The sequence below is a fragment of the Pseudomonas sp. R5-89-07 genome (assembly GCF_003851685.1).
Lineage (GTDB): Bacteria > Pseudomonadota > Gammaproteobacteria > Pseudomonadales > Pseudomonadaceae > Aquipseudomonas.
This window is the reverse complement of record NZ_CP027727.1, coordinates 4457645-4513965: the sequence shown is the minus strand read 5'-3', so window position 1 is coordinate 4513965 and position 56321 is coordinate 4457645. Positions and strand designations below refer to the sequence as shown.

Here is a 56321-nt window from a genome sequence, read left to right as displayed (position 1 = left end):
CCTTGGGCAAGGGCGGTGATTCGATCCGCGTGTTTGCCGGCATGGTCGGTACGCCGTGGGTGCTGGAGATCGGTCCGCTGTACCAGATGAACCCGTACCCGGCGCAGTGGCTGGTCCTGATTGCGCTGATTGGCCTGACCCTGATCGGTTTGATCGTCTACCTGCTGGTGCGCCAGCTCGAACGCCGGCTCAAGGGGCTGGAGGCGGCGGCCACGCGCATCGCCAAGGGCAACCTGGAGGTTCGCGTACCGGCCCGTGGCGCCGACTCGGTGGGGCGGCTGGCGGCAGCGTTCAACGGCATGGCCGAGCATTTGCAACAATTGCTGGCGATCCAGCGTGAACTGGTGCGGGCGGTGTCCCACGAGCTGCGCACGCCGGTCGCGCGCCTGCGCTTCGGCCTGGAGATGATCGGCGACGCCACCACGCCCGAGGCGCGGCGCAAATACCTGGACGGCATGGACGGCGACATCCAGGACCTGGATGGCCTAGTGGACGAGATGCTCACTTACGCACGCCTGGAGCAGGGCGCGCCGGCGCTGGATTTCCAGCGTGTAGACCTCGATGCCTTGCTCGACCAGGTGATCGGCGAATTATCGCCACTGCGCCCGCAGGTCAGCGTCACCCGGGGTGCCTGCCTGTCATCGGCGCACTGGGACGATGCCTGGGTCGATGCCGAACCGCGCTACCTGCATCGCGCGCTGCAAAACCTGGTCACCAATGCCATGCGCCATGCCAAGGGCCAGGTGCTGATCAGTTATCAGGTGGGGCAGGTGCGTTGCCGTATCGACGTGGAAGACGATGGCCCCGGCGTGCCGGAAAGCGCCTGGGAGCGGATTTTCACGCCGTTCCTGCGCCTGGATGACAGTCGCACCCGTGCCTCGGGCGGGCATGGCCTGGGCTTGTCGATTGTGCGGCGGATTATCTATTGGCACGGTGGGCGGGCGCTGATCAGCAAGAGCAACAACCTGGGCGGGGCGTGTTTCAGCCTGAGTTGGCCCAGGGATCAGGACAAAGGCTGACATCGCCATCGGGGCAAGCCCCCTCCCACAGGGGACTGCGTTTCAAATGTGGGAGGGGGCTTGCCCCCGATAGCGGTCTATCAAGCGCCGACGGCCACCAGGCTCAGCAACTGGTCCCCCTCCACCGCAAACTGCCCAACCAGCTCTTTGCCATGACCCCACTCAGCCGACAGCTCGGTCAGCAACCTCAGCCGTATATGCCCGGCTTCGGTCCACTCCACAAGCTCAGCATGCTCAAAATAGAAGCGCTTCAGCACGATCGGGTAGAGCGCCTTGAACAAACTCTCCTTGGCCGAAAACGTCAGTGTCACCAGCAAGGCGATCTGTTCTCGCGGCACGGTGGCCATTCGTTGCAATTCATCCGGCGTCAGAATCTCCCCGGCCAGGCGTTCCGCCCGCTCCAGCGTCAGCAGGTTTTCCAGGTCCATTCCGAGACCGCGCCACTGCGCCTTATGCCCGACAATCGCCGCGGCATGCCCGTTGCTGTGGGTAATGGAGCCACTGATGTGCCCAGGCCAGACCGGCGCGCGGTCGTCACCGATGGCCGGGATGCAGTCCAGATGATCGAGGCGTTGCAGCGCTTCGCGGGCGCACAAGCGGCCGGCGAGGAACTCCGCCTGGCGCTTGGCCACCGAGCGCTGAATGCTCGCGGGCGGCGGCACGGCGCTGCGCTGGAAATCGTCGGGGTTCAATAGGCTCGGGTCGAATCGCGTGCTCAAGAACACCGTGCCCGGCAATGGAGCGGGCAGCGGCCAATGGGCATCGAATGGGGTGCAACAGGCGGGTAGGGTCGTCATGCGCAACATTTTGCCGAGTTGGCGCGCCAGTGCCTAGTCCGTTGCGGTTCAGGCCGGGTTCAGAGCCTGTTCAGGGGGAGTTCAGGGGCGTTTGCGTAGTGTGAGCGTCACAGCCTAAACGCGTACGAGGTAACGACCATGACTGCGATCAAGAAGCTGATGTTGGCGTTGACCATGCTCAGTGCCACCGCCGGCGCCCAAGCCAGCGATAGCACCTTTGCCGCATTTGACCGCGAGAAGACCCGCAAACCCAGCAACCTGATCCACCGTGTCAGCTTCGAAGAGGTGAGCGTGCAGGCCGCGCCGTGGGGTCAGTCCCTGGGCGCCGCCACCCCTCAACCGGGTTACCGCACCGGCTACGCGCCGCTGTCAGGCCACTACAATGGCATTAAACTGCGCCCGCAAGACTTGCAGGGCCGCTATGATATCCCTCGCTCGGACTGTTGAATTGCCTTGGAGAGCCTTATGAAATTGTTGGTGGTGGAAGATGAGGCGCTGTTGCGTCATCACCTGTTTACCCGCCTGACCGACAGCGGACACGTCGTCGAAGCCGTGGCCAATGCCGAGGAAGCCCTGTACCAGACCGGCCAATTCAACCATGACCTGGCGATCATCGACCTGGGCCTGCCCGGCATGGGCGGCCTGGACCTGATCCGGCAACTGCGCACCCAGGCCAAGACCTTTCCGATCCTGATCCTGACCGCCCGTGGCAACTGGCAGGACAAAGTCGAAGGCCTGGCCGCCGGTGCCGACGACTACGTGGTCAAGCCGTTCCAGTTCGAAGAACTGGAGGCGCGGATGAACGCCCTGCTGCGCCGTTCCAGCGGCTTTACCCAGTCCACCATCGTCGCCGGGCCGCTGCTGCTGGACCTCAACCGCAAGCAGGCGTCGCTGGATGAACAGCCGCTGGCGCTGACCGCCTACGAATACCGGATCCTCGAATACCTGATGCGCCACCATCAACAGGTGGTGGCCAAGGACCGCTTGATGGAACAGCTCTATCCGGATGACGACGAGCGGGATCCAAACGTCATCGAAGTGCTGGTCGGTCGCCTGCGCCGCAAGCTGGAAGGCCCGGCCGGGTTCAAGCCGATCGACACCGTGCGCGGCCTGGGCTACCTGTTCAATGAGCGCTGCCGTTGATTCGCTCGCTACGCGTGCGCCTGATGCTGGCCGCCGCCACCCTGGCGGTGCTGTTTATGCTCGGCTTGCTGCCTGCCATGCAAGGCGCGTTCAGCCTGGCGTTGCAGGATTCCATCGAACAGCGCCTGGCGTCGGATGTCACCACCCTGATCTCCGCGGCACGCGTGGAAAACAACCGGCTGCTGATGCCGGCGCAATTGCCCGATGAGCGCTTCAATCTGACCGACAGCCGTCTGCTCGGCTATATCTACGACCGCGAAGGCCACCTGGTGTGGCGCTCGCGGGCAACCCAGGAAGAAAACATCAACTACAAGCCGCGCTACGATGGGCGCGGCAACGAATTTGCGCGCATTCGCGAGGCCAACGGCCAGGAATTCTTCGTCTACGACGTCGAGGTCCGCTTGCTGGGCGGCAAGAGTGCGGCGTTCAGCATCGTCGCCTTGCAACCGGTGCGCGAGTACCAGCTGACCCTCGAAGGCCTGCGCGAGAATCTCTACCTGGGGTTCGGCGCGGCGTTGCTGGTGCTGTTGACGCTGCTCTGGCTTGGCCTGACCTGGGGCCTGCAGGCCCTGCGGCGGCTGAGCCAGGAGCTGGACCAGATCGAAGGCGGCACCCGTGAAAGCCTCAGCGAAGAGCACCCTCGCGAACTGCTGCGCCTCACCGGTTCCCTCAACCGTTTGCTGCACAGCGAGCGCGAGCAGCGTGCGCGTTACCGCGACTCGCTGGATGACCTGGCTCATAGTCTGAAAACCCCGCTGGCGGTACTGCAGGGCGTGAGTGAAGACATGGCGCAACGCCCCGAAGAACGCAGCCAGGCCTGGGTGCTGCAATCGCAGATCGAGCGCATGAGCCAGCAGATCGGCTATCAATTGCAGCGCGCCAGCCTGCGCAAGAGCGGCCTGGTACGCCACCAGGTGCGCCTGGAACCGGTGCTGCAAAGCCTGTGTGACACGTTGGACAAGGTATACCGGGACAAGCGCGTCACCGTGTTCTTTGAGCTGCCGGATGAGTGTGACGTGCCCATCGAAAAAGGCGCCCTGCTCGAAATGCTCGGTAACCTGCTGGAAAACGCCTATCGCCTATGCCTTAGCAAAGTGCGCATCAGCCTGGTGGAAAACCCCGAGGGCAATGAGCTGTGTATCGAGGACGACGGCCCCGGTGTTCCACCGGACCAGCGCGCGCGGATTCTGCAGCGGGGCGAACGGCTCGACCGCCAGCACCCGGGGCAGGGGATCGGGCTGGCAGTGGTCAAGGACATCATCGAAAGCTATCACGCGCGGTTGACCTTGGGTGATTCGGCGCTGGGGGGGGCGGCGTTCAGGATTCATTTTCCGGCCGTGTGATTAGTAGTGACTGGGCTGGCGCTATCGGGGTGTAGAACCGTAGACATCGTTTACATCTGAAACCGGGGACATCGTTTACACATTTGAGGCCTGGACGCGGGTCATACCTCGCCCAAGCCTCCCCAGGGGATAATCACACAGGTACAAATCCCAAACATCATCTTCAACTTCTTTGAGTCCTATCCTTTCCCCAGATAGTGCCTCGCTGACAAATAACAACTTGCCGTTCCATTTGATCGATCCGTCCTGTCTGACGCTGCGAACCCTCATTTCTGCGGGATACTCCACATCGGGCAAACAACCTGGGTAAAGTCGGGTAGACGGCACATATAGGTCTCCCGGACGTTTCATGCCGAGGGCTTCATGAGGGCGTACGTAATTGAACTCATGCCTGAAATGCTCCAGCAAAAGCTGCTGCTCGACTAAGTTTTTCCCTATGGGCAGCTCAAGTTTCAAACTACGGTGCATTCGCTCATGGCGACCATTCTGGGCGGGTCTTCCTGGCATGGTGCGCTCCGGATAGATGCCCAGACGAATCCACCAAACTGCCAATGTGGACATTCTTGCCAGACCCGGAGAGGCGAACGGAACCCCGTTGTCCGAACGGATAACTTCCGGCATGCCGTACTCCTGAAAAAGCCTTTCAAATGCTTGTTTTACTGGCTGGGTCTTGATCTGGGGATGGGCCCTGCACGCCAGAATCATCCGGGACGCGTGGTCTGTAACGGTCAAAGGGAAGCACATCTGCGCGTCAAGCATCTTGAATTGCCCTTTGTAATCAGCGCACCAAGTCTTGTTAGGTTCGTTGGCCTCTCGCATTTCTGCCTGGGAAATACTGTGCCGGCGCTTGAAACGTCGTTTGTTGACGAGCCCAAGTCGATCAAGCCACTGGCCCGCTGTACTTGGAGAAGGCCAGGCGACGGAAGGATCTTCAAGCCGTAATAGTTCGAGAAGCTTCTTAGGCCCCCATTTATCGTGGGCCTCCTTCATCGCCACCACACGAGCCAAAATCTCGTCGTCGGTTTTATTTGGGCTGTTGTGAGGTCGTCGGGACAGCTCGGATAAGGACTTTAAATCACCGTTGTGCCGGGCAATCCATTTGTCGACCGTAGGCCGACTAACGTCAAAGCGACGTGCCAACTGGCTTTTGGTGTAGTTGCCGGAAAGCCAGTCGGCGACCAGTCTGATTCGTTGATTCATCGGAGACTCTTGGTTCCAGGGCATGATCAGTTACCTCCTGATCATGCGTATTAACCTGTAAACCATGTCCCCGGTTAGAAATGTAAACGATGTCCCCGGTTTGTACCGGGGCAAGCCCCTCCCACAGTTTGAATGTATTCACAAATCAAACTGTGTGAACCCAGTCAAATGTGGGAGGGGGCTTGCCCCCGATGAGGCCCTCACCCACACCACCCTTCTAACTCTCTTGCGCCCGATAGGCCCCTGGCGTCAGCCCCGTCCACTTCTTGAACGCCCGATGAAACGCCGACGGCTCGGAGAACCCCAGCTGCTCTGCAATTTCCTGCAAAGACAAATCCGCTCGCCCCAAGTGATAAATGGCGATGTCTCGCCGTAACTCATCCTTCAACGCCTGAAAGCTGGTGCCTTCCTCACGCAAATGCCGGCGCAGGGTCTGTGGGCTGATATGCAGGTGCTGGGCGACGGCTTCCAGGTCCGGCCAGGGCGTGCGGTCGCGGCTCAGCAAGCGGCGCAGTTGGCTGCTCAAGCTGTCGCCTTCATCCGGGCGAGACAGCAGGTCGGCGGGGGAACGCTGTAGAAAATGCTTGAGCGTGCGTTCGTCCTGCAACAGCGGCAGGCTCAGGTACCGAGCGGGAAACACCAGGCTGCTGTTCGGTGCACCGAATACGAGGGAGCAGGGGAACAACAAGTCATATTCAGCGGCGTGGGGCGGCATCGGATAACTGAAGGTGACTTGATGCAGCCGAATACGCTGGCCGATCAACCAACTGCCCAGGCGATGCCAGATCACCAGCAGGCATTCACTGAGAAAGTGGTCCGGGTCCCACAAGGGCGAGTCATCCAGGCTCAAGCGAACCATGTCGTCTTCTCTTGTCAGCTGCCAGCGCGGGCCGTGTGGGAATAGGCTATAAAATAATAAGCCGCGCTCCAGCGCCTTCTCCAGCGTGCGGCAATGAATCAGCGCATGGCACATCATGGCAAAGGTGCCGCGTTTGCTCGAACCCTCGGCGAAACCCAGGTATTCGTCATCCAGCGCCAGCCAGAGCATTTGCAGCAACCGGGTGAATTGCTCCGGCGCGATACGCGCGCGGGGTTCGCTCAACAGTTCGGGGCTGATGCCCGCCTGCTGCAACAGGCCCGAGTAGTCGTAACCGGCGCGGCGCGCTCCGCCCAGGGCAGCGCGGGCGAAATGACTGGCGATGGTGCGTTCACGCATGACAGGGCCTCGTCCATGGAGTGGCGGATGGTAGTCATCACCCTGCGACGCGACAAGGCGGATATCCGCCAAATTCCAGGATGCGATTGGGCTGCTCGGCGGAAAACCGCCATCTCGTCCGCGGCCTGAGAGGGGCTCTGGAAACCTTCGGGCCTAATCTCTAAAGGCCTTCAGGGTATTTAAAGCAAAGTGGCACGACGTTTGCGATAAGGATTACAGCGCAGGCGTGTTCCTACAGGCTTCGCAAACAACAAATCCCTCCAGTGCAGGAGGGTTCGCAATTCAAGTGTCGTGGGCAACGGCGGATCTTTGCCACACGGGACGATTGAGGAACTTTGCAATGACGACTCGTCAGCCACTGTACAAATCCCTGTATTTCCAGGTGATCGTTGCAATCGTTATCGGTATTTTGCTCGGTCACTTCTACCCGCAGACCGGCGTGGCGCTCAAGCCACTGGGTGACGGCTTTATCAAGCTGATCAAGATGGTCATCGCCCCGATTATCTTCTGCACCGTAGTCAGCGGCATCGCTGGCATGCAAAGCATGAAATCGGTCGGCAAAACCGGCGGCTACGCGCTGCTGTATTTCGAAATCGTCTCCACCATCGCCCTGCTGATCGGCCTGGTCGTGGTCAACGTTGTACAGCCGGGCGCCGGCATGCACATCGACGTGGCTACCCTGGATGCTTCGAAAGTCGCGGCCTATGTGACTGCCGGTGCAGACCAGAGCATCGTTGGCTTCCTGCTCAACGTCATCCCGAACACCATCGTCGGCGCGTTCGCCACCGGTGACATCCTGCAAGTACTGATGTTCTCGGTGATCTTCGGTTTCGCCCTGCACCGCCTGGGTGCCTACGGCAAGCCGGTGCTGGACTTCATCGATCGCTTCGCCCACGTGATGTTCAACATCATCAACATGATCATGAAGCTCGCGCCAATTGGTGCCCTGGGCGCCATGGCCTTCACCATCGGTGCCTACGGTGTGGGTTCCCTGGTGCAACTGGGCCAGTTGATGATCTGTTTCTACATCACCTGCATCCTGTTCGTGGTGGTGGTGCTGGGTGCGATCTGCCGCGCGCATGGTTTCAGCGTGTTGAAGCTGGTTCGCTACATCCGTGAGGAGCTGCTGATCGTACTGGGTACGTCCTCCTCCGAATCCGCGCTGCCACGCATGCTGATCAAGATGGAGCGTCTGGGCGCGAAGAAATCCGTGGTCGGCCTGGTGATCCCAACCGGCTACTCGTTCAACCTTGACGGTACCTCGATCTACCTGACCATGGCCGCCGTGTTCATCGCCCAGGCGACCGACACGCACATGGACATCACCCATCAGATCACCCTGCTGCTGGTGCTGTTGCTGTCCTCCAAGGGCGCCGCCGGTGTGACGGGCAGCGGTTTCATCGTACTGGCTGCAACCCTGTCGGCCGTCGGCCACCTGCCGGTTGCCGGCCTGGCGCTGATCCTGGGTATCGACCGCTTCATGTCCGAAGCCCGTGCGCTGACCAACCTGGTGGGTAACGCGGTTGCCACCATCGTTGTCGCCAAATGGGTCAACGAACTGGACACCGACAAGCTGCAAAGCGAACTGGCGTCCGGCGGTACCGGTATCTCCGACACCCGCCCGGAAGATGACCTGGGTGTGGCCGAAGGCCCAGCGCCTGTAGTCAAGTAAGCCGCTGATGGCGTGAACCTGCGCCGCTCAGTTATCCGCAAGCGCCCCGACCTGTTCGGGGCGTTTGCGTTTCTGCCCGCTGACTTTCGACCGTTTTGGTTTACATTAAGTGAATGCTCCACCAAAGGCCCGGTGAAGACCTGTCTTCACAAGAGAGCCTCCTCAGCCTGAGCCAATCTGTGCGCACCGAACCGCGTGACCTCCTGCAACAGATTGCTCGCCCCTAACAATGCAATGAACAGGCGGGCGTGCCCATGATTACCCTGAAACTCAACGGTCAAGACCACCCACTGGATGTCACCGAGGATATGCCGCTGCTGTGGGCGATTCGCGATGTGGCGGGCTACAACGGCACCAAGTTCGGTTGCGGCATGGGCCTGTGCGGTGCCTGCACCATCCATATCGACGGTGCGCCCGCGCGCAGTTGCATCACCCCGATCGGCTCGGTCAAAGGCCAGGCCATCAGCACCATCGACAACCTGCATACCGATCCTGTCGGCCAAGTGGTACAGCAAGCCTGGCTGGACACCGCTGTGGCGCAGTGCGGTTACTGCCAGGGTGGGCAGATCATGTCGGCCACCGCGCTGCTCAAAACCAACCCCAATCCCAGTGACGAACAGATCGAGGAGGCCATGGTCGGCAACATTTGCCGTTGTGGCACCTACAACCGAATCAAGACCGCGATCCGCCAGGCAGCCACTCATCTGGGGGCGAAGGCATGAGCCGGTTACCCGCTGATTTCGTACTCACTAACCTCAGTCGTCGCGGCTTTCTCAAAGGCGCGGGTGCCACTGGTGCGCTGGTGATTGCCGCCAGTTGGGGCCTGCCGGATGCGTTCGCCGCCGATGCGGTTAAACCGTATGGCGGCGATGCGATGCCCAATGGGCTGATCGACGACCCCAAGGTCTATGTCAGCATTGCCACCGACGGCACGGTGACCGTGATGTGCAACCGTTCGGAGATGGGGCAGGGCGTGCGCACCAGTCTCAGCCTGGTGGTGGCCGATGAGCTGGAAGCCGATTGGGCCAAGGTGAAGGTCCAGCAAGCGCCGGGTGATGAGGTGCGTTATGGCAACCAGGACACTGACGGCTCGCGCAGCATGCGTCACTGGTATGAGCCGATGCGGCGTTGCGGCGCCAGCGTGCGGGCGATGCTGGAGCAGGCCGCTGCCGAGCAGTGGAAGGTCCCGGTCAGTGAGTGCCGTGCGCAATTGCACAAGGTGACCCACCAACCGAGTGGGCGCGAACTGGGCTATGGCGAGCTGGCGACGGCTGCCGGTGCGTTGGCCGTTCCCGCGCGTGACAGCCTGCGCCTCAAGCAGCCAGCGGAGTTTCGCTATATCGGCAAAGAAGGCGTCAAGGCCATCGATGGCGTCGATATCGTCAACGGCACTGCAGTCTATGGTGCCGACGTGCATTTAGACGGCATGCTCTACGCCACCATCGCGCGGCCGAAGGTGTATGGCGGCAAAGTCAAATCCTTCGATGCCAGTGCGGCGCTGAAAGTGCCGGGCGTGATCAAGGTGCTGGAAATCGAAAGCCGTCCGATCCCCTCCGAGTTCCAGCCCCTGGGTGGCGTGGCCGTGGTGGCCAGCAATACCTGGGCGGCGCTCAAGGGCCGTGACGCGCTGAACATCGTGTGGGACGACGGCGTCAACGCCAGCTACAACTCCGTGGATTATCGCAGGGAGCTTGAGGCCGCCGCCCGACAGCCCGGCAAAGTGGTGCGTAATACCGGCACCCTCGACCAGGCCATGGGCGAGGCCGACAGCACCTTGGAGGCGGCCTACTACCTGCCGCACCTGGCGCAGTCGCCGATGGAGCCGATGGTCGCCGTGGCCCGTTTCGACAAGGGCCAGTGCGAAGCCTGGGCGCCGAGCCAGGCACCACAAGTCACCCGCGAACGCATCGCCGAGCGCCTGGGCCTGCCCTTCGATAACGTCACGGTGCACGTGACCTTGCTGGGCGGTGGTTTCGGGCGCAAGTCCAAGCCGGACTTCGTCATCGAAGCCGCCGTACTGGCCAAGCAGTTTCCGGGCAAAGCCGTGCGCGTGCAGTGGACCCGTGAAGATGACATCCACAATTCCTATTTTCATACCGTGTCCGCCGAATACCTCAAGGCCGGCCTGAACAAAGACGGCCTGCCCGCCGCCTGGCTGCACCGTACGGTCGCGCCGAGCATCACGGCGCTGTTCGCACCGGGGATGAACCACGAAGCGGCGTTCGAACTGGGCATGGGCTTTACCAACATGGCCTACGCCATTCCCAACGTGCGCCTGGAAAACCCCGAAGCGTCGGCGCATACCCGCGTGGGTTGGTACCGCTCGGTGTCGAACATTCCCCACGGTTTTGCCATCCAGAGTTTTGTCGATGAGCTGGCGCACAAGGCCGGCCAGGACCCGTTGCAGTACCAAATCAAATTGCTCGGCCCGGACCGTCAGATCGATCCGAAAACCTTGAGTGACGAGTGGAACTACGGCGAATCCCCCGAGCGTTACCCGATCGACACCGCACGCCTGCGTGGCGTACTGGAAACCGCCGCCAAGGCCGCCGGCTGGGGGCGTAAGCTGCCCAAGGGGCGTGGCCTGGGGCTGGCGGTGCACTACAGCTTCGTCACCTACGTGGCGGCGGTGATCGAGGTGGAAGTCAAGGATGACGGTACGCTGATCGTGCACAAGGCCGATATCGCCGTGGACTGCGGCCCGCAAATCAACCCGGAACGCATTCGCTCGCAGTTCGAGGGCGCGTGTGTCATGGGCTTGGGCAACGCAGTGCTGGGCGAGATCAGTTTCAAGGACGGCAAGGTCCAGCAAGACAACTTTCATATGTACGAAGTGGCGCGCATGTCCCTGGCGCCCAGGCAAATCGCCGTGCACCTGGTGACGCCGGCAGGCGAAGTGCCGTTGGGCGGTGTCGGTGAACCTGGTGTACCGCCGATTGCGCCGGCGTTGTGCAATGCGATTTTTGCGGCGACCGGCCAGCGTATCCGCAGCCTGCCGATACGCTACCAGTTGCAGGGTTGGCAGGAGGCGAAGGCCTGATGGACAGTGTGGACCTGAATGTCTTGCGCAGCGTGCTGGAGTGGCGCCGCGCCGGGCAACGCGTGATTCTGTACAGCGTGGTGCAGACCTGGGGCAGTGCGCCGCGCCCACCCGGAGCGATGCTGGCCTTGCGTGGCGACGGGGTGGTGATCGGCTCGGTGTCCGGCGGCTGCATCGAAGACGACTTGATCGCACGCTTGCAGGATGGCCGCTTGCCGGACGACGGTCCGCCCGTGCAATTGGTGACCTACGGCGTCACCCGCGATGAGGCGGCGCGTTTCGGCCTGCCCTGCGGCGGCACGCTGCGTCTGACCGAGGAGCGGGTGGATGACTGGGAGTGGGTCGAGCAATTGCTGGCACGCTGCGAGGATCATGAGATCGTTGCGCGGGAGCTGGACCTGGCCACTGGCAATGTGACCCTGACTGCCGCGAGCAAGACCGATGGGGTGGTCTTTGATGAGCAACGCTTGCGCGCGATCTACGGGCCGCGCTGGCGCCTGCTGTTGATCGGCGCCGGGCAATTGTCGCGCTACGTAGCGGAAATGGCGCGCTTGCTCGACTTTGAAGTGCTGATCTGCGACCCGCGTGAAGAGTTTGTCTATGGCTGGGAGGAACAGCACGGCCGCTTCGTGCCGGGCATGCCTGATGAAGCGGTGCTCAATATCCAGACCGACGAACGCACGGCAATCGTCTGCCTGACCCACGATCCGCGCCTGGATGACATGGCCTTGCTCACCGCGTTGAATTCCAGCGCGTTCTATATCGGCGCCCTGGGTTCGCGGGTCAACACGCAGAAACGCCGGGAAAACCTGGCGGCGCTGGGATTGTCGGCGGATGCGATTGCGCGCTTGCATGGGCCAATCGGCTTGCACATCGGCAGCCATACCCCGGCGGAAATCGCGCTGTCGCTCATGGCGGAAATCGTCGCGATCAAGAACGGCGTGGCGCCTTTGCAGAAGAAGCCGCTGCCGGTGGTTGCCGAGTGACAATCACGGCGATCGTGCTGGCGGCGGGGCAGGGCAGTCGCTTTCGCGCCGCGGCCGGCGCCGACCGCGATAAATTGCTGGCGGAGTGCGTCGGCCTGGACGGCGTGACGCGGTCGGTGATCGAGCAGGTATTGGTGAATCTGCCAGCCAGCGTGACGGAGCGCTGGGTGGTGACTTCGCCGGATCGCGAGCCCGTCGTTCGGTTGGCGCAGGCACATGGTTGCAAGGTCTTGCTGCTGCAGTCGGCCGGCATGGGCGACAGTATTGCGGCGGCGGTTGCGGCCAGTGGCTTGGCACAGGGGTGGCTGGTGGTGCTGGGGGATATGCCGTTTATCCGAACCAACAGCATCGAGCAAGTGATCAATGCGCTGGAAGCGGGTGGCATCAGCGTGCCGGTGCATGCGGGTGAGCATGGGCATCCCGTGGCCTTTGACCGTGCGCTGGGCACGGACTTGATGGCGCTGACGGGGGATCGTGGCGCAAAGCGACTATTCGCGCGTGCTTGGGTGAGTGAAGTGCCGCTAGAGGATGGCGGCGTTCTCTGGGATGTGGACGTGCCACAGCGGTTGAATTTTGACGCGTATTAAATTGTGGGAGGGGGCTTGCCCTAATGCCAGTGTAGGAGTGAGCTTGCTCGCGAAGATCTTAGGGCTCCCGCGTTTATCCAGAATGAACGCGTTGCCTGGGCGTTTTTCGCGAGCAAGCTCGCTCCTACAGTGAAGCCCGTCGCTTGTGACCATTGCCATAAAAAAGCCCCGCCTGATTGCTCAGGCGGGGCTTTTTAATGGCCGATGGAATCAGACGAGGGGTTTAGGCTCGTGCTCTTCTTCCAGGGCCTTGTGCTGCAACGCCGCAGCAGCTGCAGCAGCCTCGGCTTCCTTGCGACGACGACGCACTTCACGTGGGTCGTTCGGCGCACGGCCGTTCTCGGTCAGTGCGCTTGCCGGTGCAGTTTCAGCCACTGGGGCAGCTTCTTCGGCTACCACGGGGGCTTCAACCACTGGCTCAGGTGCCACGACCGGCGTTGGCTCAACCAATGGGGCAGCTTCTTCAACCACGACTTCGGCCACCGGAGCCGGCGCTTCCTCGACTACCGGAGCAGGCGCAGGCGCTTCAACCGGGGCGGCAGGTTCGGCAGTCCACTGGAAGGCGGTCTGTTCTTCACGAACTTCACGCACGGCCGGGGCAGCTTCTTCAACAGCCGGAGCTTCGACAACCGCTTCAACCACTGGCTCAGGCTCGACCACTGGAGCAGGTTCAACGGCAACCGGTACGGTTTGCGGTTGAGCGTCGCGAACCGGTGCCACTTCCACTTCCGGAACCACTGGGGTTTCGATCGGGGTAGTGGCTTCCACCACCGGCGCTTCGACCACTGGGGTCTGGGCAACAGGCGCTTCTACTGCGACGGTTTCTTCGACAGCGGCGGTAGCGCGCTCAGCCTGCTCATGGGCCTGGGCCTCGGCAGGTGCGCTGATGACCGTGCTGGCCACGGCGGCAGTCACGGCCAGGCCGGCAGCCAGTTCGTCGCCGGTCGGCTCGTGGTTGGCAGCTTCTGCGTTCTCGCCGGCTTCTTCCGAGCCTTCGATCACGTTGCCGTTGGCGTCACGTTGACGCTCACGACGGTTGCTGCGACGACGCTGACCACGGGAGCGGCGGCGTGGACGATCGCCTTCGGCGTTGTCCTGACCATCGTCCTGCAGTTGCTCTTCGCCGGTCAGCACTTCTTCTTCTTCGCTGGCGGCAGCGGCTTGTTCGGCGCGCGGTTGACGCTCTTCACGCGGGGCACGTGGTTGACGTTCCTCGCGTGGCGCGCGCTCTTCACGCGGCTGGCGAGCCGGGCGTTCTTCGGTGGTAGCGGCTGCGGCAGCGGCGACGGCAGGTGCCGCGTCCAACGGCTCGCGCAGTTCACGCACACGTTCTTCACGCTCGCCGCGCGGCTTGCGATCTTCACGCGGGGCACGTGGAGTACGCGGTGCGCGCTCTTCGCGAGGTGCGCGTTCTTCACGGGCTACGGTCGGGGTTTCTTCACGGGCTTCGCGAGGAGCACGTTCTTCACGTGGCGCACGCTCTTCACGCGGGGCGCGTTCTTCGCGCGGCTTGCGCTCTTCATCGCGACGACCGTTGCGGTTACGGCTCTGCTGACGACCGTTGCGACGCTCTTCGTTGCGCGCAGGGCGTTCGGTGGCGGTTTTTTCAACCACAACCGGAGCGACAGGCTCTTCCTTGGTGGCGAACAGGCTGACCAGCGACTTCACCAGGCCTTTGAACAGGCTTGGCTCAGGCATGGCGGCCGGCGCGGCAACCGGAGTGGCAACTTCGCTCGGCACCGGTGCGTTGGCGCGGGCCGGTGCGGTCTTCACGGCGGCTTCCTGGCGCACCAGGGTGCGGGTCGCGGCGGCTGGCTGGACTTCTTCGACTTCAGCAGCGGCAGCGGCGATTTCGTAGCTGGACTGGCCGCTGTGGGCTTCCGGGCTGTCATCGCGCAGGCGCTGCACTTCGAAGTGCGGCGTCTCCAGGTGATCGTTCGGCAGGATGACGATACGGGCACGGGTGCGCAGTTCGATCTTGGTGATCGAGTTGCGTTTTTCGTTGAGCAGGAAGGCGGCCACCGGAATCGGCACTTGTGCGCGAACTTCGGCGGTGCGGTCTTTCAGGGCTTCTTCTTCGATCAGGCGCAGGATCGCCAGGGACAGCGATTCAACGTCACGGATGATGCCGGTGCCGTTGCAACGCGGGCAGACGATGCCGCTGCTCTCGCCCAGGGATGGACGCAGGCGCTGACGGGACATTTCCAGCAGGCCGAAGCGCGAGATGCGGCCGACCTGTACGCGGGCACGGTCAGCTTCCAGGCATTCGCGGACTTTCTCTTCCACGGCGCGCTGGTTCTTGGCCGGGGTCATGTCGATGAAGTCGATCACGATCAGGCCGCCGATGTCACGCAGGCGCAGCTGGCGGGCGATTTCTTCAGCCGCTTCCAGGTTGGTCTGCAGGGCGGTTTCTTCGATGTCGCTACCTTTCGTGGCACGCGCCGAGTTGATGTCGATGGACACCAGGGCTTCGGTCGGGTCGATCACGATGGAGCCGCCGGAAGGCAGTTCGACCACGCGCTGGAAGGCGGTCTCGATCTGGCTTTCGATCTGGAAACGGTTGAACAGCGGAACGCTGTCTTCGTACAGCTTGATCTTGCTGGCGTACTGCGGCATGACCTGGCGGATGAAGGTCAGGGCTTCGTCCTGGGCTTCAACGCTGTCGATCAGCACTTCGCCGATGTCCTGGCGCAGGTAATCGCGGATGGCGCGGATGATCACGTTGCTTTCCTGGTAGATCAGGAACGGCGCGGAACGATCCAGGGACGCTTCTTTGATGGCAGTCCACAGTTGCAGCAGGTAGTCGAGGTCCCACTGCATTTCTTCGCTGCTGCGGCCCAGGCCTGCAGTGCGCACGATCAGGCCCATGTCGGCCGGTGCGATCAGGCCGTTCAGCGCTTCGCGCAGTTCGTTGCGCTCTTCGCCTTCGATGCGACGGGAAATGCCGCCGGCACGTGGGTTGTTCGGCATCAGCACCAGGTAGCGGCCGGCCAGGCTGATGAAAGTGGTCAGGGCGGCGCCCTTGTTGCCACGTTCTTCTTTCTCGACCTGAACGATGACTTCCTGGCCTTCGCTCAGGACGTCCTTGATGTTCACGCGGCCTTCAGGGGCTTTCTTGAAGTATTCGCGGGAGATTTCTTTGAGGGGCAGGAAGCCGTGGCGCTCGGAGCCGAAATCGACAAAGGCAGCCTCAAGGCTTGGTTCGATGCGAGTAATACGGCCTTTATAGATGTTGGCCTTTTTTTGCTCGCGTGCACCGGATTCGATGTCCAGGTCGTAGAGGCGTTGGCCATCTACCAGTGCAACACGCAACTCTTCGGGTTGGGTTGCGTTAATCAGCATTCTTTTCATGTTGTACCGTCGGTTTCCGGGCTGCCGGAAACGGCGTTCGGCACACACGACTTCTCACGGTCGGTGTCAGGTGCGTCAAGAGTGGTTGGCCACTCCAGTGTCCAGCAATAACAGGCCAATTGGGCCGTATCGCGACGGACGCGTCCTGCTTGTTAGCGGTGGTGACAAAGGCACCACTTCAACAAAAGCTAAGGTCAGGAGGAGGAATCAACCGGCGACTGTGGACGAGATGAAGCGTCTAAATATAAGCCTAGTGCTACACGGTCCGACGGTTGTGCATCTCCACCCTACACGTATCCCTGATAATTCGGGTGCTGCCGCGCGCAGAATCCGCAGCGGGTTGGCATTTACCGTGTTCTCCAATGGGGAGTTCACGCTCATGGCTAAACAAGACTAGGTGTGGGCGGTTGCGCTCTCACTCAGCTCTTAACAGGCGTTGTTTCCGAAGCATTCGCCATGGTCTGGCTCAAGACTGACTGCACTTTGTGAACTGGCCGTAAATATCGGCGCGCAAGGCGAGTATTCACTCTGCTTTGCGCACTCGCTTCAGGCCTCATGTCACCTGCGCTCGTTACAATCCCAAGCCTTCCAAGGTGGCGAACACCCCGTAGGACGGCCTCGCGTCCTGATGAATTGCGATGGTCAGGGCCGGCAGTTTGCCGCAAGTCCTCTGTCCAGGCCGCTTTTGGCGGCGTTCGCGACTATAGCAGCAATGATTAAGTGCTTCAATTCCATAAAAAATTGTTATCATCGCCGCCATGACGACTACCGCCCCCCAGACCCCCAGCGTCCAGCTGCTTGAGGTCTCGCCGGAATATGCCGGCCAACGCATCGATAATTTTCTCCTGGCCAGGCTCAAAGGCGTGCCCAAGACCTTGATTTACCGCATCTTGCGCAAAGGCGAAGTGCGCGTGAACAAAGGCCGGATCAAGCCCGAGTACAAGTTGCAGGCGGGCGATATCGTCCGTGTGCCGCCGGTGCGCGTGCCAGAACGCGATGAGCCCGTGCCGCTGGCCCAGGGCCTGCTGCAGCGCCTGGAAGCGTCGATTGTGTTTGAAGATAACAAACTCATCGTGATCAACAAGCCTTGCGGCATCGCTGTCCACGGTGGCAGCGGCCTGACATTCGGCGTGATCGAAGCCTTTCGTCAGTTGCGCCCGGATGCCAAGGAGCTGGAGCTGGTCCATCGCCTGGACCGCGACACTTCCGGCCTGCTGATGATCGCCAAGAAGCGCAGCATGTTGCGCCACCTGCACACTGCGCTGCGAGGCGACGGCGTGGACAAGCGTTACATGGCGCTGGTGCGCGGTAACTGGGCCAGCTCGATCAAAAGCGTGCGCGCGCCGTTGCAGAAGAGCAATCTGCGCTCCGGTGAACGCATGGTGGAAGTGGATGAGGAGGGCAAAGAGGCCCTGACCCTGTTCAAGGTGCTGCGCCGTTTCGGTGATTTCGCCACCCTGGTCGAAGCCAAGCCGGTGACTGGCCGCACTCACCAGATTCGCGTGCACACCCTGCATGCCGGTCACTGCATTGCCGGCGACACCAAATACGGCGATGAAGATTTCTCCAGGGAAATCCGCGATCTGGGCGGCAAGCGCCTGTTTCTGCACGCCTACATGCTGACCGTGCCGCTGCCCGATGGTGGCGAACTGAAGCTACAGGCGCCGGTTGATGAGATGTGGGCCAAGACCGTGGAGCGCTTGAGTGTCGCACCTTGATTACAAACTGCTGATTTTCGACTGGGACGGGACGCTGGCCAACTCCATCGGGCGGATTGTCGAGTCGATGCACGTGGCCTCGACCCGTTCCGGCTTCGAGCTGTGCAGTGACCTGGCGGTCAAGGGCATCATCGGCCTCGGCTTGCCTGAGGCAATCCGCACCCTGTACCCGCAGATCGATGATCAGCAACTGATCGCATTCCGACAGCACTATGCGGACCACTACATCGCCCTGGAAGCCGAGCCTTCGCCGTTGTTCGACGGCGTGAGGCAATCCCTGGAGGCGTTCCGCGCCCAGGGCTATTACCTCGCCGTGGCCACCGGCAAGGCCCGGCGTGGGCTGGACCGGGTGCTCAAGGCGCATGGTTGGGACGATTATTTCGACATTACCCGTGCCGCGGATGAAACCGCCAGCAAGCCTCACCCTCTGATGCTGGAGCAGATCCTGGCTCACTGCGGTGTAGCGCCGCGCCAGGCTTTGATGGTGGGAGATGCATCCTTCGACCTGATGATGGCGCGCAACGCCGGCATGGACAGCGTGGCGGTCAGCTATGGCGCGCAGGCGGCGCAAGCCTTGCAGCAATACGAGCCCAGGCTGACGATCGATCATTTTTCTGAACTGCAGGCCTGGCTTGGTCGGGCTCAATAAGTCTTTGCTGGGGTTAATGGCATGAGTGACGAGTGGAAAGCGCCTGAAAAGGCCGATAGCAGCGATGACAAGAGCTGGAAGTTGCTGGAAAAGACCTTGCTGGCCAGCGTGCAGGAGCAGCGTCGCTCGCGGCGTTGGGGGATTTTCTTCAAGCTGCTGACCTTTGTTTACCTGCTGGGTATGCTGGCGTTGTTCAGTCCATTGATGGACATGGAAAAAAGCGCCGCCCGTAGCAGCCACTACACCGCCTTGATCGAAGTGCGTGGGGTGATCGCCGACAAGGAGCCTGCCAGCGCCGACAATATCGTCAGCAGCCTGCGCGCCGCGTTCGAAGATACCAAGGTCAAGGCGGTGATCCTGCGCATCAATAGCCCGGGCGGCAGCCCGGTGCAGTCGGGTTATGTGTATGACGAGATTCGCCGTCTGCGCGCCCTGCATCCAGACACCAAGCTATACGCGGTGATTTCGGACCTGGGGGCTTCGGGGGCCTATTACATTGCCAGCGCCGCTGACCAGATCTACGCGGACAAGGCCAGCCTGGTGGGCTCCATTGGCGTGACGGCGGCCGGCTACGGCTTTGTCGGGACCATGGAGAAGCTGGGTGTGGAGCGTCGCACCTACACGTCCGGCGAGCATAAGGCATTCCTCGATCCGTTCCAGCCGCAAAAGGCCGATGAAACCCAGTTCTGGCAGGGCGTGCTCGACACCACCCATCGTCAGTTCATTGCCAGCGTCAAGCAGGGGCGGGGCGATCGGCTGAAGGACAAGGAGCATCCGGAGCTGTTCTCCGGGCTTGTGTGGTCGGGCGAGCAGGCGTTGCCGCTGGGCCTGATCGACGGCCTGGGCAGTGCCAGTTCAGTGGCGCGGGACGTGGTCGGCGAGAAAGAATTGGTTGATTTCACTGTCGAAGAGTCGCCGTTTGACCGTTTCTCCAAGAAACTCGGTGCCAGTGTGGCTGAGAAGTTGGCCCTGTATATGGGCTTCCAGGGCCCGAGTTTGCGCTGACATCCCAGACTGGATGCAGGTCAAAATGTGGGAGGGGGCTTGCCCCCGATGGCAGTGTGTCAGTCACAGATAAGCTGGCTGATCCACTGCTATCGGGGCAAGCCCCCTCCCACATTGGGTTTGTAAAGTTCCTAGGGGATTTGCACGCCTTCAACCAGCAACATATCTACCAGGCGAATCAGTGGCAGCCCTACCAGGCTGGTCGCGTCCGGCCCTTCGGTGCTCTGGAACAGGCTCACGCCCAATCCCTCGGCCTTGAAGCTGCCCGCGCAGTCATAAGGTTGCTCGATGCGCAGGTAGCGTTCGATGCGTTCAACGCTCAGTTCGCGCATGTGCACGGTAAAAGGGATGCAGTCGACCTGGCAGTGTCCGGTCTCGGAATTCAGCAAGGCCAGCCCAGTGAGGAAGCTCACACGCTTGCCGCTCGCTGCTAGCAGTTGCTCACGGGCGTTTTCGAAGGTGTGTGGTTTGCCGATAATCCGTCCTTCAAGCGCAGCCACCTGATCCGAGCCGATAATCAGGTGCCCAGGATGGCTGGTGGCGAGGGCGCGAGATTTCTCTTCGGCCAGGCGCTTGACCAGCTCCACGGCGGACTCATCCGCACGGTGACTTTCGTCGATATCCGGCGAGCTGCAGGTGAATGGCAGATGCAGGCGGCTCAGCAATTGCCGGCGATAAACCGAGCTGGACGCGAGTAATAAAGGCAGCATATACGTCTCCTCAAGACAGCCGCAGATTCTAGCGGCGTGACCGGCTGACGCACAGGGCTGAATTTCCTTTGACATGGCCGGGTGCATCCCTATAATGCTGCGCCTATGTTGAATGACCCGATTCCACCTCACGTTGACCCGCGCAAATTGGCTGATCGTGGCACTTCCCTTCAAGGTGAATTGCCGCTGGCCGATTTGGAGAGACTCTGCGACTCGCTTTCCGACACTGTCGGTGCGGTCCAGGCCAAATTCGTTTTTGAACGAGATGAACGTAAGTCTGTGGTAATCCACAGTTTTATCGACACCGAAGTCAAGATGGTTTGCCAGCGTTGTCTTGAGCTGGTCACCCTGCCGATCCACAGCGAGTGCAGTTATGCTGTGGTGAAGGAGGGTGCGAATACCCAGTCGTTGCCGAAAGGTTATGACGTGCTGGAACTGGGCGAAGATCCTTTGGATCTGCATGCACTGATCGAGGAGGAGCTCTTGCTCGCCTTGCCCATTGTGCCTGCTCATCATCCGGAAGAATGCCAGCAGCCGGCGGGCCTCGATGACGAGCCCGAACCGAGCGAGGACGAGGTAACGCGGTCCAACCCGTTCAGTGTATTGGCGCAGTTAAAGCGTGACCCAAACGTTTAGGAGTTAATCAATTATGGCTGTTCAGCAGAACAAAAAATCCCGCTCCGCCCGTGACATGCGCCGTTCGCACGACGCTCTCGAGGCAAGCACCCTGTCCGTGGAAAAGACCACCGGTGAAGTTCACCTGCGTCACCACGTATCGCCAGAAGGCGTATACCGTGGCCGTAAAGTGATCGACAAGGGCGCTGACGAGTAATCACTTGTCTGCTCAAGTCATCGCGATTGACGCAATGGGCGGGGACTTCGGTCCCCGCAGCATTGTTCAGGCCTGTATTGCCAGCCTGTCTGCCACGCCCTCGCTGCACCTGACCCTCGTCGGTCAACCTTCCCTCCTTGAAGAACTGATTGCCAGCTATCCGGCTGTGGATCGCGCGCGCCTGACGGTTACTGCGGCCAGCGAAACCATCACCATGGATGAAAAGCCGGCTGCGGCCCTGCGCGGCAAGCCCGATTCGTCCATGCGCGTGGCGTTGGAGTTACTGCGTGACGGCAAGGTGCAGGCCTGTGTCAGCGCAGGCAATACTGGCGCGCTGATGGCCTTGTCGCGGCATGTGCTCAAGACACTGCCGGGCATTGACCGGCCGGCGATGGTGGCGGCGATTCCGACGCAGAAAGGTTATTGCCAGCTGCTGGACCTGGGCGCAAACGTCGATTGCAGCGCCGAGCACCTGTTCCAGTTCGCCGTGATGGGGTCGGTGGCCGCAGAAGCGCTTGGCGTGGTCCGCCCGCGCGTGGCGCTGCTCAATATCGGCACCGAAGACATCAAGGGCAATCAGCAGGTCAAGCTGGCGGCTACCTTGTTGCAAGGCGCGCCAGGCTTGAATTACATCGGCTTTGTCGAGGGTGACGGCTTGTACCGTGGCGAAGCGGATGTTGTGGTGTGCGACGGGTTCGTCGGCAATATCCTGCTCAAATCCAGCGAAGGCTTGGCGACCATGATCGCCATGCGCATCGAAGCGCTGTTCAAGCAGAACCTGGCGTCGCGCCTGGTCGGCGCCCTGGCGCTGCCGTTGATGCGCCGCCTGCAAGCTGACCTCGCCCCGGCGCGGCATAATGGCGCGAGTTTTCTGGGCTTGCAGGGCATTGTGGTAAAAAGCCATGGCTCGGCGGGTGTGGAAGGCTTCCAGAGCGCGATTGCGCGGGCCCTGATCGAGATCCAGGAAAACCTGCCGCAACGCTTGCACGGCCGTCTGGAGGACCTGTTGCCTTAGGCGAATTGGCCCGGGAGTGCTTAAATGTGACCGGCCAGTTCAATTGACCATCCAATCTGTCAGTTTCGTGCGCTCCCACCGTAGGAGTGACCATTTTTGACGACCAGATCATTAGGGGCTTGTTACATGTCTACATCCCTCGCATTCGTCTTTCCAGGGCAGGGTTCGCAGTCCCTCGGCATGTTGGCCGAGCTGGGCGCGCAATACCCGCTGATCCTGGATACCTTCAAGGAAGCTTCCGATGCCCTGGGTTACGACCTGTGGGCGTTGACCCAGCAGGGGCCGGAAGAGCAACTCAATCAAACCGACAAAACCCAGCCAGCCATTCTGACCGCTTCGATCGCCCTGTGGCGCTTGTGGCTGGCCGAAGGCGGCGCGCGCCCGGCATTCGTCGCCGGTCACAGCCTGGGCGAATACAGCGCCCTGGTCGCGGCGGGCAGCCTGACCCTCGGTGAGGCGGTCAAGCTGGTCGAGCGTCGTGGTCAGTTGATGCAGGAGGCCGTTCCGGCCGGGCAGGGCGGCATGGCCGCTATCCTGGGCCTGGACGATGCCGTGGTGATTGAAGCCTGCGCCGAAGCGGCTCAAGGCGAAGTCGTCAGCGCGGTGAACTTCAACTCCCCTGGCCAAGTGGTGATCGCCGGTGCCAAGGCTGCCGTTGAGCGTGCCATCGAAGGCTGCAAGGCGCGTGGCGCCAAGCGCGCATTGCCGTTGCCAGTGAGCGTGCCGTCGCACTGCGAGCTGATGCGCCCGGCGGCCGAGCGTTTTGCCGAGTCCATCGCCGCCATTAACTGGCAGGCGCCGCAGATCCCGCTGGTGCAGAACGTCAGCGCGGCAGTGGCCGCCGACCTCGAGACCCTCAAGCGCGACCTGCTGGAACAGCTCTACAAGCCCGTACGCTGGGTTGAATCGGTGCAGACGCTGGCCGCCAATGGCGCCACCGAGTTGGTCGAGTGTGGCCCAGGCAAAGTCCTGGCGGGTCTGAACAAACGCTGCGCCGACGGTGTGTCGACCGCTAACCTCAATACCCCGGATGCCTTCGCTGCCGCTCGCGCGGCACTGGCCTGAACCCTGATCCCGAACTTAGGAGAAGCCTGCATGAGTCTGCAAGGTAAAGTTGCACTGGTCACCGGCGCAAGCCGTGGCATCGGCCAGGCCATCGCCCTGGAGCTGGGCCGTCAGGGCGCCGTCGTGATCGGCACCGCTACTTCCGCCTCGGGCGCCGAGCGTATCGCCGCGACCCTGAAGGAAAACAGCGTGCAGGGCACCGGCCTTGAGCTGAATGTGACCAGCGATGAGTCTGTGGCGGCCGTGCTCGCCGAGATCACTGCTCAGTTCGGTGCGCCGGCGATTCTGGTGAATAACGCCGGTATCACCCGCGATAACCTGATGATGCGCATGAAAGACGACGAGTGGTACGACGTGGTCGATACCAACCTGAACAGTCTGTTTCGCCTGTCCAAGGGCGTTTTGCGCGGCATGACCAAGGCGCGCTGGGGGCGAATTATCAATATTGGCTCCGTAGTGGGTGCCATGGGCAACGCCGGCCAAGTAAACTACGCTTCCGCCAAGGCCGGTCTGGAAGGTTTCAGCCGTGCGCTGGCGCGTGAAGTCGGTTCGCGGTCGATTACGGTAAACTCGGTGGCCCCAGGGTTCATCGACACCGATATGACCCGCGAACTGCCCGAAGCACAGCGTGAAGCCTTGCTGACACAGATTCCGCTGGGTCGTCTGGGTCAGGCTCAAGAGATCGCGAATGTGGTCACTTTCCTGGCATCCGACGGTGCGGCATACGTGACTGGGGCTACAATCCCGGTGAACGGCGGGATGTACATGAGTTAAATTGTGACGGATCGCTTCAAAAATATGTCATACGAGCTGTCTAAAATCCGTTATAAAGCTGCAACTTAATTTATAGGCAGGTGGCCGAGCGGGTACAGGGTGAAGCTTTCGGTTGAAAAGCTGAAATGGCTTTCTATACACTTACCCACTGGCCAGCTGCCTGAATTTGTCCATTAGGAGTTAAACAAGGTATGAGCACCATCGAAGAGCGCGTCAAGAAAATCGTTGCCGAGCAACTGGGCGTCAAAGAAGAAGAAGTGACCAACACTGCTTCCTTCGTAGAAGACCTGGGTGCCGATTCCCTTGACACCGTTGAGCTGGTGATGGCTCTGGAAGAGGAATTCGAGACCGAAATCCCGGACGAAGAAGCTGAAAAAATCACTACTGTTCAAGCTGCCATCGACTACGTTACTAGCCACCAGGCGTAATAGTTTGTAGTCGTCGCTTGCTGTCAGGGAAAAACCGCACTGCTGTAACGGCGTGCGGTTTTTTCTTTAAGCGGTGACGAAAAGTACGCTGCGAAGCAAAGTGTCGTCATTAGAAAAAGGAGAGTGCTGTGTCGCGTAGACGCGTCGTAGTCACCGGTATGGGTATGTTGTCGCCACTGGGCACGGATGTGCCAAGCAGTTGGCAGGGCATTCTGGCTGGCCACAGTGGTATCGGTCTGATCGAACACACGGACCTTTCTGCCTATTCCACCCGTTTTGGCGGCTCGGTAAAGGGTTTCAATGTCGAGGAATATCTCTCGGTCAAGGAATCCCGCAAGCTCGACCTGTTCATTCAGTACGGCCTGGCAGCCGGTTTTCAGGCAGTGCGTAACGCCGGCCTTGAAGTGACCGACGCCAACCGTGATCGCATCGGCGTGGCCATGGGTTCGGGTATTGGTGGCCTGACCAATATCGAAGAAACCAGCCGCACGCTGCACGATTCCGGCCCCCGTCGAATTTCACCGTTCTTCGTGCCGGGCTCGATCATCAATATGATTTCCGGTTTCCTGTCCATCCACCTGGGCGCACAGGGGCCTAACTACGCCATCGCAACGGCGTGCACCACGGGCACTCACTGCATCGGCATGGCGGCGCGCAACATCGCCTACGATGAAGCCGACGTCATGATCGCCGGTGGCGCCGAGATGGCCGCCTGCGGCCTGGGCATGGGCGGCTTCGGCGCGTCCCGTGCGCTGTCGACTCGCAATGATGAGCCGACCCGTGCCAGCCGTCCGTGGGACAAGGGCCGTGACGGTTTCGTGCTGTCCGACGGTGCCGGTGCCCTGGTCCTGGAAGAGCTGGAGCATGCCAAGGCGCGCGGTGCCACCATCTATGCCGAGCTGATCGGCTTTGGCATGAGCGGCGATGCCTACCACATGACCTCGCCACCGGCCGACGGTGCCGGTGCTGCGCGCTGCATCACCAACGCCCTGCGCGATGCCAAGGTCAACGCTGACCAGGTGCAGTACATCAATGCCCATGGCACTTCGACGCCCACCGGCGACCTGGCGGAAGCCGAGGCCATCAAATCGGTGTTCGGCGAGCACGCCTACAAGCTGGCCGTCAGCTCCACCAAGTCCATGACCGGCCATCTGCTGGGCGCGGCGGGTGCGGTCGAGGCGATCTTCAGTGTGATGGCCATCAAGGATCAGGTCGCTCCGCCGACCATCAACCTCGATGAGCCGGACGAAGGCTGCGACCTGAACTTCGTGCCGCACGAAGCGCAACCGATGCCGATCGACGTGGTGATCTCCAACTCGTTCGGTTTTGGTGGCACCAACGGCTCGCTGGTGTTCCGCCGGTTCGCCGAGTGATGCACAGCTGGGTCGACGGTCAGCCAGCGGACAGCGTGCCCCTGAAAGATCGCGGCCTGGCGTATGGCGACGGTGTGTTTGAAACCATGGCGGTCAAGGCCGGGCAGCCGCTGCTGCTTGACCGTCACCTGCAGCGCCTTCAGGAAGGCTGCAGGCGCCTCTCACTGGCGGTGGACCACGGTCTGGCGCGTAGCGAGGTGCTCGTCTATGCCGCTGCCCTTGGCGATGGCGTGCTCAAGTTGATCCTGACCCGTGGCGACAGCCAGCGGGGTTATGGCGCCAACCCCGATGCCGCTGTACGTCGTATCTTGCAAGGCAGTCCGCCTGCCGCTTATCCCGAAGCCCATGGTACCGACGGCATCCGCCTGTTCCCATGCGCCACGCGCTTGGCCGAGCAGCCGCTGCTGGCCGGGCTCAAACACCTCAATCGTCTTGAACAGGTGATCGCCCGTGCCGAATGGCGTGATGCCGAATATGCCGAAGGCTTGATGCTGGATATGTCCGGTCGCGTCATCGAAGGCGTGTTCAGCAACCTGTTCCTGGTGCGCAACGGCTTGTTACTAACCGCTGATCTGACGCGTTGCGGCGTTGCCGGCGTGATGCGCGCCGAGATTCTGGCCCAGGCACATACGCTGGGCGTCCCGGTGGCCGTGGCTGACATCGATCCCGAGCAGTTGCGCCAAGCTGACGAAGTCTTTATGTGCAACAGCGTTTATGGCATCTGGCCGGTACGTGAGTGCGCTGGGATGAGCTGGTCGGTTGGGCCGCTCACCCGTAAACTGCGGGGCATTGTTCGCGCGCATTTGGATATTTGAGTTGATACGAAAACTGGCTGTACTGCTGCTGATCGGTCTGTGCTCGGCGGCCTTGCTGTCGGGCTTTTCTGCCTGGAAATACAACGCTGCCTTGAAACAGCCGTTGCATCTGACCCAGGAGCAATTGCTCGATGTGCCGGCAGGGGCAACACCCACCGGAACCTTCAATCGCCTGGAAGCCGACGGCGTGCTCGACGGTGCCTTCTGGCTGCGTCTGTACTGGCGCTTCAACCTCGAGGGGCAACCGCTGCACAGCGGCGAATATCGCATGACCCCAGGCATGACCGCCGAAGGCCTGATCGGCCTGTGGCAGCGTGGGGAAGTGGTGCAATACAGCCTGACGCTGGTAGAGGGGTGGAACTTCCGCCAGGTGCGCTCGGCCCTGGCCAAGCATGAAAAGATCGTGCAAAGCCTCGCGGGCCTCAGTGACAGCGAAGTGATGGATAAGCTCGGCCATCCTGGCGTGTTCCCGGAAGGACGCTTCTTTCCCGACACCTACCGCTTTGTGCGTGGCATGACCGATGTTGAATTCCTGAAGAAAGCCTACAGCCGCCTTGATGACGTACTGGCCCAGGAGTGGAGCAAACGCGCCGCTGATGCGCCTTACACCGAACCTTATCAAGCCCTGATCATGGCCTCCCTGGTAGAAAAGGAAACCGGCGTACCCGAAGAGCGCGGGCAAATTGCCGGTGTGTTCGTACGTCGTCTGAAGATGGGCATGATGCTGCAGACCGACCCCACGGTGATCTATGGCCTGGGTGAGCGCTACAACGGCAAGTTGACCCGTGCCCACCTCAAAGAGGCCAATCCTTACAACACCTACATGATCGCCGGCCTGCCGCCGACGCCCATCGCCATGGTCGGCCGCGAGGCGATTCATGCCGCGCTGAACCCGGTGCCGGGCAGCAGCCTGTATTTTGTCGCCCGCGGCGATGGCAGCCATATTTTCTCGGACGACCTGGATGCGCATAATGCCGCCGTGCGCGAGTTCCAGCTCAAGCGCCGCGCCGATTACCGTTCCAGCCCGGCGCCATTGGCCAAACCGCTGGAGGGCACGGTGCCGCCCGTTGACGTCCCGGCAGAATCCGCGCCGGACACCAGCGCCCCACAAAGCCCGCAATGACTCTGACTAAGGACTGCCTGTGACTGGCTTGTTTGTGACCCTCGAAGGCCCGGAAGGCGCCGGCAAAAGCACCAACCGCGATTACCTGGCCGATCGCCTGCGTGCCGTAGGCATCGAAGTGGTGCTGACCCGCGAGCCCGGCGGTACGCCACTGGCCGAGCGCATCCGTGAGGTACTGCTGACGCCGGGCGATGAGCCTATGAACCCGGACACGGAGCTGCTGCTGGTATTCGCCGCCCGTGCCCAGCATCTGGCCGAGGTGATCCGACCGGCACTGGCACGCGGGGCCGTGGTGATCTGCGACCGATTCACTGACTCCACCTACGCCTATCAGGGCGGTGGCCGTGGGTTGTGCCTGGAACGTATCGCAACGCTGGAAACCTTTGTGCAGGGGGGGCTGCGCCCTGATCTGACCCTGCTGTTCGATCTGCCAGTTGAAGTGGGAATGGCCCGCGCCAGCGCCCGCGGCCGCCTGGATCGTTTCGAACTGGAAGGCCAGGCTTTCTTCGACGCGGTGCGCAGCGCGTTCCTCGAGCGTGCCAAGGCAGAGCCTGCGCGTTACTACCTGCTTGACGCGGCTCAACCGCTGGCTCAGGTGCAGCAAGCCATCGATGCGCTGTTGCCCAGCCTTCTGGAGCGTGCCCGTGGCTGAAGCCTATCCGTGGCAGGACGGCCTCTGGCACCAACTGGCCGGCCGTGCCCAGCACGCCCACGCCTATTTACTGCATGGCCCGATAGGCATCGGCAAACGCGCCCTGGCCGAACGCTTGATGGCCAGCTTGCTGTGCCAGCGCCCGGTCAATCTTGACGCGTGCGGCGAATGCAAATCCTGCCTGCTGCTGAAGGCTGGCAGCCACCCCGACAACTATCTGCTGGAACCTGAGGAGGCAGACAAAGCGATCAAGGTCGACCAGGTACGCGACCTCGTCAGCTTCGTGGTGCAGACCGCGCAGATGGGCGGGCGCAAAGTGGTGCTGATCGAGCCGGTGGAGGCGATGAACATCAACGCCGCCAACGCCTTGCTCAAAAGCCTGGAGGAACCGTCCGGCGACACCGTGCTGTTGCTGGTGAGCCATCAGTCCAGCCGCTTGTTGCCGACGATTCGCAGCCGTTGCGTGCAGCAGGCATGCCCGCTGCCGAGCGAGGCCATGAGCCTTGAGTGGCTGGCGCAGGCGCTGCCGGAGTGCTCGGCAGAAGAACGCGTCGAATTGCTGACCCTGGCCGCAGGCTCCCCCTTGGCGGCGGTGAAACTGCAAGCCCAGGGCGTGCGAGAGCAGCGTGCGCTGGTCGTGGACGGTGTGAAGAAGTTGATCAAGCAGGAACTGTCTGCCACCCAGTTGGCGGAAAGTGCGTGGAAGGACATTCCTTTGCTGCTGCTGTTCGACTGGTTCTGCGACTGGTCCAGCCTGATCCTGCGCTACCAGCTGACCCAGGACGAAAACGGCCTGGGTCTGCCGGACATGCGCAAAGTGGTGCAGTACCTGGCGCAGAAAAGCGCCCAGGACAAGGTGCTGGCGATCCAGGACTGGATCCTTGCCCAGCGCCAGAAAGTGCTCGGCAAGGCCAACCTCAACCGCGTGCTGTTGCTCGAAGCGCTGCTGGTGCAGTGGGTCGGTCTGCTCGGCCGGCGTTAATTTCCGTGGCCGGCGGGTGTATCGTTGGCCAGACACGTTCCGTTACTCAAGTTGTAGAGGCCCATGCTCGTAGATTCCCACTGTCACCTTGATCGACTCGACCTCGCTCAACACGGCGGCTCCCTTGACACCGCACTCGAGGCTGCGCGCCAGCGCGGGGTAGGGCACTTCCTGTGCATTGGCGTCAGCGCTGAAAACGCCGCCGACGTCAAAGCCCTCGCTGATCGCTACGCCGATGTGGATTGTTCGGTGGGTATCCACCCGCTGGATCTCAAACCCGGCGAAGCACCGGCCCTGGACTGGCTGCTGGGCGAACTCAATCACCCGCGTGTCGTTGCTATTGGCGAAACCGGTCTGGATTACCATTACGAACCTGAAGCCGCCGAGCTGCAGCAGGCCTCGTTCCGCCTGCACTTGCGAGCCGCGCAACAGAGCGGCAAACCGGTAATCGTCCACACCCGCGGCGCGCGCGCCGATACCCTGGCCCTGTTGCGTGAAGCCGCGCTGCCGCAGGCAGGTGTGTTGCATTGCTTTACCGAAGACTGGGAAATGGCCAAGGCCGCCCTGGACCTGGGGTTCTATATTTCGCTGTCTGGCATCGTTACCTTCCGCAATGCCGACGCGCTGCGCGATGTTGCCCGCCAGGTGCCTGCCGACCGGCTGCTGGTGGAAACCGATTCGCCGTACCTGGCGCCGATCCCCCATCGCGGCAAGCCGAACCTGCCGGAGTATGTGCGTGACGTGGCGGATTATCTGGCAATGCTGCGAGGTGAGTCCTACGAGCGCTTCGCCGAGCAAACTACCGAGAACTTCAGGCGTTTGTTTCCACTGGCCCGTGTGGCTTCCTGATCGTCGCCAAATTGCAGGCAAAAAAAACCCGGGTTCTGGGGGGTGAATCCGGGCTAAGACCATTAGGAGTAAAACAAGGGCACACAGTCCGTCGGTACCCAGGTCGGCGCTTCACTTGGGGGAGATGTCGCGCCGACAGTTGAAGTATTGATCACTATCGGATTCAGTCCAGTCGCAATTGATCGATTTTTAAACAGATTTGGAATACGCGTTCTTCGCTTGAGTTCTCATTGAGCATGATGCGCACCTTGAGTCTGGCGTATTGTTTCTGACTGATAATGCTTAAATCGTTGGCGTACTGAAAGTAAAGTGCATAACCGGTTCACATAGGCGTTGCCCAGCGACCGTTCAGTCGGGATAATCCCTCGCATCGGGTAAATCGTATCGCCACGTATCCATGGCGTGCGCAACCCTCCCTATTCCGACCTTTGCAGACCTCTTCCTCATGCATAAAGAACCCCGTAAGGTCCGTGAGTTTCGCCGCCGTGAGCAGGAAATTCTCGACACCGCACTCAAGTTGTTCCTCGAACAAGGCGAAGACAGCGTCACCGTCGAGATGATCGCGGATGCCGTGGGTATCGGCAAAGGCACGATCTACAAGCATTTCAAATCCAAGGCCGAGATTTACCTGCGCCTGATGCTCGACTATGAGCGTGACTTGAACGAGCTGCTGCATTCGGCCGATGTCGACAAGGACAAAGAGGCCTTGTCCCGTGCATATTTCGAGTTCCGCATGCGCGATCCACAGCGCTACCGCCTGTTTGACCGCCTGGAAGAAAAGGTGGTCAAGGGCCACCAGGTGCCGGAAATGGTCGAGGAGCTGCACAAGATCCGCGCCTCGAACTTCGAACGCCTGACCTTGCTGATCAAGGGTCGTATCAGTGAAGGCAAGCTCGAAGACGTGCCGCCATATTTTCACTACTGCGCGGCCTGGGCGCTGGTGCATGGCGCCGTTGCGCTGTACCACTCGCCGTTCTGGAGCAATGTGCTGGAAGATCAGGAAGGCTTCTTTCAGTTCCTGATGGACATCGGCGTGCGCATGGGCAACAAGCGCAAGCACAGCCCTGAATTGTCTGCCCCGGAAAAAGCTGGCGATGCCCCTGCTGCCTGAGTCATTCGCCACACTGATGGCTCAATGATTTACTGCCAGGCGCAGTACCCTAGGAATATACTCAGGCAAGGACCTTGCTAAAAGCTGATTTATGAGTCAGCTTCTAGTGCGCCCGAAAAATCCTCTGCCGGAGTGGTTCATGATCGTTGATCGTCAAGGCAGGCGGTTTCGCAATTTGCGAATCAGCCTGACCTCAGCCTGCAATTACGCATGTACCTACTGCGTGCCCAATGGCAAGCGGCTGGTGGCTGCCCAGGACGAACTTTCGGCGCAAGCCATGGCCCGAGGCGTGGCTTACCTGATTGAAGCGGCTGGCATCGATCGCCTGCGTATTACCGGCGGTGAGCCGCTGGTGAGCCCCAAGCTGGAAGCCTTTATGGGGGCCGTGGGGCAGATGGGGCTCAGCGACATCAGCCTGACCACCAACGGCCAGTTGCTGGCGCGCAAGCTGCCGCTGCTGGTGGACGCGGGCATTCGGCGCATCAACGTTTCCCTCGACACCCTGGATGCCGACGCCTTCCGCAGTATCGCCCGCGGTGGCGACCTGGCCACTGTGCTCGATGGTATGGACCAGGCCCGCGCGGCCGGAATCAAGATCAAGGTCAATATGGTGCCCTTGCGCGGCCAGAACCTGGACCAGGTGATGCCGTTGCTCGACTACTGCCTGGAGCGGGGCTACGAGCTGCGCTTTATCGAGTTGATGCGCATGGGGCACCTGGCGAAAGACTCCAATGCGTTTCTGCAGCAATTCGTCAGCCTGCAACAACTGCTCAGCCTGATCGGCGAACATCACGAATACCTGCAAGCCAATGCCCCGGTCGATGCTACCGCTGTGCGCTATGAAGTGCCGGGCAAGGGCTTCTTTGGCGTGATCGCCAATGAAAGCGTGCCGTTCTGCCGCACCTGCTCGCGCTTGCGTCTGTCTTCCACGGGTTGGTTGCATGGCTGCCTGTCTTCGAGCAATCGTCACTACGTCGGCGACCTGCTGGACAAACCTCGCCACCAGGCACTGCCAGCCTTGCAAGGCTTACTGATGAAAGCCCTGGGCGACAAACAGGAAGTGGCCTTCTCGGGCGGCGCAACGGTGATGAAGATCATCGGCGGCTGATTGGCTCCAATGTGCTTGCCCTAATGCCAGTCAGTCAGCGCAGATCCCCTGTGGGAGGGGGCTTGCTCCCGATGGCGGTGTGTCAGCTAACGATAAGCTGGCTGATACACCGCCATCGGGAGCAAGCCCCCTCCCACATTTGATTCAAGCTGGCGCAGATTCTGCATCTCACGCCCATTCGCCGGTTTTCCGTCACCGGCTTCTGGAGGAATAGGATGCGTAGTCTGGTTTTGTTGCTGGCGTCGTTGGTGCTCAGTGGTTGCATGACCGTCAGCGATATGGCCGAAGGCACCCGCTATCAGATGAGCGACGCCGGCTTGCTCGACCACAGTGATACACGCCGTACCGCGTCGGTCCGTATCCAGCCGGACTCCTTTGTCTTTATTGCCCAGGGCGCGTTCGTGCCGCCTGGCAGCGCCTATCCGCGACCGAACGTGGTGGCCGAGGAAGCGTTCAACGGCTTCGTCGAATATTTCCCCATGGTGCGTCGCGCCCGCCAGCCCGAAGGCCTCGAACAGGCCATGGCCGAAGCGCGCGCGGCTGGGGCTCACTATTTGCTGTATTGCCGCTTCGCGGCAGCCGATGACCGTATTGGCAACGCCGATGAATGGACCGACCAGCAAGCCCTGGACCGCCTTGGCCTGGACAGCGGCGTGATCCAGATCATGTTGATCGAGACCAGTACCCAGTATTTGATTGATACTGCACGCATTCGCAGTCGTGGCGGTTTACTGACGTTCCATGACAACACGCCCCAAGATCTGATTGCCCGGCCACTGGCCCAATACGCCAGAGGCTTGCTGGGCATGAGCGATCAATAAGCCTGAAAAGGAGCCCCGCATGACCGATACCGCCAAGGCCAATGATCTGTTGGCGCAACTGCCCAGAGGCAAAGGGCCGGCGCCGGTGCATCTGTGGAACCCGGATTTCTGCGGCAATATCGACATGCGCATCGCCCGTGATGGCACCTGGTTCTATCAGGGCACGCCGATCGGGCGCAAACCCATGGTCAAGTTGTTCTCCACTATCATTCGCCGCGATGGCGATGACTATTTTCTGGTAACGCCGGTGGAAAAGGTCGGCATCCGCGTCGATGACGCGCCCTTTGTCGCCGTCACTCTCGAGGTGCAAGGGCAGGGCGAAAGCCAGGTGCTGCGCTTTACTACCAATGTCGATGAGCAGGTCGAGGCTGGCCTTGAGCACCCCTTGCGTGTGGTGATCGATCCGCTCACCGAGGAACCGGCGCCGTATTTGCGGGTGCGTAGCAACCTCGAAGCCCTGGTGCACCGCAACGCGTTCTACCAATTGGTCGAGCTGGCCGTGAGCCGTCCGATCAACGGTCAGAACTGGCTTGGCGTATGGAGCAGCGGAGAGTTTTTCCCGATTGGCCTGGAGCCCTGAGGCCGGTTTTTTGATCGCCCGTGAATAATTTGCTTGCTGGGAGTGATGGCTTTCGGTTATCACTTTGTACATGATTAGACATGTTCGATTCGACAAGAAAAAACGCGTCGTCGACGAGCTCATCCGCCGCATCGAGGGTGGGGTGATCGCCGACGGATTCCTGTTGCCCGGCGAGCATCAACTGGCCGAAGAGTTTGCGGTCAGTCGTGGCACGCTGCGCGAAGCGCTGGCTGAGCTCAAGCGTCGCAACTACATCGCCACCCAGAGCGGTGTCGGCTCCATCGTCACCTTTGATGGCATGGGGCTCGACCAGCGCCAAGGTTGGGCCCAGGCCCTGGCAGACACCGGCGCGCAGGTCAGCACCGAGGTGCTGCGCTTCGAAGCGGTGACGCGCCCGGATCTGTTCAGCCGGTTCGGCAGCGAGCAGTTCATCGCCCTGGACCGTTGCCGGCGCATCGCCGACGGCACCGCGGTGTCGCTGGAGCGCTCGCTGATGCCTGCCAGCGCAGACCTGGAAAGCCTGCCGCGCATCGGCCTGATCGACAATTCCCTCACCATCACCCTCGCGGCCTACGGCTATGTGGGCGCCACAGGCGACCAGTGGATCGGCGCCGAGGCCCTGAGCGATGATGACGCCCGGCTGCTCGGACGTCCGGCCGGCACGGTGTTTCTCAAAGCGTCGCGCACCACCTATGACCGTCGTGAGCGCTTCATGGAGCATGTCGAAAGCTTGCTCGACCCGCTGCACTTTCGTTTGCACCTGCAATTTGGGGCGTCTAAATGACTGCTGAACTTCGCGCGCTTGGCGCTTTTTATGGCCTGGCCCTGGGCGATGCGCTGGGCATGCCTACCCAATCCTTGAGCCGTGAGCAAGTCCGCCAGCGTTTCGGTGGAATCACCACCCTGCAAGACGCTGGCCCCGACCAGCCCATCGCGCCGAACATGCCCGCCGGTTCCATTACCGATGACACCGAACAGGCGATCCTGGTCGCTGAGCTGCTGGTGGAAGGCCACGGCACGATCGAACCCACCGTACTCGCCCAACGCCTGATCGACTGGGAAGCGGCGATGCGCGCCAAGGGTTCCCAGGACCTGCTCGGGCCATCCACCAAGCGCGCTATCGACATGATCCTCGCGGGGCATACACCAGAAGAGTCCGGGCGCTACGGCACGACCAACGGCGCGGCCATGCGCATCACCCCGGTAGGCATCGCCGCCGATGTCAGCGACCCGACGCAGTTTATCCAGGCGGTGATCCAGGCTTGCCAGGTCACCCATAACACCAGCCTGGGCATTGCCAGCGCGGCCGCGGTGGCGGCGGTGGTTTCCGCCGGTATCAACGGTGTGGACCTGGGCGAGGCGCTGAACATCGGCACTCAGGTTGCACAACAGGCGGAACACCATGGCCACTGGGTGGCGGGCGGGCGCATGTCCACCCGCATCAGTTGGGCACGCACCCTGAGCGTGGGCAGTGGCGACAAGGCCCTGTTCACTGACCTGCTCTATGAGTTGATCGGTACCTCGGTGGCTTCCCAGGAGTCGGTGGTGGTGTCGTTCGCCCTCGCGCAGCAAGTGGCGTCGGGCGACATGAGCGCCTTCGAGGCGCTGTGCCTGGCCGCCAGCCTGGGGGGCGACACCGACACCATCGCCGCGATCCTCGGTGCCATGCTCGGTGCCTGTCTGGGTCTGCAGTGCTGGCCGCAGGCGATGGTCGAGCAGGTCAAGCGCGTGAATGGCCTGGACCTGCAACCGCTGGTGCAACGCCTGCTCGCATTGCGTTGAGTCATTGAAGCGTTGCCACAACCACAACAATAAGACATCAGGAGCCCCACACATGAGCAGCCCTTCTTCCGGCCAAGGCGCCGGGCAATTGGAAACGCGCGGCATCGAACCGGTCCCGGAAGGCGAGTGCAACGGGCATCCGCTGCAGCTGTTCTGGGTATGGTTCGCGGCCAATATCAGCATCCTGGGCTTGCCGCTTGGCGCCACGCTGGTGGCGTTTCGTGGCCTGGCCATCTGGCAGGCGATCATCGTCGCGATTCTTGGCGCTGCCGGTTCGTTCGCGGTAGTGGGCATTATCTCCATCGCCGGTCGCCGTGGCCGTGCGCCCAGTCTGACCCTGTCCCGGGCCATCTTCGGCGTGCGCGGCAATATCGGCCCGACCCTGGTGTCGCTGATGTCGCGCCTGGGCTGGGAAACGGTCAACACCACCACGGCCGCCTTTGTGCTGCTGTCGCTGTGCTCGATCCTGTTCGGCTCTGCGGTGGAAGCGAAAAGTGCGCCGTTGCTGACCCTGATTTTCATCGGCCTCTTCGTGCTGTTGACCCTGGCCGTTTCCGGCCTGGGCCACGCCACCTTGCTGGTGATCCAGAAATGGGCGACCTACGTGTTCGGCGCCCTGAATATCCTGGTAGGCGGCTTCCTCTGCGCCACCATTGACTGGAGTGCGGTGTTCAATGCCGCCCCGGCACCGCTGAGCGCCATGATCATTGGCGTCGGCACCATGGCGGCCGGCACCGGCATCGGTTGGGCCAACGCCGGAGCCGACATGTCGCGTTATCAGCATCGCAGCGTCAAGGCCGCGCGCCTGGTGGCCTCGGCGGCATTCGGCGCGGGCATCCCGCTGGTATTGCTGATCACCCTCGGTGGTCTGTTGTCGGTGGGTAACAACGACCTGGCCTCGGCCACCGACCCGATCATTGCGATCCGCGACATGCTGCCGACCTGGATGGCGGTGCCCTACCTGATCACGGCGTTTGGCGGGCTGCTGTTATCGAACAATCTGTCGGTGTATTCCGCCGGCCTCACCACCCTGACCCTGGGCTTGAAGGTCAAGCGCGTGCATGCGGTGATCGTCGACATCGTGGCGATTTTTGCCGGCTCCATTTACTTCATGCTGATTGCCGAGAGCTTCTACGGCCCGTTCATTACCTTCATCTCGTTGCTGGCGGTACCGATTACCGCCTGGGTGGGGATTTTCGTGGTCGACCTGATTCACCGTCACTACTACAGCCCCAGCGATTTGCTGGATGTCAGCCCGAGCAGCGCTTATTGGTATCGCGGCGGTGTGGAGTGGCGCGCATTCGGCGCCTGGGCGCTGGCCATTGTGCTGGGTTTTTGTTTCACCACCATTGGCACCACGGCCGAAACCATCTGGTTCGCCGGGCCGTTGTCTGACTCCTGGCTGGGCCATAACGGCCTTGGCTGGATTGTCACCTTCCTGGTGGCCGGCGGGGTCTATGCCGCACTGGGCGGCGCTGCCGATCGACGCCCGGCGTCAGTCGAGCGTGCCAATGCCTAGATTGCTGCATACCGGGCAGGTCATCGTTGACCTGGTCATGGCCCTCGATAACCTGCCTGTGTCCGGTGGTGACGTGTTGGCCAGGTCGGCCAGTTTCGAGGCCGGTGGCGGCTTCAACGTCATGGCCGCTGCGCGGCGCAATGGCCTGCCGGTGGTTTACCTAGGGCGCCACGGCAACGGTCGGTTTGGTGACCTGGCCCGCGCCGCGATGCAGGCCGAAGGCATTGAAATAGCCTTGCCGGCGAGCAGTGGCAAGGACACCGGTTTGTGCGTAGCCCTGACCGAAGCCACCACCGAGCGCACGTTCATTTCCCATCTTGGTGCCGAGGGTGAACTGAGTGCCGAGGACCTGGCCCGGGTCGTCCCGCGTGCCGATGACTATGTGTATGTCAGCGGCTACAGCCTGTTGCTTGAGGGCAAGGCTCAGCCGTTGCTCGACTGGTTGCTGGCGCTGCCGCGCGAGGTGGTGGTCGTGTTCGACCCAGGCCCGTTGGTCAAGGCGCCGGACTCGGCCATGATGCGCGCATTGTTGTCGCGTATCGATATCTGGACCAGCAATGGCCCGGAAGCGCTGGCATTTACTGGTGCTAGCGATATCGCCACCGCGCTGTCCGAATTGAATCGACACCTGCCTGCCGAGGCGCTGTTGGTGGTGCGCGACGGGCCGAAGGGTTGCTGGGTGGGGCGCGGGAGCGAAATCGAGCATGTGCCGGGTTTCAAGGTGCAGGCGGTGGACAGCAATGGCGCGGGGGATGCGCATGCCGGGGTATTTATTGCCGGGTTGGCGAAGGGCTTGAAACCGCTTGAGGCCGCACGTCGAGCGAATGCGGCGGCGGCGTTGGCGGTGACTCGCTGGGGGCCAGCAACTTCCCCCGGCATCGCCGAGGTGGATTCGTTGCTGACTGAATAAACACACATCCAAATGTGGGAGGGGGCTTGCCCCCGATAGCGGTGTGTCAGCCAGCTCATCTATAACTGACCCACTGCTATCGGGGGCAAGCCCCCTCCCACAGTTGGAACTGTGTCTAGCCGGCTTTTTTCAGCGCTTCGATAAGCTCATCCTTTCGCATGCTCGAACGCCCTGGAATATCCTTGGCCCGCGCTTCCTTCATCAGGCTTTCCTTGGTTTGCGTCCCCAGCGAGGCGCGGCTGCTGCGAGGTTGTCCCTCACGGCTGGCTGCCGCTCGCTTGGCCGAATCCTGGCGATCCTGAGCCTTCTTGGCCGGCGCCTTGCGCTTGCCGGATCCAGCCTTTTCACCCCCGCCAGACTGCTTGTTGACGGTGGCCCAGGCACGCGCTTCGGCTTCGTCCTTGGACACTCCCCTGTGCTCATAACTGTCTTCGATATGAGCGGCTTTGCGTTTCTGTTCTTCGGTGTATTTCGCTTTGCTTCCACGAGGCATCGCTAACACTCCTTCTGGCCATGGAGGTATCAAGGCGCAGGTTGTTTGGGTGCACCTGGGATATTCGAGTCGTCGCCTTTGTTGATCTTCGGCTCATTTTGGTTGACACCAGGGCCCATTTTTCCATTGCCCACGGCAGCGGGTGCCTGGCGCTGGGTGTCATTGCCCTTGGTGCGCGGGTCGGCGCCGTTGTCGATGATCGCGCCGCCATTGGTGTCCAGGCCAGTGCCCATGGAATCCTGGGATTCCTGTGTGGCAGGGCTTGGCGGCGAGCCGACCGGATCAGTCTTGCCGGTGGACGAACTCGCGGCAAAGGCGTTCAACGACGCGGCAGACAGCAGGCCGGTGAGCGCGAGGGCAGCCAATTTGGAATTCTTCATCACGTGTCTCCTTTGGATTAATGTCCTTACTCTGTATTGGTCAGCCCCTATTTGCGGTTCGTGCCTTAATGGCGACGAACGGTGCTGCGCGACCTGTAAGATTTTGTGTGGCTGCTATACGGAAATTGCGCTGCAATCAGTCATCAAAGCGTCTTAGTATGTGGACTTTGAATTTGCCCAAGGCGCACCCATGACCATCGAGATTCGCCCCGCCGTACCCAGCGATGCTGCGCAGATCCTGACGTTCATCACTGAGCTGGCCGAGTATGAGAAAGCCCGGCACGAAGTGATCGCCAGCGTGGTGGATATCGAACGCAGCCTGTTCAGCGAAGGCGCTACCGCCCACGGCCTGATCTGTTCGCGCGACGGTATGCCGATTGGCTTTGCGGTGTTCTTTTTCAGCTATTCCACGTGGCTGGGCAGCAACTGCCTGTATCTGGAAGATCTCTATATCAACCCGGAGCAACGCGGCGGCGGGGCGGGCAAGAAGTTGCTGCGACATCTCGCCAGAATCGCTTGCGACAACGGCTGCGGGCGCTTCGAATGGAGCGTGTTGGACTGGAACGAGCCGGCGATTGCTTTCTACAAATCCATCGGCGCGCAACCTCAGGAAGAGTGGGTGCGCTATCGCATGGAAGGCAATGCGCTGAGGGATTTTGCCCAAGGCTGACAGGGTTGCAGAGCCGGCCGATCACGGCCGGTTTTTTTATAGTTTTGCTCACATTATGGGATGTAAATTTATATATTGAGATATTTCAAATGATGGGTTTATAGTCGCCTGCATCAGCACTCACTACCAAAAATAAAACAGGTGAAGCGATGCAGGCACAACCGTTGTCCTTACCCGCCGTGCCCGAGCCGACTTACGGCGAGCGCCTCAAGCACAAGGTGGTGATCATCACCGGTGCAGCGCAAGGCATTGGCGAGGCGATTGTCGCGTGCTTCCAGGCGCAGCAGGCGCGGTTGGTGATCGCAGACATTCAAGGCGATAAAGTCGAAAAAGTGGCGGCCCATTGGCGCGAGCGCGGCGCCGAAATTATCGCGCAAGCCGTCGATATCACTTCCAAAGAGCAATGGCAGGCGCTGGTCAACGTGGCCATCGAGCGCTTCGGCCGCGTGGACGTGCTGGTGAACTGCGCCGGGGTCAACGTGTTTCGCGACCCGCTGGAAATGACCGACGAAGATTGGCGCCGTTGCTTCGCCATTGACCTGGATGGCGCCTGGTACGGTTGCCGCGCGGTGCTGCCGCACATGATCGAGCAGGGCATCGGTAACATCATCAACATTGCTTCCACCCACTCCAGCCACATCATCCCCGGCTGCTTTCCCTATCCCGTCGCCAAGCACGGCCTGCTCGGCCTCACCCGCGCCCTTGGTATCGAATACGCGCCCAAGGGGATCCGCGTGAATGCCATCGCGCCGGGCTATATCGAAACCCAGCTCAACGTCGACTACTGGAACGGGTTCCCCGACCCTCAGGCGGAGCGCCAGCGTGCTTTCGAGCTGCACCCGCCCAAGCGCATCGGCCAGCCGGTCGAGGTGGCGATGACCGCGCTGTTCCTGGCGACCGACGAGGCGCCTTTTATCAATGCCACCTGCCTGATGATCGATGGCGGGCGGTCTGTGATGTACCACGACTAAATCGTTTTCCAACAATAAGAAGGAGGTGGTCCATGTTCAAGAAGACACTCGGCGCTGTGGCGCTGGCAATGGCGTTCAGCGGGTTCGTATCGGCTGAAGAAGTGAAGATCGGTTTCCTGGTCAAACAGGCCGAAGAACCCTGGTTCCAGACCGAATGGGCTTTCGCTGAAAAGGCCGGCAAGGAGCACGGTTTCACCGTGATCAAGATCGCCGTGCCGGACGGTGAGAAGACCCTCTCGGCCATCGACAGCCTGGCTGCCAATGGCGCCAAGGGCTTTGTGATCTGCCCGCCGGACGTGTCCCTGGGCCCGGCGATTGTCGCCAAGGCCAAGGTCAACGGCTTGAAAGTGATCGCCGTGGACGACCGCTTCGTCGATGCCAAGGGCAACTTCATGGAGGACGTGCCGTACCTGGGCATGGCTGCCTTCGAAGTGGGCCAGAAGCAGGGCGCCGCGATGGCCGCCGAAGCGAAAAAGCGCGGCTGGGATTGGAAAGACACCTACGCTGTGATCAACACCTTCAATGAACTGGACACCGGCAAGAAACGCACCGACGGCTCGATCAAATCCCTGGAAGAGGCTGGTATTCCCAAGGACCATATCCTGACTGCTGCGCTTAAAACCCTCGACGTGCCCGGCAGCATGGACGCCACCAACTCGGCGCTGGTCAAGCTGCCCAGCGGCGCGAAAAACCTGATCATCGGCGGCATGAACGACAACACCGTGCTCGGCGGCGTACGTGCTACCGAAAGCGCCGGTTTCGCGGCGGCCAACGTGATCGGCATCGGCATCAATGGCACCGACGCCATCGGCGAATTGAAGAAAGCCAACAGCGGTTTCTTCGGTTCGATGCTGCCTAGCCCGCACATCGAGGGCTACAACACCGCGCTGATGATGTACGAGTGGGTGACCAAGGGCACTGAACCGCCCAAGTACACCGCCATGGATGAAGTGACCTTGATCACGCGCGAAAACTTCCAGGCCGAACTGACCAAAATCGGTCTGTGGAAATGACCGCTGCAGCCCTTCGATTTGATGCAATCGGCAAAACCTTTCCTGGGGTCAAGGCGCTGGATGGCATCAGCTTCACCGCCCACCCAGGGCAGGTGCATGCGCTGATGGGCGAGAACGGTGCGGGTAAATCGACGCTGCTGAAGATCCTCGGCGGCGCCTATATTCCCAGCACCGGCTCGGTGCAGATCGGCGAGCAGGTCATGGCCTTCAAATGCGCCGCCGACAGCATCGCCAGCGGCGTTGCGGTGATTCACCAGGAGCTGCATCTGGTGCCGGAAATGACCGTTGCCGAGAACCTGTTCCTTGGGCATATGCCGTCGCGCTTTGGCGTGGTCAACCGCGGCGTGCTGCGCCAGCAAGCGCTGGCGTGCCTCAAGGGCCTGGCCGATGAAATCGACCCTGAAGAAAAGCTTGGGCGCTTGTCCCTGGGCCAGCGCCAATTGGTGGAAATCGCCAAGGCGCTGTCCCGTGGCGCCCATGTGATCGCCTTCGATGAGCCGACCAGCAGCCTTTCGGCTCGGGAGATCGACCGTTTGATGGCGATCATCACGCGCCTGCGCGACGAGGGCAAAGTGGTGCTCTACGTGTCGCACCGCATGGAGGAGGTGTTCCGCATCTGCAATGCGGTGACGGTGTTCAAGGACGGCCGCTTCGTGCGCACCTTCGATGACATGAGCGCACTGAGCCACGACCAGTTGGTGACCTGCATGGTCGGTCGCGATATCCAGGATATCTACGATTACCGACCGCGCGAGCACGGCGAAGTCGCGTTGAAGGTCGACGGCCTGCTCGGCCCCGGCTTGCGCGAGCCGTTGAGTTTCGAGGTGCGCAAAGGCGAGATTCTCGGCCTGTTTGGCCTGGTCGGTGCCGGGCGTACCGAACTGCTGCGCCTGCTCAGCGGCCTTGAGCGCAACACCGCGGGGCATCTGCAACTCTGCGGAGAACCGCTGCACCTGCGCTCACCACGCGATGCCATCGCTGGTGGTGTGTTGCTGTGCCCCGAGGACCGCAAGAAGGAGGGCATCATTGCGCTGGCCAGCGTTGCCGAAAACATCAACATCAGTGCCCGTGGCGCCCATGCGGCATTTGGCTGGTTGCTGCGCGATCACTGGGAGAAGGGCAACGCCGACACTCAAATCAAGGCGCTTCGCGTGAAAACGCCGAATGCCGAGCAGAAAATCATGTACCTGTCCGGCGGCAACCAACAGAAAGCCATTCTCGGCCGCTGGCTGTCTATGCCGATGAAGGTGCTGCTGCTGGACGAGCCCACGCGGGGTATCGACATCGGCGCCAAGTCGGAGATCTATCAGATCATTCACAACCTCGCGGCGCAGGGCATTGCGGTGATTGTGGTGTCGAGCGATTTGATGGAGGTGATGGGCATCTCCGACCGCATCCTGGTGATGAGCGAAGGCGCCCTCACCGGCGAGCTACCTCGCGAGCAGGCAGACGAAGCACGGCTGTTGCAACTGGCACTCCCGCGTACGCGGGCTTGAAGAATTCGAGGGCACGGGTATGTCTGAAGTAAAAACGGCAAAAGGCTTCTGGCCGGGGTTCAACCAGCGCAAGTTCCTAGATGACTGGGTCATGCTACTGGCGGCGTTGGGCATCTTTGTGCTCAGCGCGCTGTTTATCGATAATTTCCTGTCGCCGCTGAACATGCGCGGGCTGGGCCTGGCGATTTCAACCGTGGGCATTGCCGCATGCACCATGCTGTTCTGCCTGGCGTCGGGGCATTTCGACTTGTCGGTGGGCTCGGTGATCGCCTGCGCGGGTGTGGTGGCAGGGATCGTGATACGTGACACCGACAGCGTGGTGCTCGGCGTGTCGGCTGCCTTGGCCATGGGTCTGCTGGTGGGGCTGATCAACGGTATCGTCATTGCCAAGCTGCGCATCAACGCGTTGATCACCACCCTGGCGACCATGCAGATCGTGCGAGGCCTGGCCTACATCTTCTCCAACGGCAAGGCGGTGGGGGTGATGGACGAAGGCTTCTTCGTGTTCGGCAACGGCCAACTGATGGGCGTGCCGGTGCCGATCATCATTACCGTGTTGTGCTTTGTGTTCTTTGGCTGGCTGCTCAACTACACCACCTATGGGCGCAACACCATGGCGATTGGCGGCAACCAGGAAGCGGCGCTGCTGGCCGGGGTCAACGTTGATCGCACCAAAATCATCATTTTTGCCGTGCACGGCCTGGTCGGCGCACTGGCCGGGGTGATCCTGGCCTCGCGCATGACCTCGGGCCAGCCGATGATCGGCCAGGGTTTCGAGCTGACGGTGATCTCGGCGTGCGTGCTGGGCGGTGTGTCGTTGAGCGGCGGTATCGGCATGATCCGTCATGTGATTGCAGGGGTGCTGATCCTGGCGATCATCGAGAACGCGATGAACCTGAAAAACATCGACACGTTTTATCAGTACGTGATTCGCGGTTCGATCCTGTTGCTGGCGGTGATCATCGATCGCCTGAAGCAGCGCTGATTAAAAGTCGGATGAGGACTAAATGTGGGAGGGGGCTTGCCCCCGATGGCGGTCTATCAGTAGGCAGATGTGCAAGCTGACCCACCGCTATCGGGGGCAAGCCCCCTCCCACAGTGGATCTCCTGTGTTCAGGAGGGCGGTATTTGCCATAATGCCCCCGCTTTTTTATCTATAGGCCCGATATGCAGGAAAACGCTCACTCCCCCGTCAAAGACACCGCCCCTACCGGCACCCAGACCCTGCTGCGCGGCCTGGGCGTGGTGCAAGCGGTGGCGGCGGGCGCACGGGATCTCAAGGAGATCGCCCGGCGCATCGGCACCACCCGCAGCACCACGCACCGCCTGGCCAGTTGCCTGGTGGAGGAGCGTTACCTGCGTGTTGTACCGCAAGTGGGTTACCTGCTGGGGCCGAAGCTGATCGAACTGGGGTTCCAGGCGCGCGAAGAACTGCCGCTGGTCAACCTGGCGGTGCCCTATCTGGACGAGTTGTCAGCCCTCACCGGCGACACCATCCACCTGGCGATTCGTGAATACGACGAGGTGCTTTACCTGCACAAGAACCCTGGCCGCAATGGACCGGAAATGCGCTCGCGCGTGGGTCATCGCATGCCGCTGGCACGCACCGGCATCGGCAAGGCGTTGATGCTCGATGATGGAGTGGAGGAATGGCAGCGCCTGTACCACGTCAGCCTGCCGGCGGGGGGCAAGAACCTGCAGTGGCCGCAGCACCCCGAGCAGTCCTGGGCACAGTTCGAGCAGCGCATGCATGAATACGTGGTGGGCGGGTATGCGTTCGACCTGGAAGACAACGAACCGTCGATCCGTTGCGTCGCGGCACCGGTGCGCGACGCCAGCCGGCGAATTGTCGCCGGCATCAGCATCGCCAGTACCGTGCCCTACATGCCGCTGGAGAAAATGGCCGAGCTGATCCCTGTGATCAAACAGGTCGCGGCTCGGCTCTCGGCGGAACTGGGCGCGAAGGCCTGATCAGGCCTTCAGGGTCGCCATGTCGATGACGAAGCGGTACTTCACATCACCGGCGATCATCCGTGTGTAAGCCTCGTTGATCTGGCGGATGTCGAGCATCTCGATGTCGCAGGTGATCCCATGCTCGGCGCAGAAATCCAGGACTTCCTGGGTTTCGGCAATGCCGCCGATCAGCGAGCCAGCCAGCACTTTACGGCCCAACACCAGTTTGGCGGCGTTGACGGGCGGGTCCACCGGCTCGATCAGGCCGACCAGGATATGCACGCCGTCAAAGCGCAGCACATCCAGGTAGGGGTTCAGGTCGTGCTGCACCGGGATGGTGTCGAGCAGGAAGTCGAAGTGCCCGGCGGCGGCTTTCATCTGCTCGGCATCGGTGGACACGATCACATGGTCGGCGCCCTGGCGACGGCCTTCTTCGGCTTTGCTCGCCGAACGCGTGAACAGCGTCACTTCGGCGCCCATGGCCTTGGCGAACTTGATGCCCATATGGCCCAGGCCGCCCATGCCGAGGATCCCGACCTTGTCGCCGGCCTTCACGCCGTAGTGCTTGAGCGGCGAGTAGGTGGTGATGCCCGCGCACAGAATCGGCGCAGCGCTGGCCAGGTCGAGCTTGGCCGGGATCTTCACCACAAAGTGCTCGCTGACCACGATGCTGTCGGAGTAGCCGCCCATGGTGTTGCTGCCGTCCACCCGGTCCGGGGTGGCGTAGGTCATGGTGGGGCCTTCGAGGCAGTATTGCTCCAGGTCCGCCTGGCAGGCTGTGCACTGGCGGCACGAGTCGACCATGCAGCCTACGCCGACCAGATCACCCACCTTATGGGCGGTGACGCTGGCGCCGACGGCGGTGACTTTACCGACGATCTCGTGGCCCGGCATCAGTGGGTAAACGGCGATGCCCCATTCGTTGCGCGCCTGGTGAATATCGGAGTGGCACACGCCGCAGTAGAGAATGTCGATTGCCACGTCATCGGCGCGCGGGCTGCGGCGTTCGAACGACATGGGGGCGAGGGGAGTGGTGGCCGACTGGGCGGCGTAACCGATGGCGGTGTACATGGAGAAACCTCGCAAAAGCAGTGACAAGTGAGGCGGGCCATTCTCCGCGCCACTCCCGGATGCGGCCATGGTGATTGCTCCGAGTCTCATGCCTATTCGTCCGGGTGTGCACCTGGTTTGGATCTTCCGGTCGCCAGATCTGCGATGATGCTCCCATCCCTTTTTCGCGAAGTTTTTTGCCATGTTGTTGACCCGCCATCTCGACGCGAATGCCGCGTTGGTTGCCTTGATAAAGGGGCTTACGCCTCGCGACGGTTTCTCCCCGACAAATCTGCCTGGCGTGAAGGTATTACGCGCCAGTTGCGACGTGGCGCGCGGGCCGCAGATTTACGAGCCGAGCCTGATGATCGTGGCCCAGGGCAGCAAAGTCGCCTATCTGGGCCCGCGCACTCTGGAATACGGTGCCGGGCATTACCTGATCCAGGCGATGCCGGTGCCGTTTGAATGCGAGACGTTTGCCCTGCCGAATGCGCCGCTGTATGGCGTCACCGTCGGCATTGACCGCGTGGTGCTTGGCGAACTGGTCATGGCCATGGGCATGCAAGCCGGGCCGCCGCCGGCTGCGCAGACCCTGGAGTCGATGAGTTCGGTGGTGCTCGATGACGCCATGCGCGGGTGTGTCGAACGGCTGTTACAGTGCCTGCACGATCCGCTGGAAAGCCGGATCATGGGGCCGGCGCGGGTACGCGAGTTATTGTTCACCGCACTGCGCGGGCCACAGGCCGATGTGCTGCGCGCGTTGGTGGAACAGCAGGGGCAGTTTTCGCGGATCGCCACATCCTTGAACCACCTGCATGCCCATTTCGCCGAACCGCTGAACATCGAGACACTGGCCGGTTTTGCACATATGAGCGCGTCGACCTTTCACGAACACTTCAAGCGCTGCACGCTGTTGTCGCCGGTGCAGTACCTCAAGCGTTTGCGGTTGCTCAAGGCGCAGCAACTCTTGCTGGTAGACGGCATGAGCGTGGCGCAGGCAGCGCATAGCGTGGGGTATCAGAGTACGTCGCAGTTCAGCCGCGAGTACAAACGCTACTTCCTGCGCAACCCCGGCGAAGAGCGCGCGGCCTAGCGCTTGCTGACACGATGGGACCCAAATGTGGGAGGGGGCTTGCCCCCGATGGCGGTGTATCAGTCAGCCCATCTGTGGCTGACCCACCGCTATCGGGGGCAAGCCCCCTCCCACAATTTTAATTGATGTCGGCCATGAAAAAGGCCCCCATCCGGGGGCCTCGCTTGGCTTACATATTCGGGTAAGTCGGCCCACCCGCACCTTCCGGTGTCACCCAGGTGATGTTCTGCGAAGGGTCCTTGATGTCGCAGGTCTTGCAGTGCACGCAGTTCTGGGCGTTGATCTGGAAGCGCTTCTCGCCGTCTTCCTGGGTCACCACTTCATACACGCCGGCCGGGCAGTAGCGCTGCGCCGGTTCATCGTAGAGCGGCAGGTTGGTGCCGATCGGGATGCTCGGGTCCTTGAGCTTCAAGTGGCACGGCTGTTCTTCTTCGTGGTTGGTACCGGAGATGAACACCGAGCTCAGCTTGTCGAAGCTCAGCTTGCCGTCGGGTTTGGGGTAGTTGATCTTCTTGCTGTCTTTGGCCAGCTTCAGGCAGGCGTAGTCCGGCGTGGTGTCGCGCAGGGTGAACGGGATCTTGCCGCCGAAGATGTTCTGGTCCAGCCAGTTGAAGCCGCCGCCGATGATGGCGCCGTATTTGTGCACCGCTGCGCCGAAATTGCGGCTGGCGAAAAGTTCTTCATACAGCCAGCTCGATTTGAAGCTGTCGACGTAGGCCGTCAGTTCATCACCGCCTTCGGATTCGGCAAACAGGCGGTCGGCCACGGCGTCGGCAGCAAGCATGCCGGACTTCATCGCAGTGTGGCTGCCTTTGATCTTGGAGAAGTTCAGGGTGCCGAGGTCGCAACCGATCAGCGCGCCGCCCTTGAAGACCATCTTGGGCAGCGAGTTCAGGCCACCCTTGGCGATGGCGCGGGCGCCGTAGCTGACGCGCTTGCCGCCTTCCAGGTACTGGGCCAGCACCGGGTGATGCTTGAGGCGCTGGAACTCATCGAACGGCGACAGGAACGTGTTGCTGTAGGACAGGTCGACGATCAGACCAACCACCACCTGGTTGTTTTCCAGGTGATAGAGGAACGAGCCACCGGTGTTTTCGTTGCCCATGATATCCAGCGGCCAACCGGCGGTGTGCACCACCAGGCCCGGCTGATGTTTGGCCGGATCGATTTCCCAGATTTCCTTGAGACCGATGCCGTAGTGCTGGGCGTCGGCGTCGCTGGCCAGGTTGAAACGCTCGATCAGCTGCTTGCCAATGTGGCCGCGGCAGCCTTCGGCGAACAGCGTGTACTTGCCGCGCAACTCCATGCCGGGGGTGTACAGGCCTTCTTTGGGCTTGCCTTCACGGTCAACGCCCAGGTCACCGGTGATGATGCCGCGCACCACGCCGTTTTCATCGAACAGCGCTTCCTGGGCGGCGAAACCTGGGTAGATTTCCACGCCAAGGTTCTCGGCCTGTTGGGCGAGCCAGCGGCACAGGTTGCCCAGGGAGATGATGTAGTTGCCTTCGTTGTGCATGGTCTTGGGCACAAAGAAGTCGGGAACCTTGGTGGAGGTCTCGCTGCTGCGCAGTACATAGATGTCGTCACGCACCACCGGGGTGTTGAGCGGGGCGCCGAGTGCTTTCCAGTCCGGGAACAGCTCGTTCAGGGCGCGTGGTTCGAACACCGCACCGGAGAGGATGTGGGCGCCGACTTCGGAGCCTTTCTCGACCACGCAGACGCTGATTTCCTTACCGGCTTCGGCGGCCTTCTGCTTCAGGCGGCAGGCGGCGGACAGGCCCGCCGGGCCGGCGCCGACGATGACCACGTCGAATTCCATGTATTCGCGTTCCACAGGCTATCTCCTACTCAAGGCTCAACAGGCTTTTTTTCTAATGGGTGGAGGTTCGGTGATGTCTTGCGGCAACGGCAGGACCTACCTTTCTCTCTAGGTGGCGCATTATATCTACACCACTGGCAGCGTCCAATACAAACGTTTGTTTGAATTGCCCGCAGGCTAGGTAAATCAAAGCAACGCGGCTTATGACTGACCATTTTGCCGTATTGACCAGAATAGGCGTTCCGGTCAATATACGGTCGGTTTTGCGCTGACCGTAGGCAGACTGCAGGTTTCAAGAGCACGTCCAAAAGCAAGACAGGTGACGCGCGCCGCGTGATGGCGCGCAGTTTACACGCTGCGATAAAGAATGACTTCTCAGTCACCCCTGACGAACGGTCATTACTTCCCGTGAGCAAGGTCATCCGCCGACGTTTTTGGAGGTGCCCTTGTGTGCCGATGAGCATCAACCGCCAGGTTCGCCTAGGCGACTTTCTTTTCACCGGAGAGTAACGAGGAATCCATGAAGGTTCTTGTAGCTGTCAAACGCGTTGTCGATTACAACGTGAAAGTTCGCGTCAAGGCGGACAATTCCGGCGTCGACCTTGCTAACGTCAAGATGTCGATGAACCCATTCTGTGAAATCGCCGTGGAAGAAGCCGTACGCCTGAAAGAGAAAGGCGTGGCGACCGAGATCGTCGTGGTTTCCATCGGCCCGACCACTGCCCAGGAGCAATTGCGTACCGCCCTGGCACTGGGCGCCGACCGCGCCATCCTGGTCGAGTCCGCTGAAGAACTGACCTCCCTGGCCGTGGCCAAGTTGCTCAAGGCCGTCGTCGACAAGGAACAGCCTCAGCTGGTGATCCTTGGCAAACAAGCCATCGACAGCGACAACAACCAGACCGGCCAGATGCTGGCTGCACTGACCGGTTACGGCCAGGGCACCTTCGCCTCCAAAGTGGAAGTGAGCGGCGACAAGGTGGCAGTGACCCGTGAAATCGACGGCGGCGCGCAGACAGTTTCCCTGAGCCTGCCGGCCATCGTCACCACCGACCTGCGTTTGAACGAGCCGCGCTACGCGTCCCTGCCAAACATCATGAAAGCCAAGAAGAAGCCTCTTGAAGTGCTGACTCCAGATGCTTTGGGCGTTTCCACCGCCTCCACCAACAAGACCGTCAAAGTCGAAGCGCCGGCTGCACGCAGCGCGGGCATCAAGGTCAAGTCGGTGGCTGAACTGGTCGAGAAACTGAAAAACGAAGCGAAGGTAATCTAACCATGACTATCTTGGTAATCGCAGAACACGACAACAAAGTGCTGGCCCCGGCCACGCTGAACACTGTGGCTGCTGCCGCTAAAATCGGTGGCGACATCCACGTACTGGTTGCCGGACAGGGCGCTGGCGCCGTGGCTGAAGCCGCCGCGAAGATCGCCGGTGTGAGCAAAGTCCTGAACGCTGACAATGCTGCCTACGCGCATCAGTTGCCGGAAAACGTTGCGCCGCTGGTTGCCGAGCTCGGCAAGGGCTACAGCCACATCCTGGCGGCGGCTACCTCCAACGGCAAAAACATCCTGCCACGCGTTGCCGCGCAGTTGGACGTCGACCAGATCTCCGAGATCATCTCGGTTGAAAGCGCCGATACCTTCAAGCGCCCGATCTATGCCGGTAACGCCATTGCTACCGTACAGTCCAACGCTGCGGTCAAGGTCATCACCGTGCGTGCCACCGGTTTCGACCCGGTCGCCGCTGAAGGTGGTTCGGCTGTTGTAGAAGCGGTTGCTGCCGCCCACGACGCCGGTACTTCCAGCTTTGTCGGCGAAGAGCTGGCCAAGTCGGATCGCCCTGAGCTGACCGCTGCCAAGATCGTCGTTTCCGGCGGGCGCGGCATGCAGAACGGTGACAACTTCAAGCACCTGTACGCCCTGGCCGACAAGCTGGGCGCTGCGGTCGGCGCCTCGCGCGCTGCCGTCGACGCAGGTTTCGTACCCAACGACATGCAGGTCGGCCAGACTGGCAAGATCGTTGCGCCACAGCTGTACATCGCGGTCGGTATCTCCGGCGCGATCCAGCACTTGGCCGGTATGAAAGACTCCAAGGTGATCGTTGCGATCAACAAGGACGAAGAAGCACCGATCTTCCAGGTGGCTGATTACGGCCTGGTCGCGGACTTGTTCGAAGCTGTCCCTGAGTTGGAGAAGCTGGTCTAATCCAGTCGCTTCACTTATAAAGAGCCCGGTCTGATGACCGGGCTTTTTTTTGACCTGCTGGAGCACCTCGCCATGCAATTGCGTCCCCTGATCCTGCTGCTGGGCCTTGCGCTGCTGCCGACGTTGTCGCAGGCAGCCGGCAAGTGCGAACGCCTGGTGATCACCGGCAGCCCGGATGCCCCGCCGTTGCTGTGGCGCGACCCGCAGGACCCGACCCACCTGATCGGCGCCACCGCCGATGTGCTGCAACAAGTCGCTGCAGACCTGGGCCTGAAAATCGACCTGCTCTACGGCGGTAAACGCTCCCTGGCCCTGGATGAAGTGCGCAGCGGACGCATGGACATACTCGCCGATGCGCCGTTGAATCTCGGCGAACTGGAAACCCTCGACTACATCCACCCGGCGTTGGTGCAGATCGATTACCTGGTCTGGACGCGCAAGGACTCGCCCCTGGTTTATGCCGCCGCTGGCGACCTGCACGGCCACAAGGGTGCGGTTTCGGAGCGCGCACGTTTGAGTGCCGGGTTCGAAACCTTTGCCAGTCAGCAACTGACCCTGCAGCGTCTGCCCACCCTGACGCCGGCGTTCCAGAAACTGTTGCTGGGGGAGGTGGACTATGTGCTCGCCAGCCGCTATTCCGGGATGGCCATGGCGCAGACCCTGGGCATGGATCATGACCTGGTCGCACGCGAAGTACCGATCGACCAGCCAGGCCTGTACCTGGCGATTTCCCACAATTCGGCCTGCAACGATCCGTGGCTGCGCGGACAGCTGGCAAAAAAGATGACAGAATTGCCCGCGTCCGGTGTGACGCAAGCCGCGTTGCAGCGCAATCTGGAGCGTTGGAAAGCGCAATTGCAACAGCCCGTCGGCACCCCAACAAAGTAGGGATTTTCAGTGACTCTTCGACCTCTTTTCGCGGCCCTCGCCGTTGTCGCTCTGGCGGGATGCGCCACCGATCCTGCGCCGACCGAACAAATGCGCCTGACCCAGCAAGCCCTGGAGCAAGCCAACGCGGTCGGCGCCAATACCGATGAATCGACCGAGCTGAAACAGGCCGAAGACAAATTCGCCAAAGCCAAGGCCAACATGGCCGACCAGTCCTACAAGCATGCGCGTATGCGGGCCGAACAGGCCGAGTTGGATGCGCGTCTGGCCGAGGCCAAAGTGCTGACCGGCAAGAGCCAGGAACAACTGAACGTGGTCAACACTCGCATCGCCCGCCTGCGCAAGCAGCTGCAGTTGGGAGAAGCCCAATGAGCCCGATGATGCGTGGTGTAAGCGCGGTGTTACTGCTCAGCGCTACGGCGTTGGGCGGTTGTGCCAGCCAGCCCAACAGCGAGCAGGCATTGCAACAGGCCGGCAACGATTTCCAGTTGGTCAAGGAAGACGCCAATGTGTTGCGCTTCGCGCCCAAGGACGTGATCCGCGCGGGTGAATCCCTGGCCCGTGCCGACCGCCTGTCCAGCTACTGGGGCAGCGGCGCCGACGTTGCGCATTACGCCTACCTGAGCCAGCGTTACAGCGCCATCGCCCGTGAACACACCGAGCAAGGGCTTAACGCCGAGCGCCTGGCCAAACTCGAGCTGGAGCGCCAGCGCCTGCAACTAGCGTTGCGTGAGAGCAAGCTGGCCAGCGTGCAGCAGCAGGGCAAATGGGTGGAGCAGCAAATCGCCAGCCTGACCACCCAGACCGACCGTGGCCTGGTGATGACCTTGGGCGACGTCCTGTTCGATACCGGCGAAGCAGAGCTGCAGAACTCGGCCAACCGCACAGTGTTGAAGGTCGTACAGTTCCTGCAATTGAACCCCAAGCGCAAGGTGCGCATCGAGGGCTACACCGATAACACCGGGGGCGAACGTGACAACTTGAACCTGTCCCATGACCGTGCGCAATCAGTGGCGGATTTGCTGATAGACCTGGGCATCGATGAAAAACGCATCGAGGTCGAGGGCTATGGCGACAAATACCCCGTGGAGGCCAATGCTTCCGAACGTGGCCGCGCGCAGAACCGTCGTGTGGAAATCGTCTTCTCCGACGATAAGGGCCAACTCGGCGCCGCTCGCTAAAGCCTTGCGCTGTCCGAGAATGTGGGAGGGGGCTTGCCCCCTCCCACATTTTTCCTGCCAATGTCTGAAAATTCGACCCGCACGGTTTTTTCTGTCACTCCCCCCCGCGCTCGACTATTGTGGCAACTGTCCCCGTACACTTCTAAACTGTGCCGGTATGTTTCACACAAAAATAAAATACCCGTGAAATCGAGTGCTGCGTCATGACCAATCTGTTGCTCTACCAACGTATTGCCCAGCAACTGGCTGAGGACATCCGCCGTGGTGTTTATCAGCCGGGGGAGCGCGTGCCTTCGGTGCGCAAGATGAGTTCCCAGCTCAATGTGAGCCATGCCACGGTGCTGCAGGCGTACGCCAACCTGGAAGACCAAGGGCTGATCCGGGCGCGGCCGCAGTCAGGCTATTACGTGCACCAGACACCCGCACTCACGGCGCCAACGCCGGACATCGCGCGGGTTGAACGCCCAGGGTTGGTCACCCGCAGCAGCATCATCCAGCAGGTGTTGGTCGAGTCGCGCCGTGAAGGCGTATTTCCCTTGGGCGCGGCAGTGCCGAGTGTGGATTACCTGCCGGTACGTGCGTTGCACCAGCAGTTGGCCAAGGTCACGCGCTTCCAGAGCCCGCGCGCATTCAGCTACATGTTCAGCCCAGGTTTCGAACCGCTGCGCCGCCAGGTGGCGATTCGCATGCGCGATGCCGGCGTGGTGGTGGACCCGTCCGAAGTGGTGATTACCCACGGCTGCGTCGATGCGTTGCAGATGTCCCTGCGCGTGCTGACGCGTCCCGGCGATCTGATCGCCGCGGAGTCACCGACCTATTACGGCTTGCTGCAACTGGCTGATTTGCTGGGCCTGAAGGTAATCGAGATCCCCAGTGACCCGGCCACCGGCATGAGCCTGGAGGCCCTGCAACTGGCCGCCAACCAGTGGTCGATCAAGGCGCTGGTGCTGACCACGCGCCTGAGCAACCCCTTGGGCGGCACCATGCCCGAAGAGCGGCAGAAACAATTGCTGCGGCTGGCCTCGGATTTCGATATCCAGATCGTCGAGGATGATATCTACGGCGAGCTGATGTTCGAACTGGGCCGCACCAAGGCCTTGAAAGCCTATGATCGTCTGGACCGGGTCATCTACTGCTCGAGCTTTTCCAAGACCCTGTCCCCCGGCGTGCGCATCGGCTGGATGATCGCCGGTAAATACCAGCAGGAAATCCAGCGCCTGCAGATGTTCAGCACCCACTCGGCGTGCAGCGTCACCCAGATGGGCGTTGCGGCTTACCTGGAGAACGGCGGTTACGACCGGCACCTGCGTTACATTCGTCAGGAATACCGCAAGAACCTCAGTGCCTTCCAACTGGCGGTGCAGCAGTATTTTCCTGAAGGCACACAGATGACCCGTCCGACCGGCGGCTTTATTTTATGGGTCAGTTTGCCGGGGCGAGTCAACACCCAGGAACTGCATGTGCGTGCCCTGCAACAGGGCATCAGTATCGCGCCGGGGCTGATTTTCAGTAATACGGAACAGTTCAACCACTGTATCCGGCTCAATTGCGGCACCGCGTGGAACCGCGAGGCAGAGCGGGCGCTGATGACCCTGGGCATGCTTGCCAGCCAGTTATGTCAAGAGACGGCGGCGGGCTTTTGAGAGGCGCAAAGGGGGACAAGATTGATCTCTGTGCTTGTCATGCCACGCACAACAAGCGAGCATATGGCCTTCTGCCGTTAATGCTGTTGGCGATATGACCTCTATTTTTCGCGCTGTCTGGATGGTTGGCTTGTTAAGTCTATGCAACGTTGGCACTGCGCTGGCGGCGTCGCCTGTGACAGCAGCCAAGCCTGCTGCAAGCGCCGAAGAGAAGACCCCTGCGAAAAAACCGCTACCGGCGAAGAAGGCACCGGAGGCGAAGAAAAAAGCCGCCAAGGTTAAAAAACGCGCACCGATCGCTAGCAAGTCCAAGTCCGCCCACGAAGTGGCCCAGACCAAATTGCCACCGGCACAGTTGGACCTGTCTCTGCCTTCGGACATGGTCAAATTGCTGCAACCCATTGGCACTATGCCAAAACCCAAGAGTGTGCCGTTATTGCCGCCGCTGTTTGGTGAGAAGCCTTCCGACAACAGCGCGTTCCAGATCAACGGCCGTTTGCTCAGCAATGAGATGAAGCTGCAGTTGCGTAACGATGAGCGGCGCGAGGTGGAAGGCGCCGCGCTGGATTTCGAATTCAAGCAATAAACTTTCCGTCATCAGTGACCCGCGCCACCGACCATCTGTCGCAGACTGGTCGGTCACTTTTGTTTTGTGCGAAAAACCTTTGTTGGACCATTTTAAAACGGCTGTTTAAGGGCGTACTCTAGCCCGGCCATCCCATTGAGTCGTCGAGGACCTGTTGGTCATGAAATGCCGTGAAGGCTGTGGCGCTTGCTGCATCGCCCCCTCCATCAGTTCGCCATTGCCGGGAATGCCCCAGGGCAAACCTGCCGGCGAACGCTGCCTGCACTTGTCGGTCGAACTGCTGTGCCAGCTGTTCGGTCAACCGGAGCGGCCGGCGGTGTGCAGTCATTTCAAGGCCGATATCGAGGTCTGCGGCAACGACCAGGCCGATGCGATCCGCTTGATCGGCTGGTGGGAGCAGATGACGGCGGCTTGATGGGCTTTACTATCGGAACTTCAACAACAAGGAATACAACGATGGGTTCGCTGAAACGAATGGCTGTGGTGTGCGGTTTTACGATGATGTTTGCGGGTGCTGCCCAGGCTGAGGATTGGCAAGACGCCAAGAACGAGGATGGCATCAAGGTGTCCCTGAGTGAAGTGGCCGGCTCCAAGTACAAGGCGTATCGCGGTGTTACCGTGATCAAGGCGCCAGTGGCGAAGATCCAGGCCCTGCAGGAAGATGTGGCCGGCGCCTGCTCGTGGATTCATGAGTGCAAATCCCAGAAG

General features: G+C 61.2%; 57 protein-coding genes (2 of these 57 running past the window's edge). 48 read left to right on the top strand and 9 right to left on the bottom strand.

Annotated elements, in window-relative coordinates:
• Positions 1 to 1019 carry the 3' portion of an ATP-binding protein gene (locus C4J94_RS20575; RefSeq protein ID WP_124387825.1) on the top strand. Its footprint begins 592 nt before the window's first position, so only the last 1019 of its 1611 coding nucleotides appear in the window; its start codon lies off the left edge, out of view; it ends in the stop codon at positions 1017 to 1019.
• A gap of 80 nt (positions 1020 to 1099) precedes the next feature.
• Here the strand turns inward: C4J94_RS20575 and C4J94_RS20570 are convergent, their stop codons facing one another.
• Entirely contained in the window at positions 1100 to 1816 is a 717-nt protein-coding gene (locus C4J94_RS20570) for a 4'-phosphopantetheinyl transferase (RefSeq protein ID WP_124387824.1), read from the bottom strand.
• 138 nt (positions 1817 to 1954) lie between these two features.
• On the opposite strand from C4J94_RS20570, the gene C4J94_RS20565 reads away from it, so the two are divergent.
• From C4J94_RS20565 to C4J94_RS20555, 3 genes are read left to right on the top strand one after another with little or no spacing between them, the layout of a single operon-like run.
• Positions 1955 to 2263, top strand: a complete 309-nt coding sequence (locus C4J94_RS20565; RefSeq protein ID WP_124387823.1) for a hypothetical protein — start codon at positions 1955 to 1957, stop codon at positions 2261 to 2263.
• A gap of 18 nt (positions 2264 to 2281) precedes the next feature.
• Positions 2282 to 2959, top strand: coding sequence for a response regulator (locus tag C4J94_RS20560; protein WP_010208358.1), 678 nt, complete (start codon positions 2282 to 2284; stop codon positions 2957 to 2959).
• Positions 2956 to 4302 (top strand): ATP-binding protein, encoded by a 1347-nt coding sequence (locus C4J94_RS20555; RefSeq protein ID WP_124387822.1) that lies wholly within the window; start codon positions 2956 to 2958, stop codon positions 4300 to 4302. The genes C4J94_RS20560 and C4J94_RS20555 overlap by 4 nt, the downstream gene beginning before the upstream one ends.
• A gap of 75 nt (positions 4303 to 4377) precedes the next feature.
• On the opposite strand, the gene C4J94_RS20550 is transcribed toward C4J94_RS20555, so the two are convergent.
• Both C4J94_RS20550 and C4J94_RS20545 read right to left on the bottom strand, forming a co-directional pair.
• Positions 4378 to 5526, bottom strand: coding sequence for an integrase core domain-containing protein (locus C4J94_RS20550; protein ID WP_124384938.1), 1149 nt, complete (start codon positions 5524 to 5526; stop codon positions 4378 to 4380).
• A gap of 193 nt (positions 5527 to 5719) precedes the next feature.
• On the bottom strand, positions 5720 to 6718 hold the full coding sequence (locus tag C4J94_RS20545) for an AraC family transcriptional regulator (RefSeq protein ID WP_124387821.1): 999 nt from the start codon (positions 6716 to 6718) through the stop codon (positions 5720 to 5722).
• A 340-nt stretch (positions 6719 to 7058) separates the two neighbouring features.
• On the opposite strand from C4J94_RS20545, the gene C4J94_RS20540 reads away from it, so the two are divergent.
• The 5 genes from C4J94_RS20540 to C4J94_RS20520 all read left to right on the top strand — a co-directional run bounded on the left by C4J94_RS20540 (position 7059) and on the right by C4J94_RS20520 (position 13003).
• On the top strand, positions 7059 to 8390 hold the full coding sequence (locus C4J94_RS20540; RefSeq protein ID WP_124387820.1) for a dicarboxylate/amino acid:cation symporter: 1332 nt from the start codon (positions 7059 to 7061) through the stop codon (positions 8388 to 8390).
• Between the two features lie 254 nt (positions 8391 to 8644).
• The gene (locus tag C4J94_RS20535) at positions 8645 to 9112 is read left to right on the top strand and encodes a (2Fe-2S)-binding protein (protein ID WP_124387819.1); all 468 of its coding nucleotides are present in this window, start codon (positions 8645 to 8647) and stop codon (positions 9110 to 9112) included.
• Positions 9109 to 11430, top strand: coding sequence for a xanthine dehydrogenase family protein molybdopterin-binding subunit (locus tag C4J94_RS20530; protein ID WP_124387818.1), 2322 nt, complete (start codon positions 9109 to 9111; stop codon positions 11428 to 11430). The genes C4J94_RS20535 and C4J94_RS20530 overlap by 4 nt, the downstream gene beginning before the upstream one ends.
• On the top strand, positions 11430 to 12416 hold the full coding sequence (locus tag C4J94_RS20525) for an XdhC family protein (RefSeq protein ID WP_124387817.1): 987 nt from the start codon (positions 11430 to 11432) through the stop codon (positions 12414 to 12416). Before C4J94_RS20530 ends, C4J94_RS20525 begins: the two co-directional genes overlap by 1 nt.
• Positions 12413 to 13003 (top strand): NTP transferase domain-containing protein, encoded by a 591-nt coding sequence (locus C4J94_RS20520; RefSeq protein ID WP_124387816.1) that lies wholly within the window; start codon positions 12413 to 12415, stop codon positions 13001 to 13003. The genes C4J94_RS20525 and C4J94_RS20520 overlap by 4 nt, the downstream gene beginning before the upstream one ends.
• A gap of 210 nt (positions 13004 to 13213) precedes the next feature.
• Here the strand turns inward: C4J94_RS20520 and rne are convergent, their stop codons facing one another.
• Complete coding sequence (gene rne / locus C4J94_RS20515) at positions 13214 to 16354, bottom strand: ribonuclease E (protein WP_218566816.1); 3141 nt, start codon at positions 16352 to 16354, stop codon at positions 13214 to 13216.
• Between the two features lie 758 nt (positions 16355 to 17112).
• Here rne and rluC point away from each other — a divergent pair.
• The 3 genes from rluC to C4J94_RS20500 are packed head-to-tail and all read left to right on the top strand — an operon-like array spanning position 17113 to position 19726.
• Entirely contained in the window at positions 17113 to 18072 is a 960-nt protein-coding gene (gene rluC / locus C4J94_RS20510) for a 23S rRNA pseudouridine(955/2504/2580) synthase RluC (RefSeq protein WP_065951059.1), read from the top strand.
• On the top strand, positions 18059 to 18721 hold the full coding sequence (locus C4J94_RS20505; RefSeq protein WP_124387814.1) for an HAD-IA family hydrolase: 663 nt from the start codon (positions 18059 to 18061) through the stop codon (positions 18719 to 18721). The genes rluC and C4J94_RS20505 overlap by 14 nt, the downstream gene beginning before the upstream one ends.
• 21 nt (positions 18722 to 18742) lie before the next feature.
• On the top strand, positions 18743 to 19726 hold the full coding sequence (locus C4J94_RS20500; protein WP_124387813.1) for a S49 family peptidase: 984 nt from the start codon (positions 18743 to 18745) through the stop codon (positions 19724 to 19726).
• 131 nt (positions 19727 to 19857) lie between these two features.
• Here C4J94_RS20500 and C4J94_RS20495 read toward each other — a convergent pair whose 3' ends face one another.
• Positions 19858 to 20436 (bottom strand): nucleoside triphosphate pyrophosphatase, encoded by a 579-nt coding sequence (locus tag C4J94_RS20495; protein WP_124387812.1) that lies wholly within the window; start codon positions 20434 to 20436, stop codon positions 19858 to 19860.
• Between the two features lie 105 nt (positions 20437 to 20541).
• On the opposite strand from C4J94_RS20495, the gene C4J94_RS20490 reads away from it, so the two are divergent.
• The 20 genes from C4J94_RS20490 to C4J94_RS20395 all read left to right on the top strand — a co-directional run bounded on the left by C4J94_RS20490 (position 20542) and on the right by C4J94_RS20395 (position 38175).
• Entirely contained in the window at positions 20542 to 21072 is a 531-nt protein-coding gene (locus C4J94_RS20490) for a YceD family protein (protein ID WP_124364014.1), read from the top strand.
• 13 nt (positions 21073 to 21085) lie between these two features.
• Positions 21086 to 21268 (top strand): 50S ribosomal protein L32, encoded by a 183-nt coding sequence (gene rpmF / locus C4J94_RS20485; protein WP_003179396.1) that lies wholly within the window; start codon positions 21086 to 21088, stop codon positions 21266 to 21268.
• A 4-nt stretch (positions 21269 to 21272) separates the two neighbouring features.
• The gene (gene plsX / locus C4J94_RS20480; RefSeq protein WP_124387811.1) at positions 21273 to 22283 is read left to right on the top strand and encodes a phosphate acyltransferase PlsX; all 1011 of its coding nucleotides are present in this window, start codon (positions 21273 to 21275) and stop codon (positions 22281 to 22283) included.
• Between the two features lie 126 nt (positions 22284 to 22409).
• Positions 22410 to 23348 carry an ACP S-malonyltransferase gene (gene fabD / locus C4J94_RS20475; protein WP_015885433.1) on the top strand — a complete coding sequence of 313 codons (939 nt, stop codon included), beginning with the start codon at positions 22410 to 22412 and terminating at the stop codon, positions 23346 to 23348.
• Between the two features lie 30 nt (positions 23349 to 23378).
• Positions 23379 to 24122 carry a 3-oxoacyl-ACP reductase FabG gene (gene fabG, locus C4J94_RS20470; RefSeq protein WP_124387810.1) on the top strand — a complete coding sequence of 248 codons (744 nt, stop codon included), beginning with the start codon at positions 23379 to 23381 and terminating at the stop codon, positions 24120 to 24122.
• Positions 24123 to 24313: 191 nt separating this feature from the next.
• On the top strand, positions 24314 to 24550 hold the full coding sequence (acpP, locus tag C4J94_RS20465; protein WP_010165887.1) for an acyl carrier protein: 237 nt from the start codon (positions 24314 to 24316) through the stop codon (positions 24548 to 24550).
• A gap of 128 nt (positions 24551 to 24678) precedes the next feature.
• Positions 24679 to 25923, top strand: coding sequence for a beta-ketoacyl-ACP synthase II (gene fabF / locus C4J94_RS20460; protein ID WP_124387809.1), 1245 nt, complete (start codon positions 24679 to 24681; stop codon positions 25921 to 25923).
• Entirely contained in the window at positions 25923 to 26738 is an 816-nt protein-coding gene (gene pabC / locus C4J94_RS20455; RefSeq protein WP_124387808.1) for an aminodeoxychorismate lyase, read from the top strand. The genes fabF and pabC overlap by 1 nt, the downstream gene beginning before the upstream one ends.
• 1 nt (position 26739) lies before the next feature.
• The gene (gene mltG / locus C4J94_RS20450) at positions 26740 to 27861 is read left to right on the top strand and encodes an endolytic transglycosylase MltG (RefSeq protein ID WP_124387807.1); all 1122 of its coding nucleotides are present in this window, start codon (positions 26740 to 26742) and stop codon (positions 27859 to 27861) included.
• 19 nt (positions 27862 to 27880) lie between these two features.
• Entirely contained in the window at positions 27881 to 28513 is a 633-nt protein-coding gene (gene tmk / locus C4J94_RS20445) for a dTMP kinase (RefSeq protein ID WP_124387806.1), read from the top strand.
• Positions 28506 to 29495: a DNA polymerase III subunit delta' gene (locus C4J94_RS20440; protein WP_124387805.1), complete on the top strand. Its 990-nt coding sequence runs from the start codon at positions 28506 to 28508 to the stop codon at positions 29493 to 29495. Before tmk ends, C4J94_RS20440 begins: the two co-directional genes overlap by 8 nt.
• 63 nt (positions 29496 to 29558) lie before the next feature.
• Positions 29559 to 30344, top strand: a complete 786-nt coding sequence (locus C4J94_RS20435) for a TatD family hydrolase (protein WP_124387804.1) — start codon at positions 29559 to 29561, stop codon at positions 30342 to 30344.
• Positions 30345 to 30789: 445 nt separating this feature from the next.
• Positions 30790 to 31455: a TetR/AcrR family transcriptional regulator gene (locus tag C4J94_RS20430; protein WP_124387803.1), complete on the top strand. Its 666-nt coding sequence runs from the start codon at positions 30790 to 30792 to the stop codon at positions 31453 to 31455.
• Between the two features lie 139 nt (positions 31456 to 31594).
• Entirely contained in the window at positions 31595 to 32563 is a 969-nt protein-coding gene (locus C4J94_RS20425; RefSeq protein ID WP_124387802.1) for a GTP 3',8-cyclase MoaA, read from the top strand.
• Between the two features lie 215 nt (positions 32564 to 32778).
• Positions 32779 to 33384: a DUF4823 domain-containing protein gene (locus C4J94_RS20420; RefSeq protein ID WP_124387801.1), complete on the top strand. Its 606-nt coding sequence runs from the start codon at positions 32779 to 32781 to the stop codon at positions 33382 to 33384.
• Between the two features lie 19 nt (positions 33385 to 33403).
• Complete coding sequence (locus tag C4J94_RS20415; protein WP_124387800.1) at positions 33404 to 33964, top strand: DUF1285 domain-containing protein; 561 nt, start codon at positions 33404 to 33406, stop codon at positions 33962 to 33964.
• A 70-nt stretch (positions 33965 to 34034) separates the two neighbouring features.
• Positions 34035 to 34748: a GntR family transcriptional regulator gene (locus C4J94_RS20410; RefSeq protein WP_124387799.1), complete on the top strand. Its 714-nt coding sequence runs from the start codon at positions 34035 to 34037 to the stop codon at positions 34746 to 34748.
• Complete coding sequence (locus C4J94_RS20405; protein ID WP_124387798.1) at positions 34745 to 35746, top strand: ADP-ribosylglycohydrolase family protein; 1002 nt, start codon at positions 34745 to 34747, stop codon at positions 35744 to 35746. The genes C4J94_RS20410 and C4J94_RS20405 overlap by 4 nt, the downstream gene beginning before the upstream one ends.
• A 52-nt stretch (positions 35747 to 35798) precedes the next feature.
• Entirely contained in the window at positions 35799 to 37265 is a 1467-nt protein-coding gene (locus C4J94_RS20400; RefSeq protein WP_124387797.1) for a cytosine permease, read from the top strand.
• Entirely contained in the window at positions 37258 to 38175 is a 918-nt protein-coding gene (locus C4J94_RS20395; RefSeq protein WP_124387796.1) for a PfkB family carbohydrate kinase, read from the top strand. Before C4J94_RS20400 ends, C4J94_RS20395 begins: the two co-directional genes overlap by 8 nt.
• Positions 38176 to 38290: 115 nt before the next feature.
• Here the strand turns inward: C4J94_RS20395 and C4J94_RS20390 are convergent, their stop codons facing one another.
• A complete protein-coding gene (locus C4J94_RS20390; protein ID WP_124387795.1) occupies positions 38291 to 38668 on the bottom strand; it encodes a Rho termination factor N-terminal domain-containing protein in 378 nt (125 codons plus the stop codon).
• Positions 38669 to 38697: 29 nt separating this feature from the next.
• Entirely contained in the window at positions 38698 to 39048 is a 351-nt protein-coding gene (locus C4J94_RS20385) for a hypothetical protein (protein WP_124387794.1), read from the bottom strand.
• Positions 39049 to 39238: 190 nt separating this feature from the next.
• Here C4J94_RS20385 and C4J94_RS20380 point away from each other — a divergent pair, with 190 nt between their 5' ends.
• The 6 genes from C4J94_RS20380 to C4J94_RS20355 all read left to right on the top strand — a co-directional run bounded on the left by C4J94_RS20380 (position 39239) and on the right by C4J94_RS20355 (position 45169).
• Positions 39239 to 39718, top strand: coding sequence for a GNAT family N-acetyltransferase (locus tag C4J94_RS20380; protein WP_124387793.1), 480 nt, complete (start codon positions 39239 to 39241; stop codon positions 39716 to 39718).
• Between the two features lie 149 nt (positions 39719 to 39867).
• Complete coding sequence (locus tag C4J94_RS20375; RefSeq protein WP_124387792.1) at positions 39868 to 40689, top strand: SDR family oxidoreductase; 822 nt, start codon at positions 39868 to 39870, stop codon at positions 40687 to 40689.
• A 32-nt stretch (positions 40690 to 40721) separates the two neighbouring features.
• Positions 40722 to 41702, top strand: a complete 981-nt coding sequence (locus C4J94_RS20370; protein WP_124387791.1) for a substrate-binding domain-containing protein — start codon at positions 40722 to 40724, stop codon at positions 41700 to 41702.
• The gene (gene araG, locus C4J94_RS20365; protein WP_124387790.1) at positions 41699 to 43198 is read left to right on the top strand and encodes an L-arabinose ABC transporter ATP-binding protein AraG; all 1500 of its coding nucleotides are present in this window, start codon (positions 41699 to 41701) and stop codon (positions 43196 to 43198) included. Before C4J94_RS20370 ends, araG begins: the two co-directional genes overlap by 4 nt.
• A gap of 19 nt (positions 43199 to 43217) precedes the next feature.
• On the top strand, positions 43218 to 44183 hold the full coding sequence (gene araH, locus C4J94_RS20360; protein WP_124387789.1) for an L-arabinose ABC transporter permease AraH: 966 nt from the start codon (positions 43218 to 43220) through the stop codon (positions 44181 to 44183).
• Between the two features lie 182 nt (positions 44184 to 44365).
• Positions 44366 to 45169 (top strand): IclR family transcriptional regulator, encoded by an 804-nt coding sequence (locus tag C4J94_RS20355; protein WP_124387788.1) that lies wholly within the window; start codon positions 44366 to 44368, stop codon positions 45167 to 45169.
• On the opposite strand, the gene C4J94_RS20350 is transcribed toward C4J94_RS20355, so the two are convergent.
• Complete coding sequence (locus tag C4J94_RS20350) at positions 45170 to 46222, bottom strand: NAD(P)-dependent alcohol dehydrogenase (RefSeq protein WP_124387787.1); 1053 nt, start codon at positions 46220 to 46222, stop codon at positions 45170 to 45172.
• 181 nt (positions 46223 to 46403) lie between these two features.
• Here C4J94_RS20350 and C4J94_RS20345 point away from each other — a divergent pair, with 181 nt between their 5' ends.
• On the top strand, positions 46404 to 47294 hold the full coding sequence (locus tag C4J94_RS20345; protein ID WP_124387786.1) for an AraC family transcriptional regulator: 891 nt from the start codon (positions 46404 to 46406) through the stop codon (positions 47292 to 47294).
• A gap of 169 nt (positions 47295 to 47463) precedes the next feature.
• On the opposite strand, the gene C4J94_RS20340 is transcribed toward C4J94_RS20345, so the two are convergent.
• Positions 47464 to 49128, bottom strand: a complete 1665-nt coding sequence (locus tag C4J94_RS20340; RefSeq protein ID WP_124387785.1) for an electron transfer flavoprotein-ubiquinone oxidoreductase — start codon at positions 49126 to 49128, stop codon at positions 47464 to 47466.
• A 505-nt stretch (positions 49129 to 49633) separates the two neighbouring features.
• Between C4J94_RS20340 and C4J94_RS20335 the strand changes: the two genes are divergently transcribed.
• From C4J94_RS20335 to C4J94_RS20295, 9 genes are all read left to right on the top strand, one after another.
• Positions 49634 to 50383 carry an electron transfer flavoprotein subunit beta/FixA family protein gene (locus C4J94_RS20335; RefSeq protein WP_124387784.1) on the top strand — a complete coding sequence of 250 codons (750 nt, stop codon included), beginning with the start codon at positions 49634 to 49636 and terminating at the stop codon, positions 50381 to 50383.
• A gap of 2 nt (positions 50384 to 50385) precedes the next feature.
• Positions 50386 to 51315 carry an electron transfer flavoprotein subunit alpha/FixB family protein gene (locus C4J94_RS20330; RefSeq protein ID WP_124387783.1) on the top strand — a complete coding sequence of 310 codons (930 nt, stop codon included), beginning with the start codon at positions 50386 to 50388 and terminating at the stop codon, positions 51313 to 51315.
• 72 nt (positions 51316 to 51387) lie between these two features.
• Complete coding sequence (locus tag C4J94_RS20325; protein WP_124389027.1) at positions 51388 to 52203, top strand: ABC transporter substrate-binding protein; 816 nt, start codon at positions 51388 to 51390, stop codon at positions 52201 to 52203.
• A gap of 9 nt (positions 52204 to 52212) precedes the next feature.
• Positions 52213 to 52575 carry a DUF4398 domain-containing protein gene (locus C4J94_RS20320; protein WP_124387782.1) on the top strand — a complete coding sequence of 121 codons (363 nt, stop codon included), beginning with the start codon at positions 52213 to 52215 and terminating at the stop codon, positions 52573 to 52575.
• On the top strand, positions 52572 to 53384 hold the full coding sequence (locus tag C4J94_RS20315) for an OmpA family protein (protein ID WP_124387781.1): 813 nt from the start codon (positions 52572 to 52574) through the stop codon (positions 53382 to 53384). Before C4J94_RS20320 ends, C4J94_RS20315 begins: the two co-directional genes overlap by 4 nt.
• 203 nt (positions 53385 to 53587) lie before the next feature.
• Positions 53588 to 55027, top strand: coding sequence for a PLP-dependent aminotransferase family protein (locus tag C4J94_RS20310; protein WP_124387780.1), 1440 nt, complete (start codon positions 53588 to 53590; stop codon positions 55025 to 55027).
• A gap of 94 nt (positions 55028 to 55121) precedes the next feature.
• Positions 55122 to 55613 (top strand): translation initiation factor 2, encoded by a 492-nt coding sequence (locus C4J94_RS20305; protein ID WP_124387779.1) that lies wholly within the window; start codon positions 55122 to 55124, stop codon positions 55611 to 55613.
• A 160-nt stretch (positions 55614 to 55773) separates the two neighbouring features.
• Positions 55774 to 56028, top strand: coding sequence for a YkgJ family cysteine cluster protein (locus C4J94_RS20300; RefSeq protein ID WP_124387778.1), 255 nt, complete (start codon positions 55774 to 55776; stop codon positions 56026 to 56028).
• A gap of 41 nt (positions 56029 to 56069) precedes the next feature.
• Positions 56070 to 56321, top strand: the start of a protein-coding gene (locus C4J94_RS20295) for an START domain-containing protein (RefSeq protein WP_124387777.1). Its footprint extends 354 nt past the window's final position; 252 of the gene's 606 nt are visible here — the first part of the coding sequence; its start codon is at positions 56070 to 56072; the stop codon falls past the right edge of the window.

Excerpts from the sequence above, each read along its gene's own strand:
- C4J94_RS20570 (WP_124387824.1), bottom strand. The coding sequence starts at position 1,816 with ATGACGACCCTACCCGCCTGTTGCACCCCATTCGATGCCCATTGGCCG.
- C4J94_RS20565 (WP_124387823.1), top strand. The coding sequence starts at position 1,955 with ATGACTGCGATCAAGAAGCTGATGTTGGCGTTGACCATGCTCAGTGCC.
- C4J94_RS20560 (WP_010208358.1), top strand. The coding sequence starts at position 2,282 with ATGAAATTGTTGGTGGTGGAAGATGAGGCGCTGTTGCGTCATCACCTG.
- C4J94_RS20550 (WP_124384938.1), bottom strand. The coding sequence starts at position 5,526 with ATGCCCTGGAACCAAGAGTCTCCGATGAATCAACGAATCAGACTGGTC.
- C4J94_RS20545 (WP_124387821.1), bottom strand. The coding sequence starts at position 6,718 with ATGCGTGAACGCACCATCGCCAGTCATTTCGCCCGCGCTGCCCTGGGC.
- C4J94_RS20540 (WP_124387820.1), top strand. The coding sequence starts at position 7,059 with ATGACGACTCGTCAGCCACTGTACAAATCCCTGTATTTCCAGGTGATC.
- C4J94_RS20535 (WP_124387819.1), top strand. The coding sequence starts at position 8,645 with ATGATTACCCTGAAACTCAACGGTCAAGACCACCCACTGGATGTCACC.
- C4J94_RS20530 (WP_124387818.1), top strand. The coding sequence starts at position 9,109 with ATGAGCCGGTTACCCGCTGATTTCGTACTCACTAACCTCAGTCGTCGC.
- C4J94_RS20525 (WP_124387817.1), top strand. The coding sequence starts at position 11,430 with ATGGACAGTGTGGACCTGAATGTCTTGCGCAGCGTGCTGGAGTGGCGC.
- rne (WP_218566816.1), bottom strand. The coding sequence starts at position 16,354 with ATGAAAAGAATGCTGATTAACGCAACCCAACCCGAAGAGTTGCGTGTT.
- rluC (WP_065951059.1), top strand. The coding sequence starts at position 17,113 with ATGACGACTACCGCCCCCCAGACCCCCAGCGTCCAGCTGCTTGAGGTC.
- C4J94_RS20500 (WP_124387813.1), top strand. The coding sequence starts at position 18,743 with ATGAGTGACGAGTGGAAAGCGCCTGAAAAGGCCGATAGCAGCGATGAC.
- C4J94_RS20495 (WP_124387812.1), bottom strand. The coding sequence starts at position 20,436 with ATGCTGCCTTTATTACTCGCGTCCAGCTCGGTTTATCGCCGGCAATTG.
- C4J94_RS20490 (WP_124364014.1), top strand. The coding sequence starts at position 20,542 with ATGTTGAATGACCCGATTCCACCTCACGTTGACCCGCGCAAATTGGCT.
- rpmF (WP_003179396.1), top strand. The coding sequence starts at position 21,086 with ATGGCTGTTCAGCAGAACAAAAAATCCCGCTCCGCCCGTGACATGCGC.
- fabD (WP_015885433.1), top strand. The coding sequence starts at position 22,410 with ATGTCTACATCCCTCGCATTCGTCTTTCCAGGGCAGGGTTCGCAGTCC.
- fabG (WP_124387810.1), top strand. The coding sequence starts at position 23,379 with ATGAGTCTGCAAGGTAAAGTTGCACTGGTCACCGGCGCAAGCCGTGGC.
- acpP (WP_010165887.1), top strand. The coding sequence starts at position 24,314 with ATGAGCACCATCGAAGAGCGCGTCAAGAAAATCGTTGCCGAGCAACTG.
- pabC (WP_124387808.1), top strand. The coding sequence starts at position 25,923 with ATGCACAGCTGGGTCGACGGTCAGCCAGCGGACAGCGTGCCCCTGAAA.
- C4J94_RS20435 (WP_124387804.1), top strand. The coding sequence starts at position 29,559 with ATGCTCGTAGATTCCCACTGTCACCTTGATCGACTCGACCTCGCTCAA.
- C4J94_RS20430 (WP_124387803.1), top strand. The coding sequence starts at position 30,790 with ATGCATAAAGAACCCCGTAAGGTCCGTGAGTTTCGCCGCCGTGAGCAG.
- C4J94_RS20425 (WP_124387802.1), top strand. The coding sequence starts at position 31,595 with ATGATCGTTGATCGTCAAGGCAGGCGGTTTCGCAATTTGCGAATCAGC.
- C4J94_RS20420 (WP_124387801.1), top strand. The coding sequence starts at position 32,779 with ATGCGTAGTCTGGTTTTGTTGCTGGCGTCGTTGGTGCTCAGTGGTTGC.
- C4J94_RS20415 (WP_124387800.1), top strand. The coding sequence starts at position 33,404 with ATGACCGATACCGCCAAGGCCAATGATCTGTTGGCGCAACTGCCCAGA.
- C4J94_RS20410 (WP_124387799.1), top strand. The coding sequence starts at position 34,035 with ATGATTAGACATGTTCGATTCGACAAGAAAAAACGCGTCGTCGACGAG.
- C4J94_RS20405 (WP_124387798.1), top strand. The coding sequence starts at position 34,745 with ATGACTGCTGAACTTCGCGCGCTTGGCGCTTTTTATGGCCTGGCCCTG.
- C4J94_RS20400 (WP_124387797.1), top strand. The coding sequence starts at position 35,799 with ATGAGCAGCCCTTCTTCCGGCCAAGGCGCCGGGCAATTGGAAACGCGC.
- C4J94_RS20395 (WP_124387796.1), top strand. The coding sequence starts at position 37,258 with ATGCCTAGATTGCTGCATACCGGGCAGGTCATCGTTGACCTGGTCATG.
- C4J94_RS20390 (WP_124387795.1), bottom strand. The coding sequence starts at position 38,668 with ATGCCTCGTGGAAGCAAAGCGAAATACACCGAAGAACAGAAACGCAAA.
- C4J94_RS20385 (WP_124387794.1), bottom strand. The coding sequence starts at position 39,048 with ATGAAGAATTCCAAATTGGCTGCCCTCGCGCTCACCGGCCTGCTGTCT.
- C4J94_RS20380 (WP_124387793.1), top strand. The coding sequence starts at position 39,239 with ATGACCATCGAGATTCGCCCCGCCGTACCCAGCGATGCTGCGCAGATC.
- C4J94_RS20375 (WP_124387792.1), top strand. The coding sequence starts at position 39,868 with ATGCAGGCACAACCGTTGTCCTTACCCGCCGTGCCCGAGCCGACTTAC.
- C4J94_RS20370 (WP_124387791.1), top strand. The coding sequence starts at position 40,722 with ATGTTCAAGAAGACACTCGGCGCTGTGGCGCTGGCAATGGCGTTCAGC.
- araG (WP_124387790.1), top strand. The coding sequence starts at position 41,699 with ATGACCGCTGCAGCCCTTCGATTTGATGCAATCGGCAAAACCTTTCCT.
- araH (WP_124387789.1), top strand. The coding sequence starts at position 43,218 with ATGTCTGAAGTAAAAACGGCAAAAGGCTTCTGGCCGGGGTTCAACCAG.
- C4J94_RS20355 (WP_124387788.1), top strand. The coding sequence starts at position 44,366 with ATGCAGGAAAACGCTCACTCCCCCGTCAAAGACACCGCCCCTACCGGC.
- C4J94_RS20350 (WP_124387787.1), bottom strand. The coding sequence starts at position 46,222 with ATGTACACCGCCATCGGTTACGCCGCCCAGTCGGCCACCACTCCCCTC.
- C4J94_RS20345 (WP_124387786.1), top strand. The coding sequence starts at position 46,404 with ATGTTGTTGACCCGCCATCTCGACGCGAATGCCGCGTTGGTTGCCTTG.
- C4J94_RS20335 (WP_124387784.1), top strand. The coding sequence starts at position 49,634 with ATGAAGGTTCTTGTAGCTGTCAAACGCGTTGTCGATTACAACGTGAAA.
- C4J94_RS20330 (WP_124387783.1), top strand. The coding sequence starts at position 50,386 with ATGACTATCTTGGTAATCGCAGAACACGACAACAAAGTGCTGGCCCCG.
- C4J94_RS20325 (WP_124389027.1), top strand. The coding sequence starts at position 51,388 with ATGCAATTGCGTCCCCTGATCCTGCTGCTGGGCCTTGCGCTGCTGCCG.
- C4J94_RS20315 (WP_124387781.1), top strand. The coding sequence starts at position 52,572 with ATGAGCCCGATGATGCGTGGTGTAAGCGCGGTGTTACTGCTCAGCGCT.
- C4J94_RS20310 (WP_124387780.1), top strand. The coding sequence starts at position 53,588 with ATGACCAATCTGTTGCTCTACCAACGTATTGCCCAGCAACTGGCTGAG.
- C4J94_RS20305 (WP_124387779.1), top strand. The coding sequence starts at position 55,122 with ATGACCTCTATTTTTCGCGCTGTCTGGATGGTTGGCTTGTTAAGTCTA.
- C4J94_RS20300 (WP_124387778.1), top strand. The coding sequence starts at position 55,774 with ATGAAATGCCGTGAAGGCTGTGGCGCTTGCTGCATCGCCCCCTCCATC.